This window comes from Pseudomonas sp. HUK17 (assembly GCF_001566765.1).
Window position 1 is genome coordinate 1 of sequence record NZ_LSMW01000015.1, and the last position, 56,194, is coordinate 56,194.

General features: G+C 65.9%; 50 protein-coding genes (1 of these 50 cut by a window edge). 24 read left to right on the forward strand and 26 right to left on the reverse strand.

Going from position 1 to position 56,194, the window contains the following annotated elements; all coding sequences use genetic code 11:
• The 3 genes from AX284_RS10295 to AX284_RS10305 form a co-directional block, all read right to left on the reverse strand.
• Positions 1-1,625 (reverse strand): HAMP domain-containing methyl-accepting chemotaxis protein (locus AX284_RS10295; RefSeq protein WP_068385138.1); only part of this gene is annotated, 1,625 nt, incomplete at its 3' end.
• Between the two features lie 636 nt (positions 1,626-2,261).
• Entirely contained in the window at positions 2,262-3,908 is a 1,647-nt protein-coding gene (locus AX284_RS10300; RefSeq protein ID WP_017638980.1) for an acetolactate synthase large subunit, read from the reverse strand.
• Positions 3,909-4,060: 152 nt separating this feature from the next.
• Positions 4,061-5,209: a YbfB/YjiJ family MFS transporter gene (locus AX284_RS10305; RefSeq protein WP_017638979.1), complete on the reverse strand. Its 1,149-nt coding sequence runs from the start codon at positions 5,207-5,209 to the stop codon at positions 4,061-4,063.
• 109 nt (positions 5,210-5,318) lie between these two features.
• On the opposite strand from AX284_RS10305, the gene ptrR reads away from it, so the two are divergent.
• Both ptrR and AX284_RS10315 read left to right on the forward strand, forming a co-directional pair.
• Positions 5,319-6,203 carry a putrescine utilization regulator PtrR gene (gene ptrR, locus AX284_RS10310; protein ID WP_068385143.1) on the forward strand — a complete coding sequence of 295 codons (885 nt, stop codon included), beginning with the start codon at positions 5,319-5,321 and terminating at the stop codon, positions 6,201-6,203.
• A 50-nt stretch (positions 6,204-6,253) separates the two neighbouring features.
• Positions 6,254-7,174, forward strand: coding sequence for a Gfo/Idh/MocA family protein (locus AX284_RS10315; protein ID WP_068385146.1), 921 nt, complete (start codon positions 6,254-6,256; stop codon positions 7,172-7,174).
• Positions 7,175-7,796: 622 nt separating this feature from the next.
• Here AX284_RS10315 and trmA read toward each other — a convergent pair.
• From trmA to AX284_RS10330, 3 genes are all read right to left on the reverse strand, one after another.
• Positions 7,797-8,885, reverse strand: a complete 1,089-nt coding sequence (gene trmA / locus AX284_RS10320; RefSeq protein ID WP_068385148.1) for a tRNA (uridine(54)-C5)-methyltransferase TrmA — start codon at positions 8,883-8,885, stop codon at positions 7,797-7,799.
• 60 nt (positions 8,886-8,945) lie between these two features.
• Positions 8,946-10,241 (reverse strand): NCS2 family permease, encoded by a 1,296-nt coding sequence (locus AX284_RS10325; protein ID WP_068385150.1) that lies wholly within the window; start codon positions 10,239-10,241, stop codon positions 8,946-8,948.
• Between the two features lie 122 nt (positions 10,242-10,363).
• On the reverse strand, positions 10,364-11,755 hold the full coding sequence (locus AX284_RS10330; RefSeq protein ID WP_068385153.1) for an MFS transporter: 1,392 nt from the start codon (positions 11,753-11,755) through the stop codon (positions 10,364-10,366).
• A 325-nt stretch (positions 11,756-12,080) separates the two neighbouring features.
• Between AX284_RS10330 and AX284_RS10335 the strand changes: the two genes are divergently transcribed.
• The 3 genes from AX284_RS10335 to AX284_RS10345 all read left to right on the forward strand — a co-directional run bounded on the left by AX284_RS10335 (position 12,081) and on the right by AX284_RS10345 (position 14,492).
• Entirely contained in the window at positions 12,081-12,485 is a 405-nt protein-coding gene (locus AX284_RS10335; RefSeq protein WP_017638971.1) for an RcnB family protein, read from the forward strand.
• Positions 12,486-12,573: 88 nt separating this feature from the next.
• Positions 12,574-12,876, forward strand: a complete 303-nt coding sequence (locus AX284_RS10340; RefSeq protein WP_017638970.1) for a putative quinol monooxygenase — start codon at positions 12,574-12,576, stop codon at positions 12,874-12,876.
• 62 nt (positions 12,877-12,938) lie between these two features.
• The gene (locus AX284_RS10345) at positions 12,939-14,492 is read left to right on the forward strand and encodes an alkaline phosphatase D family protein (RefSeq protein ID WP_068385156.1); all 1,554 of its coding nucleotides are present in this window, start codon (positions 12,939-12,941) and stop codon (positions 14,490-14,492) included.
• Positions 14,493-14,496: 4 nt separating this feature from the next.
• Here the strand turns inward: AX284_RS10345 and AX284_RS10350 are convergent, their stop codons facing one another.
• The gene (locus AX284_RS10350; protein WP_017638968.1) at positions 14,497-15,849 is read right to left on the reverse strand and encodes a GntP family permease; all 1,353 of its coding nucleotides are present in this window, start codon (positions 15,847-15,849) and stop codon (positions 14,497-14,499) included.
• Between the two features lie 203 nt (positions 15,850-16,052).
• Positions 16,053-16,586 (reverse strand): gluconokinase, encoded by a 534-nt coding sequence (locus AX284_RS10355; RefSeq protein ID WP_068385159.1) that lies wholly within the window; start codon positions 16,584-16,586, stop codon positions 16,053-16,055.
• Between the two features lie 186 nt (positions 16,587-16,772).
• On the opposite strand from AX284_RS10355, the gene AX284_RS10360 reads away from it, so the two are divergent.
• Positions 16,773-17,789: a LacI family DNA-binding transcriptional regulator gene (locus AX284_RS10360; RefSeq protein WP_068385162.1), complete on the forward strand. Its 1,017-nt coding sequence runs from the start codon at positions 16,773-16,775 to the stop codon at positions 17,787-17,789.
• A 362-nt stretch (positions 17,790-18,151) separates the two neighbouring features.
• On the opposite strand, the gene AX284_RS10365 is transcribed toward AX284_RS10360, so the two are convergent.
• From AX284_RS10365 to AX284_RS10385, 5 genes are all read right to left on the reverse strand, one after another.
• Positions 18,152-18,625: a GNAT family N-acetyltransferase gene (locus AX284_RS10365; protein WP_068385163.1), complete on the reverse strand. Its 474-nt coding sequence runs from the start codon at positions 18,623-18,625 to the stop codon at positions 18,152-18,154.
• Positions 18,626-18,678: 53 nt separating this feature from the next.
• Positions 18,679-19,005, reverse strand: coding sequence for a hypothetical protein (locus AX284_RS10370; protein WP_068385164.1), 327 nt, complete (start codon positions 19,003-19,005; stop codon positions 18,679-18,681).
• Positions 19,006-19,020: 15 nt separating this feature from the next.
• Positions 19,021-19,677, reverse strand: coding sequence for a DUF2726 domain-containing protein (locus AX284_RS10375; protein ID WP_068385176.1), 657 nt, complete (start codon positions 19,675-19,677; stop codon positions 19,021-19,023).
• A gap of 70 nt (positions 19,678-19,747) precedes the next feature.
• Positions 19,748-20,128: a lysozyme inhibitor LprI family protein gene (locus tag AX284_RS10380; protein WP_068385179.1), complete on the reverse strand. Its 381-nt coding sequence runs from the start codon at positions 20,126-20,128 to the stop codon at positions 19,748-19,750.
• Positions 20,129-20,181: 53 nt separating this feature from the next.
• Positions 20,182-21,138 (reverse strand): LysR substrate-binding domain-containing protein, encoded by a 957-nt coding sequence (locus AX284_RS10385; protein ID WP_068385182.1) that lies wholly within the window; start codon positions 21,136-21,138, stop codon positions 20,182-20,184.
• A 104-nt stretch (positions 21,139-21,242) separates the two neighbouring features.
• Between AX284_RS10385 and AX284_RS10390 the strand changes: the two genes are divergently transcribed.
• Both AX284_RS10390 and AX284_RS10395 read left to right on the forward strand, forming a co-directional pair.
• Positions 21,243-22,145 carry a DMT family transporter gene (locus AX284_RS10390; protein ID WP_068385185.1) on the forward strand — a complete coding sequence of 301 codons (903 nt, stop codon included), beginning with the start codon at positions 21,243-21,245 and terminating at the stop codon, positions 22,143-22,145.
• Between the two features lie 22 nt (positions 22,146-22,167).
• Positions 22,168-23,064 carry a DMT family transporter gene (locus tag AX284_RS10395; RefSeq protein ID WP_068385188.1) on the forward strand — a complete coding sequence of 299 codons (897 nt, stop codon included), beginning with the start codon at positions 22,168-22,170 and terminating at the stop codon, positions 23,062-23,064.
• A 16-nt stretch (positions 23,065-23,080) separates the two neighbouring features.
• On the opposite strand, the gene AX284_RS10400 is transcribed toward AX284_RS10395, so the two are convergent.
• The 3 genes from AX284_RS10400 to paoA are packed head-to-tail and all read right to left on the reverse strand — an operon-like array spanning position 23,081 to position 26,959.
• Complete coding sequence (locus AX284_RS10400) at positions 23,081-25,303, reverse strand: xanthine dehydrogenase family protein molybdopterin-binding subunit (RefSeq protein ID WP_068385199.1); 2,223 nt, start codon at positions 25,301-25,303, stop codon at positions 23,081-23,083.
• A gap of 10 nt (positions 25,304-25,313) precedes the next feature.
• Positions 25,314-26,294, reverse strand: coding sequence for an FAD binding domain-containing protein (locus AX284_RS10405; RefSeq protein ID WP_068385202.1), 981 nt, complete (start codon positions 26,292-26,294; stop codon positions 25,314-25,316).
• The gene (gene paoA / locus AX284_RS10410) at positions 26,291-26,959 is read right to left on the reverse strand and encodes an aldehyde dehydrogenase iron-sulfur subunit PaoA (RefSeq protein WP_068385205.1); all 669 of its coding nucleotides are present in this window, start codon (positions 26,957-26,959) and stop codon (positions 26,291-26,293) included. The genes AX284_RS10405 and paoA overlap by 4 nt, the downstream gene beginning before the upstream one ends.
• Before the next feature lie 316 nt (positions 26,960-27,275).
• Between paoA and AX284_RS10415 the strand changes: the two genes are divergently transcribed.
• The 3 genes from AX284_RS10415 to AX284_RS10425 are packed head-to-tail and all read left to right on the forward strand — an operon-like array spanning position 27,276 to position 31,011.
• Entirely contained in the window at positions 27,276-27,806 is a 531-nt protein-coding gene (locus tag AX284_RS10415; RefSeq protein ID WP_007159316.1) for a (2Fe-2S)-binding protein, read from the forward strand.
• Positions 27,803-28,789: an FAD binding domain-containing protein gene (locus tag AX284_RS10420; protein WP_068385207.1), complete on the forward strand. Its 987-nt coding sequence runs from the start codon at positions 27,803-27,805 to the stop codon at positions 28,787-28,789. The genes AX284_RS10415 and AX284_RS10420 overlap by 4 nt, the downstream gene beginning before the upstream one ends.
• On the forward strand, positions 28,786-31,011 hold the full coding sequence (locus tag AX284_RS10425) for a xanthine dehydrogenase family protein molybdopterin-binding subunit (RefSeq protein WP_068385210.1): 2,226 nt from the start codon (positions 28,786-28,788) through the stop codon (positions 31,009-31,011). The genes AX284_RS10420 and AX284_RS10425 overlap by 4 nt, the downstream gene beginning before the upstream one ends.
• A 176-nt stretch (positions 31,012-31,187) precedes the next feature.
• On the opposite strand, the gene AX284_RS10430 is transcribed toward AX284_RS10425, so the two are convergent.
• Positions 31,188-31,367, reverse strand: a complete 180-nt coding sequence (locus tag AX284_RS10430) for a hypothetical protein (protein WP_017638952.1) — start codon at positions 31,365-31,367, stop codon at positions 31,188-31,190.
• Positions 31,368-31,543: 176 nt separating this feature from the next.
• Between AX284_RS10430 and AX284_RS10435 the strand changes: the two genes are divergently transcribed.
• Both AX284_RS10435 and AX284_RS10440 read left to right on the forward strand, forming a co-directional pair.
• Positions 31,544-32,029 carry a GNAT family N-acetyltransferase gene (locus tag AX284_RS10435; RefSeq protein WP_068385213.1) on the forward strand — a complete coding sequence of 162 codons (486 nt, stop codon included), beginning with the start codon at positions 31,544-31,546 and terminating at the stop codon, positions 32,027-32,029.
• The gene (locus AX284_RS10440) at positions 32,029-32,397 is read left to right on the forward strand and encodes a GFA family protein (RefSeq protein ID WP_064306687.1); all 369 of its coding nucleotides are present in this window, start codon (positions 32,029-32,031) and stop codon (positions 32,395-32,397) included. The genes AX284_RS10435 and AX284_RS10440 overlap by 1 nt, the downstream gene beginning before the upstream one ends.
• Positions 32,398-32,460: 63 nt before the next feature.
• Here AX284_RS10440 and AX284_RS10445 read toward each other — a convergent pair whose 3' ends face one another.
• From AX284_RS10445 to purM, 3 genes are read right to left on the reverse strand one after another with little or no spacing between them, the layout of a single operon-like run.
• Complete coding sequence (locus AX284_RS10445; protein ID WP_068385216.1) at positions 32,461-33,174, reverse strand: DUF3108 domain-containing protein; 714 nt, start codon at positions 33,172-33,174, stop codon at positions 32,461-32,463.
• 15 nt (positions 33,175-33,189) lie between these two features.
• Positions 33,190-33,858, reverse strand: a complete 669-nt coding sequence (gene purN, locus AX284_RS10450) for a phosphoribosylglycinamide formyltransferase (protein WP_068385219.1) — start codon at positions 33,856-33,858, stop codon at positions 33,190-33,192.
• Positions 33,855-34,916 (reverse strand): phosphoribosylformylglycinamidine cyclo-ligase, encoded by a 1,062-nt coding sequence (gene purM, locus AX284_RS10455; RefSeq protein WP_017638947.1) that lies wholly within the window; start codon positions 34,914-34,916, stop codon positions 33,855-33,857. Before purM ends, purN begins: the two co-directional genes overlap by 4 nt.
• 285 nt (positions 34,917-35,201) lie before the next feature.
• Between purM and AX284_RS10460 the strand changes: the two genes are divergently transcribed.
• Together AX284_RS10460 and hda are read left to right on the forward strand one after the other, a co-directional pair.
• Entirely contained in the window at positions 35,202-36,290 is a 1,089-nt protein-coding gene (locus tag AX284_RS10460; protein WP_068385222.1) for a DUF2066 domain-containing protein, read from the forward strand.
• A gap of 97 nt (positions 36,291-36,387) precedes the next feature.
• The gene (gene hda / locus AX284_RS10465; protein ID WP_017638945.1) at positions 36,388-37,092 is read left to right on the forward strand and encodes a DnaA regulatory inactivator Hda; all 705 of its coding nucleotides are present in this window, start codon (positions 36,388-36,390) and stop codon (positions 37,090-37,092) included.
• Between the two features lie 15 nt (positions 37,093-37,107).
• On the opposite strand, the gene wrbA is transcribed toward hda, so the two are convergent.
• Positions 37,108-37,707 carry an NAD(P)H:quinone oxidoreductase gene (gene wrbA / locus AX284_RS10470; RefSeq protein WP_068385224.1) on the reverse strand — a complete coding sequence of 200 codons (600 nt, stop codon included), beginning with the start codon at positions 37,705-37,707 and terminating at the stop codon, positions 37,108-37,110.
• On the reverse strand, positions 37,704-38,057 hold the full coding sequence (gene arsC, locus AX284_RS10475) for an arsenate reductase (glutaredoxin) (protein WP_068385227.1): 354 nt from the start codon (positions 38,055-38,057) through the stop codon (positions 37,704-37,706). The genes wrbA and arsC overlap by 4 nt, the downstream gene beginning before the upstream one ends.
• Before the next feature lie 91 nt (positions 38,058-38,148).
• Here arsC and AX284_RS10480 point away from each other — a divergent pair, with 91 nt between their 5' ends.
• The gene (locus tag AX284_RS10480) at positions 38,149-39,399 is read left to right on the forward strand and encodes a YihY family inner membrane protein (RefSeq protein WP_068385230.1); all 1,251 of its coding nucleotides are present in this window, start codon (positions 38,149-38,151) and stop codon (positions 39,397-39,399) included.
• On the forward strand, positions 39,399-39,683 hold the full coding sequence (locus AX284_RS10485) for an acylphosphatase (RefSeq protein WP_026083595.1): 285 nt from the start codon (positions 39,399-39,401) through the stop codon (positions 39,681-39,683). Before AX284_RS10480 ends, AX284_RS10485 begins: the two co-directional genes overlap by 1 nt.
• A gap of 16 nt (positions 39,684-39,699) precedes the next feature.
• On the opposite strand, the gene AX284_RS10490 is transcribed toward AX284_RS10485, so the two are convergent.
• On the reverse strand, positions 39,700-41,406 hold the full coding sequence (locus tag AX284_RS10490) for a proline--tRNA ligase (RefSeq protein WP_017638940.1): 1,707 nt from the start codon (positions 41,404-41,406) through the stop codon (positions 39,700-39,702).
• A 151-nt stretch (positions 41,407-41,557) separates the two neighbouring features.
• Positions 41,558-42,862, reverse strand: coding sequence for an OprD family porin (locus AX284_RS10495; RefSeq protein WP_068385233.1), 1,305 nt, complete (start codon positions 42,860-42,862; stop codon positions 41,558-41,560).
• Positions 42,863-43,230: 368 nt separating this feature from the next.
• Here AX284_RS10495 and AX284_RS10500 point away from each other — a divergent pair, with 368 nt between their 5' ends.
• The 3 genes from AX284_RS10500 (at position 43,231) to AX284_RS10510 (ending at position 48,893) form a co-directional block, all read left to right on the forward strand.
• Positions 43,231-43,647, forward strand: a complete 417-nt coding sequence (locus AX284_RS10500) for an HIT domain-containing protein (RefSeq protein ID WP_017638937.1) — start codon at positions 43,231-43,233, stop codon at positions 43,645-43,647.
• On the forward strand, positions 43,644-43,853 hold the full coding sequence (locus AX284_RS10505) for a SlyX family protein (RefSeq protein ID WP_064306679.1): 210 nt from the start codon (positions 43,644-43,646) through the stop codon (positions 43,851-43,853). The genes AX284_RS10500 and AX284_RS10505 overlap by 4 nt, the downstream gene beginning before the upstream one ends.
• Before the next feature lie 192 nt (positions 43,854-44,045).
• Positions 44,046-48,893, forward strand: coding sequence for an NAD-glutamate dehydrogenase (locus tag AX284_RS10510; protein ID WP_068385236.1), 4,848 nt, complete (start codon positions 44,046-44,048; stop codon positions 48,891-48,893).
• A gap of 106 nt (positions 48,894-48,999) precedes the next feature.
• Here the strand turns inward: AX284_RS10510 and AX284_RS10515 are convergent, their stop codons facing one another.
• Positions 49,000-50,025 (reverse strand): alpha/beta fold hydrolase, encoded by a 1,026-nt coding sequence (locus tag AX284_RS10515; protein ID WP_064306677.1) that lies wholly within the window; start codon positions 50,023-50,025, stop codon positions 49,000-49,002.
• Positions 50,026-50,239: 214 nt separating this feature from the next.
• On the opposite strand from AX284_RS10515, the gene AX284_RS10520 reads away from it, so the two are divergent.
• From AX284_RS10520 to AX284_RS10535, 4 genes are all read left to right on the forward strand, one after another.
• Positions 50,240-52,489: an ATP-binding protein gene (locus tag AX284_RS10520; protein ID WP_068385239.1), complete on the forward strand. Its 2,250-nt coding sequence runs from the start codon at positions 50,240-50,242 to the stop codon at positions 52,487-52,489.
• An 8-nt stretch (positions 52,490-52,497) separates the two neighbouring features.
• Entirely contained in the window at positions 52,498-52,959 is a 462-nt protein-coding gene (locus AX284_RS10525; RefSeq protein ID WP_017638932.1) for a response regulator, read from the forward strand.
• 102 nt (positions 52,960-53,061) lie between these two features.
• Complete coding sequence (locus AX284_RS10530; protein ID WP_026083594.1) at positions 53,062-55,473, forward strand: response regulator; 2,412 nt, start codon at positions 53,062-53,064, stop codon at positions 55,471-55,473.
• Between the two features lie 27 nt (positions 55,474-55,500).
• On the forward strand, positions 55,501-56,070 hold the full coding sequence (locus AX284_RS10535) for a biliverdin-producing heme oxygenase (protein ID WP_026083593.1): 570 nt from the start codon (positions 55,501-55,503) through the stop codon (positions 56,068-56,070).
• Positions 56,071-56,077: 7 nt separating this feature from the next.
• On the opposite strand, the gene AX284_RS10540 is transcribed toward AX284_RS10535, so the two are convergent.
• A protein-coding gene (locus AX284_RS10540; protein WP_068385242.1) for a hypothetical protein crosses the window boundary here: on the reverse strand, positions 56,078-56,194 show its 3' end. 759 nt of this gene lie beyond the right edge of the window; the window shows 117 of its 876 coding nt (coding positions 760-876); its start codon lies off the right edge, out of view — the gene reads right to left on this strand; its stop codon occupies positions 56,078-56,080.

Consider the following 56,194-nt stretch of genomic DNA (forward strand, 5'->3'; position numbering starts at 1 on the left):
TCGAGCACCGTCGCCATGCGGTCGGTGCTCTGGTGCAGACCGGTGATGAGCTGGGCGATCTCGTCCGTCGAGGAGCGGGTACGCTGGGCCAGGCCGCGGACCTCGTCGGCGACCACGGCGAAGCCGCGTCCCGCCTCGCCGGCACGGGCGGCTTCGATGGCGGCATTGAGCGCCAGCAGGTTGGTCTGCTCGGCCACCGCCTTGATCACGTCGAGCACGCCGCCAATGCTGTCGGCGTGGCCACGGAGGGTGGCCATGGCCGCCTTGGTCGACGCCATTTCCCGGGCCAGCAGCTCGATCTGGTCGATTGCCTTGCTGACCGATAGATCGCCTTGCTGGGCCTGGCAACTGGCGTCCAGCGCGGACTTGGCCGCTTCGCCAGCGTTACGCGCCACCTCGTGGGTGGTGGCGGTCATTTCCTGCATGGCGGTGGCGATCTGGTCGGTCTCGACCTTTTGCGACTGCACGCCAGCGCTGGTCTGCTCGGTGACCGCAGACAACTGCTCGGCAGCGCTGGCTACCTGGACGACACCGTCACGCACCTCGCCAATGAGACGCCGCAGGTTGCCGGTCATGCGCTGCATGCTGGTCTGCAGGGCGCCCAGTTCATCCTTACGGGTGACCTGCTGCTGATGGGTGAAGTCGCCGCTGGCGACCATTTCGGCTAGCGCCACGGTGTCCTGCAAGGGTTTGACGATGGAACGGGTGATCAGCCAGGCACAGGCCAGGCCCAGGGCGATGGCGATTGCCAGCCAGATCAACAGCAACTGGCGGGCATTGGCCACGTCGGCCGCGCGGAATTCCTGCTGGATGGCGGTGAGCTTGTCGGCGATGGAGAGCAGGGTGGTGATGGTGGTGGTGATGCCGCCCTGAGCCTGGTCCACCTGCGCCTGCGCTGCCACCAGTTGTTCGAGGCGCTGCCCGTAGCCGGAGATTTCACCGAGCAACTTCTGCACGGTCTCGGCCGGCAGAGCCGTGGCGCCGAGCGCCTTGGCCTGGGAGAGCGCGGCGTTGACGGAGTCGCGCACCTTCTGTTCGCTATCCTTGTTCGGTGCGGTGGCATAGCCACGGAAATCCACTCGCATCCGCTGCACGCCAATGAAGAGCGCCGCCAGCTGCTGGCGATCGGCGGGGCGACCGGTCTCGCCGTTCGCCGCTTCAGCCAGGGTGAGCAGATGGGTGTTGGCGGCCTCGGCTGCGGCGCTGGCGACCTTGCGGATGGCTTCCCGCTCGCGGGTGGCGGCGATCGTCTGATCGTAGAAGTCGCGATAACGCTTGAGGGTGTTGTCCGCCTCGTCGAGCAGGGTCTGATTAATCGGAGATTTGAAATGCGGAGCGATGCCGTGCAACTGGGCTTCGGTCTTTTCCAGGGCGGCGAGCCACTTGGCCGCCTGGGCATCATCGGCCTTGGTGAAGTACACCAGTCGCTCGATGCGCATGTCACGGGCCACGGTGCTGTAACCGGCGATGTCGTTCATGCGTTCGCTGCGATCGCGCAAGGTATCGGTGGCCGACCAGCCGGTGTAGGCCACCAGCAGGATCATGCCGATGAGCAGAGCGAAGCCGAGGGCCAGCTTGGCCCTGACGGTGAGATTGCTTAATACATTCCAGCCATTTTGCTGCATTTGGACTACCTGGATAGCGGAGCTCTGGATGACGCCGGCCACGGGGCCAACGTCTTCTTGAGGGTTACGGCAGCCTCTGTTTCGTCAGCTACCGGCAGGGCCGGTGGGCGCGAAGGGCGCTTGGCATCTTGTGCGAGTAACCACGGGTATTCCCCTAGGCGCCTTGGGCAAGACCTGACCTCGCCCTGCCGCCTGCAGGCGCGGATGGGCAATCAGACGATTGCGGTCCCGCGCCGAGGAAAGCAGCGGATGAGGGGGTACAGCCACGACGGTGCTTAAGGTCTCCTTAATAGAGGCGCGATTGCTGGAAGGTTTAAAGCCAAGCGATAGGCTGCACAATTACCGGGATATGCGGCCTGTTCTGGTGGAGATCTCACATCGTATCTTTTTGATTTTATTGATAAAACTTGCTGAATAGTTTGACTAAATACAAGGAAAAGTCGTCCTTTTTCACAGGTAAGGCGTGCTGAAAGCCTGATAAGACGCCTCCCTTCATGGCAATTACCAAGACGCTTGCCCATGGCGACGACCTGGGTGGGCTGGCGCGGCGAGGCGTTCGGGACGCCGTCGTGGGCCCAAGCAAAAACGCCCCGACCTCATGGCCGGGGCGTTCCCTTACCTGACTGACCTACTCGATCAGACCGCCGCGCTGCGCTCCTTGATGTCCTGGTGCAGGATGCGGTCGTTCTCGGAGTAGTCCACCGGGCAGTCGATGACGTGGACGCCAGGGGTGTCCAGGCAGTGCTGCACCAGCGGGGCGAAGGCCGCCGCGCTTTCCACGCGATGGCCCTGGGCGCCGTAGCTTTCGGCGTAGCGGACGAAGTCCGGGTTGCCGTAGTCCAGGCCGAAGTCCTCGAAGCCCATCTGCGCCTGCTTCCAGCGGATCATGCCGTAGCCATCGTCGCGCAGGATGATGACCACCAGGTTCATCTTCAGGCGCACCGCGGTTTCCAGCTCCTGGCTGTTCATCATGAAGCCGCCGTCGCCGCACACCGCCACGATAGGCGTGTTGGGATGGACCAGGCGTGCGGCCATGGCCGACGGCAGGCCCGCGCCCATGGTGGCCAGGGCGTTGTCCAGCAGCACCGTGTTGGGCATGTAGGCCTTGTAGTTGCGGGCGAACCAGATCTTGTAGATGCCGTTGTCCAGGGCGACGATGCCGTCGGACGGCAGCACGTTACGCAGATCGGCCACCAGGCGCTGGGGGTAGACCGGGAAGCGGTCATCGGTGGCGCCTTCGGCGACATGGGCCTCGTTGGCTTCGCGGATGGTCAGCAGGCGGTCGAAGTCCCAGGTGGGCTGGACCTCGATGCGCTCCTTGATCTCCCAGATGGCGTTGGCGATGTCGCCGACCACCTCGACCTGGGGAAAGTACACCGGATCGACTTCGGCGGAGCGGAAGTTGATGTGGATGACCTCGGTGCCGCCGCGGGTCATGAAGAACGGCGGCTTCTCGATCACATCGTGGCCGATGTTGACGATGAGGTCGGCGGACTCCAGGGCGCGGTGCACGAAGTCACCGGCGGAGAGGGCGGCGTTGCCCAGGAAGCGCGGGTGGCGCTCGTCGACCACGCCCTTGCCCAGCTGGGTGGTGACGAAGGGGATGCCGGTCTTCTCGATCAGCTGACGCAGCACCCGCGCGGTCATCTTGCGGTTGGCGCCGGCGCCCAATACCAGCACCGGGCTGCGGGCGTTTTCCAGCTTGGAGACGGCGGCGGCGATGGCCTTGGCCTCGGCGACCGGACGACGGCTCAGGCTCGGCGGTACCGGTAGGCTTTCGGTGTGCTCGTCGGCGATGTCTTCCGGCAGTTCCAGGTGCACGGAGCCGGGCTTCTCTTCCTCGGCGAGACGGAAGGCCTCGCGGATGCGCGACGGGATGTTGTCGGCGGAGGCGAACTGGTGGGTGTACTTGGTGAGCGGCGCCATCATGCGGCACACGTCGAGAATCTGGAAACGACCCTGCTTGGATTTCTTGATCGGCTTCTGGCCGGTCAGCATCAGCATCGGCATGCCGCCCAGGTAGGCATAGGCGCCGGCGGTGACCAGGTTGGTGGCGCCTGGACCGAGGGTGGAGAGGCAGACACCGGTCTTGCCGGTGAAGCGGCCGTAGGTGGCGGCCATGAAGCCGGCGGACTGCTCGTGGCGAGTCAGGATCAGCTTGATCTGCGAGGAGCGACGCAGGGATTCCAGCAGGTCCAGGTTCTCTTCGCCGGGAATGCCGAAGATGTATTCCACACCCTCGTTTTCCAAGCAGCGAACGACCAGATCGGAGGCCTTCATCATGAGTGTTGTATTCCTTGTAGGGTGGATGGCGAGCGCCTGAAGCGCCTCCTCTATGAGGCGCGGCGGTCACTGTACTCAGGAACGGCGAAACATTTCAAAACAAGGAACCACCCAGTTTTACTTCTGTGACGAATGGCCGCAGCGGAAACGATTCAGGCGAGGCAGCGTTGTAGCGAGGCCCTGGCGCGGCGCAGGTGCAGCCCGGCGAACAGCAGGCCCAGGGCGGCGATCACCAGGGCCGGTTGCAGGTCGCCGGCAAAGTGACTGCTCACCGCGCCGAGCAAGGGACCGAGCAACTGGCCGCTGGCGAAGCTGGCGGTCAGTACCCCGGCGTTGCGTTGCGGCGTGGCCGGTGCCAGCTCGCGGCCGTACTGCATCACCAGCTGCATGCAGGCGAGGAAGGGGCCGCCACAGAGCAGCACCCCGAGGAACAGCGCCAGGCTGCCCGGCAAGAGGCAGAGCAGCACACCCGCCGCCTGCAGCCAGAGGGTGGCGATCAGCCAGCGGCGGGTATCGGTGCCCGGGCGACGCAGGCTCACCAGTACCACGCCCAGGGCTGCCGCCAGGCCATAGCCGGGCCAGAAGAGGTCGGCCTGCCACTGGCCGTGGAAGCGGCTGGCGGCCATCTGCGAGAGGAAGGTCGCCGGCAGGATGTAGCCGACGCCCACCAGGCCATAGGCCAGGATCAGGCGGTTGAAGGCCGGCGAGCGCTTGGTCGGCGCCGCGGCGGTGGTAGGCAGCGGGGTGGCGGGACCGCGCCGTGGCAGCAGCGGCAGCAGTGCCAGGGTGGCCACGCTGGCGAGCAGGCCGTAGCTCAGCCACAGCTGATTGGAATCGCCACCCAGGCGATTGCTGACCAGGGCCATCAGGCCGCTGATGAGGATGCCTACCCCGGGACCGGTAAAGACTAGAGCGCCCAGGCGTGGCCGTCCGGCCTCGGCGGCCAGGGGCTGGCTCAGACCGGTCACCATCACCAGCACCCAGGCACTGGCCAGGCCGGTGCCGAAGCGCAGCAGCGCCTGGGCGGCCAGGCCATCGGCCAGCAGGGAGGCCAGGGTCAGGCCGGCGCAGAGCCAGAGTCCCCCGACCAGGCGCGCATGGGTCCGACGGGCGAAGAGCGCGTCCAGGGCGCCGAGCAGATAGCCCAGGTAGTTGGCCGCGGCCAGCAGGCTGGCGCCGGTGAGGTCGATCTGACCCTCGGCGATCAGGTGGGGCAGGGCGGGGGTAAGGGCAAAGCGGCCGATGCCCATGGCGGTGGCCAGGGCCAGCAGGCAGGCCAGCAGGCGGGTAGTGGCGGTCATCGCAGGACTCCAATAGCGAGCGGATGAGTACAGCCTAGGCCTTGAAGTTGATCAATAAAAACGAATAATAGAGAAATAGATGTTCAGCTAAAGAGAAAGGTGGTGATCCATGGAGTTCGCAGAGTTACGCATCTTCCAGGCGGTGGCCGAGGAAGGTTCCCTGGTGAAGGCCGCCGAGCGACTCAACCGGGTGCCGTCCAATCTCTCCACGCGCCTGCGCCAGCTGGAAGACAAGCTGGGGGTGGAGCTGTTCCTGCGCGAACGCCAGCGGCTGCACCTGACGGCCGCCGGCCACCGAATGCTGGACTACGCCCATCGCCTGTTCGCCCTGGCCGACGAGGCGCGCAGCGCGGTGCAGGGCGGCGAGCCGGCCGGTACCTTCGTCCTGGGGTCCATGTTCAGCACCGCGGCCATCCATCTGCCAGGGCTGCTGGCGCGCTATCACCAGCGCTATCCCAAGGTGAACCTGCAGGTGCACAGTGGCCCCAGCGGCGAACTGGTGGAAGGCTTGCTGGCCGGTCGCCTGGACGCGGCCCTGGTGGACGGCCCGGCGCCCGACGCGGCGCTGGAAGGCCAGCCCTGGTTCGAGGAGCGGCTGGTGCTGATCACCGGGCTGGAACTCGGTCCGGTGCGTTCACCGGCCGACGTGGCGGGACGCCCGGTGTTCGGCTTTCGTGCCGGCTGCTCCTATAGACGCTACCTGGACACCTGGTACGCCGCGGCGGGGGTGCCCAGCGGACCGGTGATGGAGATCGAGTCCTACCACAGCATGCTGGCCTGTGTGATCACCGGCGGGGTGGCGCTAATGCCGGAATCCATGCTCGACAGCCTGCCCGGCCGCGAGCGGGTGCAGCGTCATCCGATCCAGGCGCGCTTCGCCCAGGCCACCACCTGGCTGATGTGGCGCAAGGGCCGCGAGGGGGCCAATCTGCGCAGCTGGCTGGAGTTGCGCGAGAGCCTGCAGACCGACCGCGAAGCTGTTGCTTTGGTGTGATGATTGCCCGATCCTAGGCGGCGGACTCCTACCGTCTACCGAGGACGATCATGATAAGAATAGCCATCGTCGGTTTGGGCAAGATCGCCCGTGACCAGCACCTGCCGGCGCTCGCCGCCAATCCCGACTACGAGCTGGTCGCCGTGGCCAGCCGCAACGCCCAGCTCGACGGCGTCGCCCACTATCCCAGCCTGAGCGCCCTGCTCGAAAACGGTCCGGCGATCGACGCCGTGTCGCTCTGCGCCCCTGCGGCGGTGCGCTACGAACAGGCCCGCGAGGCCCTGGCGGCGGGCAAGCACGTGATGCTGGAGAAACCGCCGGGGGCGACCCTCAGCGAGGTAGATGCCCTGGCCCGCCAGGCCGAGGCGGCTGGTCTTTCGCTGTTCGCCACCTGGCATTCCCGCCATGCCCAGGGCGTGCAGCCGGCGCGCGAGTGGCTGGAAGGCAAGCGCATCCAGGCGGTGCGGATCGAGTGGAAGGAAGACGTGCGCGTCTGGCATCCCGGCCAGGCCTGGATCTGGGAGCCGGGCGGCATGGGCGTCTTCGATCCGGGCATCAATGCCCTGTCCATCGTCACCGCCATCCTGCCGCGGCCGTTCTTTCTCAAGGAGGCGACCCTGCAGGTCCCAGGCAATTGCCAGACCCCGGTGGCGGCGCAACTGGCCTTCGTCGACAGCGCCGGGGTGCCTATCGCTGCCGACTTCGACTTCCTGCAGACCGGTCCCCAGACCTGGGACATCCACGTCGACACCGATGGCGGTCGCCTGACCCTGAGCAAGGGCGGCAGCGAGCTGTACCTGGACGGCCAGCTGAGCCACCAGGGCCCGGACCAGGAGTACGCCGGTCTCTATGCCCGCTTCGCCGAGTTGGTCGCCGCGAATCGCTCCGACGTCGACGTGGCCCCGCTGCGCCATGTGGCGGACGCCTTCCTCTATGGCCGTCGCGAGACGGTGGCGGAGTTTCACGAGTAGGGCGACCCTCACCCCAGCCCTCTCCCAGGAGGAAAGGGAGCGTCATGAAGGGCTCTGGTAGGTTGGGCTGAGCGTAGCGAAGCCCAAGGCTGCCTGGACCTGTTGGGCTTCGACGATAAGGCCGTCTCAACCCAACCTACGGGTTGGCGGTCCCCTCACCCCAACCCTCTCCCGGAGGGAGAGGGGGCGTTCGGACCAGGCGTAGGGTGGAAAAGGGCGCAGCCTTTTCCGCGTGCGGTATCTCGTAGGTTGGGCTGAGCGCAGCGAAGCCCAACGCAGCCCGGACCTGTTGGGCTTCGACGATGGAGCCGTCTCAGCCCAACCTACGGGTTAGCGGTCCCCTCACCCCAACCCTCTCCCGGAGGGAGAGGGGCGTTCGGACCAGGCGTAGGGTGGAAAACGGCGCAGCCTTTTCCGCGTGCGGTATCTCGTAGGTTGGGCTGAGCGCAGCGAAGCCCAACGCTGCCCGGGCCTGTTGGGCTTCGACGATGGAGCCGTCTCAGCCCAACCTACGGGTTGGCGGCCCCCTCACTCCAACCTGATCCTCGAGGGAGAGAGTGCGCTTGGACCAGGTGTAGGGTGGAAAACGGCGCAGCCTTTTCCACGCGGGCTAGCTCGATGCTCAACGCCGCTCCAGCAATACCCCACTTTCCATATGGTGCGTCCAGGGGAACTGGTCGAACAGGGCGCAGCAGGTGATGCGGTGGGTGTCCTGCAACTGGGCGATGTTCTCGGCCAGGGTCTCCGGATTGCAGGAGATATAGAGGATGCGCTCGAAGCGACGGGTCAGTTCGCAGGTGTCGGGGTCCATGCCGGCGCGTGGCGGGTCGACGAAGACGGTGCCGAACTGGTAGCTCTTGAGATCCACGACGGCCAGGCGGCGGAAGGGGCGGACCTCGTTGAGCGCCTGGGTCAGCTCCTCGGCGGAGAGACGCACCAGGCTGACGTTGTCCACGCCATTGCTGGCCAGGTTGTGCAGGGCGGCGTTGACCGAGGTCTTGCTCACCTCGGTGGCCAGTACCTTGCGCACGCGGCTGGCCAGCGGCAGGGTGAAGTTGCCGTTGCCGCAATAGAGCTCGAGCAGATCGTCGTCGCGCTCGCTCAGGGCGGTGTGGGCCCAGCTCAGCATCTTCTGGTTGACGGTGCCATTGGGCTGGGTGAAGCCGCCCTCGGGTTGCAGATAGCTATAGGTCTTGCCGGCCACCTCCAGTTCTTCAACCACATGGTCACGCCCGATCACCAGGCGCTGACCGCGGGAGCGACCGATCAGGCTGACACCGAGGTCGGCGGCCAGACGCTCGGCGGCGGCCTGCCAGGCGGTGTCCAGCGGGCGGTGGTAGGCCAGGGTGATCAGGGCGTCGCCACTCAGGGTGGTGAGGAATTCCACCTGGAACAGCTTGAACGACAGCGCCACGTCCGCCTGCCAGCCGGCCTTGAGCCGCGGCATCAGGTCGTTGATGCGCTGGCTGGCGATGGGGAAGTCCTCGATGAGGATCGGGGTGTGCTTGTCGCCCGGGGCGAACATGGCGTAGTGGCGTTCCTCGTTCTCCCGCCACAGGCGGAATTCGGCGCGCAGCCGGTAGTGCTGGAGCGGCGAGGCGAAGACCTCCGGCTCGGGGGCCTGGAAAGGCGCCAGCAATTCGCGCAGGCGGTCGGCCTTGGCGGCGAGTTGAGCCTGGTAGTCGGCGGGAACGAAGGAAGGTTGGGACATGGTAGATCCGAAGCAGGGTGAGGCGGGGAGACCTCGGGGCCGGAGCCCCGAGGAGAGGGGTCAGGCGTTGAACCAGCCCAGCTTGATGACGAACAGGATCGACAGCACGATCAGCGCCGAATTCAGCTCGCGGGTACGGCCGGACAGCAGCTTGATGACCGTCCAGGTGATGAAGCCGAAGGCGATGCCGTTGGCGATGGAATAGGTCAGCGGCATGGCCAGGGCGGTGACCAGCACCGGGGCGGCGGTGGTCAGGTCGTCCCACTCGATCTCGGCCAGGCCCGAGGTCATCAGCACGGCGATGAAGAATAGCGCCGGGGCGGTGGCGAAGGCTGGCACGCTACCGGCCAGGGGAGCGAAGAACAGCGCCAGCAGGAACAGCACCGCGACCACCACGGCGGTGAGGCCGGTACGACCCCCCGCGGAAACGCCGGCGGCGGATTCGATGTAGCTGGTGGTGGTGGAGGTGCCCAGTAGCGAGCCGAACATGGCGGCGGAGCTGTCGGCGATCAGGGCGCGGCCCATCTTCGGCAGATGGCCGTCCTTGCCCATCAGGCCGGCGCGCTTGGCCACGCCGATCAGGGTGCCGGAGTTGTCGAACAGGTCGACGAACAGGAAGGCGAAGATGACGCTGATCAGGCCGACGTCCAGGGCGCCCCGGATGTCCAGCTGCAGGAAGGTCGGTGCCAGCGACGGCGGCATGGAGACCAGGCCGCCGAAGGCGCTGACGCCCAGGGCGATGGCGATCACGGTGACCACCAGGATGCCGATCAGTACCGCGCCGGTGACCTTGCGCGCCTCGAGCACGACGATCAGGAAGAAGCCGAGGATGGCCAGCAGCGGACCCGGCTTGGACAGGTCGCCCAGGCCCACCAGGGTCGCCGGATTACCCACCACGATGCCGGCGGTCTGCAGGGCGATCAGCGCCAGGAACAGGCCGATGCCGGCGGCGATGCCCGAGCGCAGCGGGAGCGGGATGCTGTTGATGATCCATTCGCGGATGCGAAAGATCGACAGCATGAAGAACATCAGCGCCGAGAGGAATACCGCGCCTAGGGCCACCTGCCAGGTATGGCCCATGTGCAGGACCACGGTGTAGGTGAAGAAGGCGTTGAGGCCCATGCCCGGGGCGAGGGCGATGGGGTAGTTGGCGATGAGTCCCATGAGCGCCGAGCCGATGGCGGCGGCCAAGCAGGTGGCGACGAAGATCGCGCCCTTGTCCATGCCGGTGGCGCCGAGGATGCTCGGGTTGACGAACAGGATGTAGGCCATGGCCAGGAAGGTGGTGACCCCGGCCAGCAGTTCGGTGCGGACAGAGGTGTTGTGGGCCTTGAGTTGGAAGAGTCTTTCCAGCATGGGATGCCTCGTGCGCGCCGGTCTGATCGGAAAAAGGCGCGCATCATAACAGGTCGGTAAACACGGGTAAGACGGTAAGCCCTAACCCCCAATCGACATCGGCTGGAGCCCTGTCCGCCTGGTCAACTTCCAGAGCTATGGCCGCTGACCGAATCGCCTGCGTTGCGGGCCAGGCGGAAGGCATCCAGGGTGCTCAGGATGCCGAGCACGGCCACTATGCAAAAGGCTAGCCGAAAGTCCGCCAGTTGCGGGTCGAGGTGGCCGTGCCATTCCATCGAGGCACGCAGCAGCAGGGCGGCGATGGCCACGCCCAGGCCCATGGCCAGCTGGAAATTGGTGCTGAACAGGGTGGAGGCATGGCTCAGCCGCGACTTGGGGATGTCGGCGAAGGCCAGGGCATTGCTGGCGGTGAATTGCAGCGAGCGGAACACCCCGCTGAAGAACAGCAGGAGCAGGATCGCCGGCAAGGGCCAGTCCGGGGTGAGCAGGCCACAGGCCAGCAGGCTGAACGCGCTGAGCAGGCCGTTGACGGTCAGGATGGTGCGCAGGCCGAAGCGACGCATGGTGGCGGTGGTGAAGGGCTTGGCCGCCAGGTTGCCAGCGAACAGCGCCAGGAGCAGCAGGCCGGCCTGGAAGGCGTCCATGCCAAAGGCCAGCTGGAACAGCAGGGGCAGCAGGAAGGGCGCCGTGGCGATGGTGACGCGGAACAGGCCGCCACCGAGGAGGGCGGCGCGGTAGGTGGGGATGCGCAATGTGCCAAAATCGATCAGCGGGCGTTCGATCCGGGTCATGTGGCGCACCGCCTTGGTGCCGAGGATCAGCCCTATGCCCATCCAGGCCAGGTTGGCGCCCAGGCTGCCGTGGTTCTGGCCGAGGCGCTCCACGCCCCACATGAAGGCCACGCAGGCGCCGCCCAGCAGCAGGAAGCCGCGCCAGTCCAGCGGATGGCGCTGGGTCGGCAGGTCGGCGGGCACCAGGCGCCAGGCCAGCAGCAGGGCGATCAACCCCAGCGGCAGATTGAGATAGAAGATCCAGCGCCAGTCCGCATAGGTGGTGATCAGCCCCCCCAGGGGCGGACCGAGCACGGGGGCCACCAGGCCTGGCCAGGTGATGAGGGCGATGGCGCGCACCAGCTCGTGCTTCTCGGTGACCTGCAGCACCACCAGGCGCCCCACGGGCACCATCAGGGCGCCGCCGAGCCCCTGGAGGATGCGCGCGGCGATGAACTGCTCGAGGGACAGGGCCATCCCGCAGAGCAGCGAGGCCAGGGTGAAGACGCCGATCGCCAGGGTAAAGACCGGGCGGGGACCGAAGCGCTCGGCGATCCAGCCACTCACTGGGATGCCAACGGCGATGGCCAGCAGATAGGCGCTGATGCCCAGGTTGAGATCCACCGGATCGCGGCCGAAGGACAGGGCCATCTGCGGCAGGGCCGTGGCGATCACCGTGGCGTCCAGGTTTTCCATGAAAAAGGTGAAGCTCACCAGGCCGGCGAGAATCTTCCAGCGTTCCATGAGTGCGCGCGTCCGGAAAAGAGGTGGGCTACTCTGCCTGAGGTGCTGCAAGGCTCGCCAGCCCTGGCTTACCGATAAAGGTCGAGGAATCGCTGGCACCTGCCAGCCAGACTGCCAGCGTCGAGATGAGACGGTTTCGCCAGCTGTCGTCGCCACCAGGGATTCGTTGCATGAAGGATGTGAACGATAGCCAAGGGTGGGGGCTGATCCTGCAGGACCGATCGGGACGAACGCTGGTAAGGCCAACGGTGCGTCCGCAGGTAGTCGTGGAGCTTTTCCGCTGAGCGCGGGGTCAAAACCTCGAACGCAGAGGAGAAACACCCCCATGATCAAGCAATCGCTGCTCTCCCTGGCTCTGGGTACCGTCGTCCTGGCAGGTGCCCTGCAGGTCCAGGCCGCGCCCGAGTCCATGACGCCGACCAAGCCGGCCGCCGACAAGGCGGCTTCGGAGCCCACCAACGCGCAGTACCAGAACAAGGTCAACAAGAAGGATGCCAATCAGAGCGACGAGGCTGTTACCCACGACCCTGATCATCCTACCTTTGAACTCGAAGAGGGTGGCCGGGCGCCACGCAAGTACATCCGCGATGAGTACGTGATCAAGGACTGGAAGAAGCACGGACTGGAACAGCCGGGCGAAGACAGCCAATGGGTGAAGATCGGTTCCGACTACGTGCTGATCAAGCGCAGCAACGCGGTGATCGACAAGATCGTCAAAGCCAAGCAGTAAGCCATCGTGGCCGGGGCCGGGTGATCAGCCCCGTAGTGTTTGGGGTGTCCAGGCGGCATGCTGAAACACCCTTTTCGGAGTCTCCCGCATGACCAGTGAAATCCGCATCGTCGCCATTCTGCAGGCCAAGCCTGGCCAGGCTGCAGCCGTCGAAAACGCGATGCGCGCCATCGTCGCGCCTTCCCGCGCCGAACCCGCCTGCCACTTCTATACCCCGCATCGCGATCCGAGCCATGAGGGGCGCTATGTCTTCATCGAGCGTTGGGCCAGTCGCGAAGCCCTCGCCGAGCACGAAGAAACCGCGCACTTCAAACAACTGCTGAGCGATCTCGAGGGCCTGCTCAGCGAGGCGCCGCAGATCATGATCCTGGAAGAATTGCCGCTGGCCTGAGGTCGGCGACATCCTGTTGTCACCTGCCTGAGCCACCCTGGCCTCTTTTCGCGGAGGCCTGGATGAGCACCTCGAGACGTCAAGCGCTGGGCCTGCTCGGCCTGGGTCTGAGCGCGCCCTGGTTCGCCGGTTGCAGCGCTCGCGAACCGCAAGCCGATCCTTTCACCCTGGGCGTTGCCAGTGGCGATCCTGCCGTTGATGGCTTCGTCATCTGGACACGGCTGGCACCTGATCCCTTGGCCGCAGATGGCCTGGGCGGTCTGCGCAGCCCGGTCGAGGTGCAGTGGGAGGTCGCCTTGGATCCCGGGCTGCGCCAGGTGGTGCAGCGCGGCACGGCCCAGGCGCGGCCTCAGGCGGCTTTCAGCCTGGCGATCACCCTGGTCGATCTGCTCCCGGGGCACCCCTACTGGTATCGCTTCACCGCCCTGGGACATCGGAGTCGGATCGGCCAGGCCACCACCTTGCCGCCTTCGGCCAGTGCGCCGCAGCGTCTCAAGCTGGTGGCCGCCTCCTGTTCCCACTATGAGAAAGGCTTCTTCAGTGCCTACCGGCATATGGCCGATGAACAGCCGGATCTGGCGCTCTTCCTGGGCGACTACCTCTATGAGGGCAACGTACCCCTGCACCTGCCGACGGTACGCCGACACGGCCTGCCGGAGGCCCGGGACCTCGCCAGCTACCGGCGGCGCCATGCCCTGTATCGCACCGATCCCGATCTGCAGTACCTGCACGCCAAGGTCACCAGCGTCATCACCTGGGACGACCACGAGGTGCAGAACGACTATTCCGGTCCCTGGTCGGCGGATCCTCAGGTCAGCCTGGCCGCCTTCGCCGCGCGACGGCAGGCGGCCTACCAGGCCTTTCGCGAGCACGTACCCCTGCGTAGCTGGCGCACCCAGGGCACAGCGCTGCGCCTCTATGACCGGTGGCGCTTTGGCGACCTGGCCGAGATCCATCTGCTCGATGGTCGCCAGTACCGCAGCGAGCCGGCCTGCGCCACGGCCAGGACCCGCGGTGGCCAGCTGGTCGCCCCGAATTGCCCGGGTCTGCGCGAAGCCGCGCGCAGCATGCTCGGGCAGGCGCAGGAGCGCTGGCTGCTGGATGGCTTTCGCCACAATGCCACCCGCTGGAATCTGATCGCCCAGGATCTCCTGCTGGCACCCCTGCGGCAGCGCCTGCCGGATGGCGATCCGGCGCGCTGGACCGATGGCTGGGACGGCTATCCGGCGACTCGCGAGCGGCTGCTCGCGGCCATGGCCAACAGCCGCCTGGCCAATCCGGTGACCCTGGGCGGGGACATCCATTCCTTCTGGGTGACGGACCTGCACCGCGAGCCGGAAGACGAGCGGAGTCCTGTAGTGGCGAGCGAATTCGTCGGCACCTCCATCACCTCGGACGGCCCGGACTACCGACGTTTCCAGGCGTTGTTGCCGGAGAATCCCCAAGTGCGCTTCTTCGACAGTCGGCAGCGCGGCTATCTGGCCCTGGAACTGACGCGGGAACGACTGCAGGTGGACCTGCGCACCATCAGTGACCGAACCCGTCCGGATGCCGAGCGCAGCAACCGGGCGAGTTTCGTGGTGGAGGGAGGACGGCCAGGGGCCGTCCCTATCTAACGGCTCAGACGAACAGCGACAGCAGCATGATGAAGGCCAGGGCCACCACCGAGAGGATGGTTTCCATCATCGACCAGGTCTTGAAGGTCTCGGCCACGGTCATGTTGAAGTATTGCTTTACCAACCAGAAGCCAGCGTCGTTGACGTGGGAGAGGATCACCGAACCGGCGCCGGCGGCCAGCACCAGCAGTTCCTTGTTCACGCCGGGCACCAGCGCCACCACGGGGGCGACGATGCCGGCACCGGTGATGGTCGCCACGGTGGCGGAACCGGTGGCCACGCGGATCACCGCCGCCACCAGCCAGGTCAGCAGGATCGGCGAGATCTGCGTCTGCACCGCCAGGTTGCCGATCACCTCACCGACGCCGCTGGCCACCAGCATCTGCTTGAAGCCACCGCCGGCGCCGACGATCAGCACGATGGCCGCCACCGGGGCCAGACTCTGGTCGAGCAGCTTGACGATCTTCTCGCGGGAGAAGCCGCAGGCGGTGCCGAAGCTGTAGAAGCTCAGCAGCAGGGCGGCGAGGAGGGCGGTGATGGGGTGGCCGATGAAGTCCATCCAGATGCGGAAGTGGTTGTCGGCGGCGAAGAAGATGTCGGCGAAGGCCTTGAGCAGCATCAGGATCACCGGCAGCAGCACGGTGAACACGGTGATGCCGAAGCCCGGCAGGTTGCGGTTGTCGGTCTCCTGGGCGATCTGGGCGACCAGCTCGGCGTTGGCCGAACCGGGGATGCGCTTGGAGATCCAGGCACCGAAGATGGGACCGGCGATCATGGCGGTGGGCAGGCCGACCAGCAGGCCATAGAAGATGGTCTTGCCGATGTCGGCACCGAACACCCCGACCGCCAGCAGCGGACCCGGGTGCGGCGGCACCAGGCCGTGCACGGCGGACAGGCCGGCCAGCAGTGGGATGCCCAGCTTGACCAGCGACAACCCGGTACGGCGGGCGACGATGAACACCAGGGGCGCCAGCAGCACGAAGCCGATCTCGAAAAACAGCGGAATGCCCACCAGGAAGGCGGCGAACATCATCGCCCAGTGCACGCGCTTGATGCCGAAGGCGCGGATCAGCGTCTGGGCGATCTGGTCGGCGCCGCCGGAATCGGCCATCAGCTTGCCGAGCATGGTACCCAGGCCGAGCAGGATGCCGACGAAGCCGAGCACGCCACCGAAGCCGTCCTGGAAGGATTTCATGACCTTTTCCACCGGCATGCCGGAGGTCAGGCCGAGAAAGCCCGAGGCGATGGTCAAGGCGATGAAGGGATGGACCTTGAACTTGGTGATCAGCAGCACCAGGCCGATGATGGTGACCAGGGCGTCGAGCAGAAGGAAGCTGTTGTGGTCCATGCCGAACATGGTGCCTCTCCTATTGTTGTTGTGGGCGTTGTAAGAGCCTATTCAAAGTCTGCTGCGCGTCGGCCAAACTGCGTTGAAAAGGGCTTCGGAATGCTCATTTACCCTTCGTAAACTCCGCTTCCTCAGCCCTTTTCGCCTTGTTTGTCTCTAGCTCGCGAGACTTTGAACAGACTCTAAGGGTTGGAATGGATAGCGCTGTCTCGTCAGGCCGGTTGGGCCAGGCGCGCCGAGGTGGTCCACCAGGCCGACACCTGGGTGCCGATGGCGGCCAGCGGATCGCGGGCGTCCACTACCAGCGTAGCCGGTTCACCGTGGGGTGCTTCCAGGGCGGCGAACTGGCTGTCGATCAGGCTGGCGGGCATGAAGTGCCCTGGACGATTGGCGACGCGCTGAGCCGCGGTCTCGCGGGTCAGTTCGAGAAAGACGAAACCGAGACCGGGCACGGCCTGGCGCAGCTGGTCGCGATAGCGGCGCTTGAGCGCGGAACAGGTGAGTACGGGACGTTCGCCCGCGGCCACGGCAGCAGCCAGTTCCTCACCGAGGCGGGTCAGCCAGCCAGCACGATCTTCATCGTCGAGGGGAATGCCGGCGCTCATCTTGGTGATGTTGGCGGCGGGGTGGAAGGCGTCGCCTTCGATCAGGCGGCCACCGTCCTGCTCGGCGATGGCCGCGCCGACGCTGCTCTTGCCACAGCCTGCGACGCCCATGACCACGAGCGCGGGAATGGGAGTGTTCATCGTCACCTCCGGTCTGGAGACAGCGCTACCCCGAAAAATGAAAAAGGGAGCGGCTTCCAGTTCTTGTCGATCTTGTTAGGCCGAATGCCGACGTGTTCCTGAAGGACACGCCAGGCTTGTAGTGTCTGGTGAGACAGCGCTACCTTAGGCGCGTTCTCCGTCCTTGACAAGCCTGAAACCATAACAATGAATCGAACGGGTTCTCGTAGTTCCGGTCGGCCCACCCTCACCGAGGTGGCGCTGCAGGCCGGTGTTTCCCCCATCACGGCCTCGCGGGCCTTGCGTGGTGTCGCCAGCGTGGCGCCCGAGCTAGTCACCCGCGTGCAGGAAGCCGCCGCGCGTCTTGGCTATGTCACCAATCCGGCCGCCCGCGCCCTGGCCTCGGCTCAGGGGCACTCGGTGGTGGTGCTGGTCCCCTCGCTGTCCAACCATCTGTTCATCGAGCCGTTGGAGGCCATCCACGAGATCCTGCGCCCCCGTGGCCTGGAGGTGCTGATCGGCAACTACCACTACGATCCCGAGGAGGAGGAGAAGCTGATCCGCAACTACCTGGCCTATCAGCCCCGGGGCCTGTTGCTGACCGGCTTCGACCGTACCGACGCCGCACGCCAGCTGCTGGCTGCTAGCGGGGTACCGCGGGTGCACATGATGGAGCTGGATCCGGCTGGCGGGGTGCCCAGCGTGGGCTTTTCCCAGCATGCCGCCGGCGCTGCCGCGGCGCGCCATCTGCTGGCGGCGGGGCGCAAGCGGCTGGGTTATGTCGCCGCCCAGCTCGACCCGCGGGCGCTGGCCCGGGGCGAAGGGTTTCGCCAGGTGCTGCGCGAGGCGGGTTGCTACGATCCGAGTCTGGATGTGCTGGATTCGCAGCCGTCGTCCGTGGGCCTGGGCGCCCAGCAGTTTCGCGAGCTGCTGGCCCGCCGGCCGGATGTCGACGGCCTGTTCTTCTGCAACGACGACCTGGCCCAGGGCGCGCTGTTCGAGGCCCAGCGGCTGGGAATCGCCATCCCGGAGCGGGTCTCGGTGCTGGGCTTCAACGACCTGCCCGGCTCGGCGCACACGGTGCCCCGACTGACCTCCATCCAGACCCCGCGCGCCGCGGTGGGGCGCCAGGCGGCGACCCTCCTGCTAGGCCTGCTCGACGGTCGCAGCCAACCGACCTGCGTGGACCTGGGGTTCGAGTTGGTGAGCCGGGAGAGTGTGTAGGGTCAGCGTCGAAGGCTCCTAGCGGGGCTTCGATCCGGCAACGTTGGGCTTCGCTACGCTCAGCGCCAACCTACGGTGCCCGTGCCCGCCACGCGACGTAGGTTGGGTTGAGACAGCTCCATCGTCGAAGCCCAACAGGGGTCCGACGATGTTGGGCTTCGCTACGCTCAGCACCAACCTACGGTGCCCGCGTAGGTTGGGTTGAGACGGCTCCATCGTCGAAGCCCAACGGCAGAGTCTCGATCTGGCCATGTTGGGCTTCGCTACGCTCAGCGCCAACCTACGGGGCCGAGCCACTCACGCTCCTACCGCTTCGTGCCGACCGTAGGAGCGGCCCATGGCCGCGATTCGCTAGCGCCAATCTACCGCAATGCCTTGGCCAGGATCCGTGACTGGCCCTGGAAATCCTGGCGTGCATAGAACGCCTGGGCATCTTCGTTGAATTCCATGACCTCCAGGCGCAATTCGTCGACGTCGTTGTCCCGGGCCCAGGCTTCCACGGCTTCCAGCAACCGTGCGCCCACGCCCAGCCGTCGGTGGCTGGCGGCCACCACCAGGGTGCCGATCCGGCAGAGGACCAAGGGCTGCAGAAAGGAAATCGAGCGGGTATCGGACAGTCGTGCGGTGACGAAGCCCACCAGTTCGCCCCCGGCCTCGCCGACGAACATCACCCCATCGTCCGGCTCCAGCTGGGCGGCCCAGTAGTCCTGGTCGCGCCAGCCGCCGGAGGGCACGGCAAAGGTCGCCGGGGCCTGCCGGTGATGCTGCTCGGCGAGTTGTTCGGCCAGGCGGCAGATGGCGGCGAGGTCGGTGACGAAGGCGGGACGGATACGCAAGAGCAGTGCTCGCAAGAGGAGTCGACCCTCCACCTTACGCCGCACGGCGCAGGTCAGGAAGCCTCCGCCGCCAGCGGCTGGTACCAGTCGGCATAGGGCGTGTTCTTGGCCATCCGACGGTTGTAATCGGGTGCGCCATCGGTCCACCAGACCGGTCCGCGTTCACCCAGGGCATGCTTGGCGGCGTCCACCGCGGCGCGGGCGGTGCGCAGGGCCGCGTCGTCACCCTGGCGCTTGGCCACACCCACCTGGCGGCGGGCGTCCATCAGCTCATGGGTCAGGGCGTCGCGGCGGTCGGCGGGCAGGCTGGGGTCGGTACAGCGCCAGAGCCGGCCCCTGACCACGAAATAACGACCGTCCGGAGTGGTGGGATAGCGCATGGCAGGGCCCCTTGGTCAGTCTTCGATGTCGAGCAGGGCGCGGCAGTCCGGGTAGTTCGAGCAGGCCCAGAATTCCCGCCCCTGGTGGCGACCGCTGCGCGCACGGCGGCGGACCATGGGCGCCTGGCACTCGGGGCACTCCGGCGCCAGCGTCTGGTTGGGCGCTACCTTACGGTTGCGCGGCCGGCGCCCGCCGAACACGGCGTCGTGTACGGCACTGGCGGAATAGCGCGCCGCCGCCGGGATCTCTACCAGACGCAACTGGGCGGCCTCGCACACCGCGCGGACGAAGCGGTCGCGTTGCTGCCGATTACGCTGCAGGTGCGACCTGTCGTTGAGTTCGACCACCGCGTGTACGGCGAGGTCGTCGCGGCGGCAGATGGCGAAGTCGAAGTGCTTGCAGTTGATGCGATTCTGCGCGATCAGGTAGCGGCGGCGATCGCGCAGCGGCAAGGTCTGGACCACATCGGCGATGCGCACCTTGCCGAACACCCGGTAGTCGTCGCCCACGGCCTCGTCGAGCACGGCGAGAAAGGCCTGTTCGGCAGGGGTGAAGAGGGCTTCGACCTGGCGATAGGGAAAGGCGGCCTGGCGACGGCGTTGCCACCACCACAGTGCCCCCAGGAACAGCAGTCCGGCCAGGACCAGCAGGGGCAGGTAACGCTCGTACATCGCGAACTCCAACAGCGGGGCGCCATGATAGTGAGTCCTGGCGCCGGACAGCAGCGGCGGCGACGAAACGTCAGTCGCGCCGCGGTAGTTGCCGTTGCAGATCGTCCAGGCGCAGCAGGGTCACCGACTTCAGACAGCTCAGGTACTGCAGCTGCTGCATGGCGCCCTGGAAACCGCGGGTGGCGGTGGCGCAGCGGGGCGCCCGGTCGTCTTGCCAGAGCTGTTGCAGCCGCTCGAAGGCGGGGCGTTGCGTGGGGGCGGTGGCAGCCAGCCGTCGGCTGTAGACGTCCGCCAGACGGGCTTCGGCCGCGGACAGATCCCCGGCGGCGCAGGCCGCCAACTGGGCCTCGCTGCCCTGACGGTCGCAGTCGGCAGGCGGCTGTTCGGCGGCGAGCGCCAGGGGCGGAACGGTCAGGACGAGCAGCAGCGAGGACAGGCGGAAGGCGGACATGGAGGCAGCTATCTGGACGGCAATCCCTTCAGACTGCCGCAAGTGGAGGGCGCTCACCAAGCGCCGCCGGTCTCCTGGGTCTCGCCTTGGGTGTCGCGGAAGTGGCGGATCTGCACCAGCAGCCAGTCGATCCAGCGCTGCACCGGGGCGTCCACCGGACCTTTGGGCAACACCAGGAAGTAGGCCTGGGTCGAGAGCTGGTTGAACCGATCCGGCAGGGGCCGCACCAGGGCACCACTGGCGAGCATCCGTTGGGCCAGCACGCAGCCGCCGAGGGCCACGCCCTTGCCGGCCGCCGCCTGTTGCAGGGCCATGCCGCTCAGGGAATAGCGTGGGCCGCGCAGGCTGTCGCCCAGGGGCACCTGCTGGCTGGCGAACCAATCCTGCCAGGCGTTGAAGCGGCTGCTGGGACGCCCCGAGCGCCAGCCGCCGGGCCATTCGGCATGCAGCAGCGGATAGTCCAGCAAGGCGGCGGGTTCTGCCAGCGGCGCCGGGATCAGCGCCGGGCTGCACACCGGAAAGATCCATTCGCGCAGCAGCAGGCGGGTCTCGCCGTCCTGCCAATCGCCCCGGCCATAGCGGATCGCCGCCTGGGCACCGCCCTCGGTGCCCAGGGGCACGATGGCGGACGAGGCGTCGAGAAAGACCTCGATGTCCGGATGCTGTCGCTGGAAGTCTTCCAAGCGCGGCAATAGCCACTCCTGACCGAAGGTGGGCGGCGCGCTGACGGTCAGGACACTGCTCTTGACCCGTGCCCGGGCCACGGCGCGGGCCAGGCCGTCGAGGTGCGGCGCGATCTCGGCCGCGAGGGCGCGACCCTGGGCAGTAAGCCGCACCCCCTGGGGCAGACGCTCGAACAGCGGTTGCCCCAGCTCGGCTTCGAGCAGGCGGATTTGTCGACTGATGGCGCCGGCGGTGACGTGCAGCTCGTCCGCAGCCCTGACGAACTGTTGGTGCCGCGCGGCGGCGGCAAAGGCGCGCAGGGCGTTGAGGGGAAGGGAAGTGGTCACGCTGAACCTTAGTTTTCCTGAGCCTGACACCCATTAAACATCGTTTGTCTGACCTGTTCAGCCACCGTCACCATTCAGGCTCACTTATTCGTGGAGCGACGCTCATGCGCAAGGAGCTGGATGCCACGGCCGTGCTGGTCATGCTGGCGCTCTGCCTGGTCTGGGGCCTGCAGCAGACGGCCATCAAGGCCATCGCCGAACAGGTCGACCCGCTGCTGCAGATCGGCTGGCGTTCGCTGCTGGCAGCCGGGTTGCTCTACGGCCTGGCACGCTGGCGCGGCATCCGCTGCCTGGGGCGCGACCGGACGCTGATTCCCGGACTGCTCGCAGGTTCGCTGTTCGCCCTGGAGTTCCTCTGCATGGCGGTGGGCCTGAAATACACCAGCGCCGCGCACATGGTGGTGTTCATCTACACGGCGCCGCTGTTCGCCGCCTGTGGCCTGCACTGGCTGGTGCCCGGCGAGCGGCTGTCGGGGCGTCAGTGGCTGGGCATGGTGCTGGCAGCCAGTGGTGTGGTCTGTGCCTTCCTGATTGGCAAGCCGAGCGGCGGCACCAGCTGGCAAGGCGATCTGATCGGCCTGGTTGGCGGCGCCGCCTGGGGCGCCACCACGGTGCTGATCCGCCGCAGCGCCCTGGCCGAGGCGCCACCGCTGCGCACCCTGTTCTATCAACTCGGGGTGACTGGGGTGGTGCTCCTGGCGCTGGCCCTCCCGCTCGGCAAACACCTGGATCTGGCAGCACTCGACTCCCTGGCCTGGTCGAGTCTGGCCTTCCAGGTGTTCATCGTCGCCGGCATCAGTCTGCTGGGCTGGTTCGTGCTGCTCAGTCGCTATCGCGCCGCGCCTCTGGGGGTGCTGACCCTGCTGACGCCGCTGTTCGGGGTGCTGATGGGCGTCTGGCTGCTGGACGAGACCCCAGGCCCTGGTTTTCTTGCAGGTGCCGCCCTGGTGCTCAGCGGTCTGCTGATCGTCAGCTATCCTTCCCGCTCGCGAGCTGCGTCCCGCTGACTCGCCTGGCCTTGAGAATCCGATGTCGTCCACCTCGCTGCATCCCTGGTTGCTGCGCCTCATCCCCCTGGTGTTCCTGGCCCTGTGGTCTGCCGGATTCGCCGTGTCCAAGGTGGGCCTGGCCTATGCACCACCCTTCACCCTGCTGGCGATGCGCTATGCTCTGGCCTTCAGCGTGCTACTGGTCGCCTTCCTCATCCTGCGCCCGCCACTGCCGCGTACGCGGCGGGAGTGGGCGAATCTGGCCGTGGTGGGCTTTCTGATCCAGGGCGTCTATTTCGGCATGAGCTATGGCGCCCTGGTGATGGGCGCCTCGGCCAACGTGGTGGCCATGGTCGCCTCGTTGCAACCCATCCTGGTGGCCCTGGGCGCACCGCTGCTGGTGGGCGAGCGGGTGGCGCCACTGCAGTGGCTGGGGCTGGCCCTGGGACTGCTCGGCGCCATCGGGGTGATCCTGGCGCGGGCGAGCGTCGCCGTGGAGTCCGTGGCGGGCATCTTCCTGGCGGTGGGCGCGCTGCTGGGCATGACCAGCGCCGTACTCTACGAAAAGCGCCTGGGCGTGGCCCAGCATCCGGTCACCAACAACCTGGTGCAGTACAGCGTCGGTCTGCTGTGTTGCGCGCCCCTGGCGCTGCTGTTCGAGCACACGCCGGTGCACTGGGCGCCGGCCTTCATTGGCGCCCTGGCCTATCTGGTGCTGGCCAATTCACTGCTGGCCATCAGCTTGCTGGTGTGGATGATCCGCGCTGGCGAGGCGGCACGGGTCAGTGCACTGTTCTTCTGCGTGCCGCCAGGCGCCGCCCTGAGCGCCTGGTTGCTGCTCGGCGAGACGCTGCCACCGCTGGCCTGGGTGGCCATGGTCATCGCCATCGGCGGGGTGCTGCTGGCGACCCGGGCGGGAAGCAAGGCGGCGCGCTGAACCGCGCCGCCTACGGCTAAGCCGTCTTGAGCCCGGCCAGCACCTTGTCCACCGTGAGCGGATAGTCGCGGATGCGCACCCCGCAGGCGTTGTAGACGGCGTTGGTGAGGGCGGCTCCTGCGCCACAGATGCCCAGTTCGCCGACGCCCTTGATCTTCAGCGGGTTAGCCTTGTCGTCCACTTCCGGCAGGAAATGAGCTTCGATGGCGGGGATGTCCAGGTGACAGGGGTAGTGGTAGTCGGCCAGGTCATGGTTGACGAAGTGACCGTGACGGGTATCGATCACCCCGTCTTCGTGCAAGGCGCTGCCCACCCCCCAGATCATCCCGCCGAGCATCTGCGAATGGGCGGTCTTCTCGTTGAGGATGCGCCCCGCGGCGAACACCCCGAGCATGCGCCGCAGGCGGATCTCGCCGGTGAGGGCGTGCACCCCCACCTCGGCGAAGAAGGCGCCGTAGCCCTGCTGGGAATAGTCCTTGAGCGTCTGCCCCGGCTTGATCTCGCCAATGGCCTGGAGATCATGCTCGCGCGCCAGTTCGGCGAGGTCGCGACTGCCGTTGTCGGCGATCAGCCGGCCGCCGACGAAACGGGCGCTGGCCGGATCGAGGCCCGCCGCTTGCGCCGCCTTAACGCGCAGGTTCTCGCAGGCGACATAGACCGAGGAGCCGGAACTGGCGGCGCCAAAGGAACCGCCGGAGCCGGCACCGGCCGGATCGTCGCTGTCGCCCAGCAGCACCTTGACCCGTTCCACCGGCAAGCCGAGGGACTCACCGGCGATCTGCGCCAGGATGGTATAGGTCCCGGTGCCGATATCGGTCATCGAGGTCTTGACCGTGGCCGTGCCATCGGCCTCCAGGCGGACCCCGGCCTGGGATGGCCTGAGCATGTTGGCGCGACTGGCCGCGGCCATGCCCATGCCGATCAGCCAGTCGCCGTCGCGCACCTGGCCGGGCGTGGCATTGCGCTGGTTCCAGCCGAAGCGGCGGGCGCCGTCCTGCATGCACTCCACCAGCTTGCGGGAGGAGAAGGGGATGTGCTTTTCCGGGTCCTGGCTGGGCTCGTTGCGGATGCGCAGCTCGATGGGATCGAGCGCGAGCATGACCGCCAGCTCGTCCATGGCGTTTTCGCTGGCGAGCATGCCCACGGCTTCGCCGGGCGCGCGGCAGGAGCCGGATTCGGGCAGGTCCAGCTCGACCATGCGGTGCGCCACCAGGCGGTCATCGCCGGCATAGAGGGTACGCGAGGACAGACCGGTGGGTTCGTAGTAGGTCAGGCCACGCGCCGAATGGGACCAGCCCTCGTGGGCCATGGCGAGGAGACGGCCATCACGGTCGGCACCCAGGCGGATGCGCTGCACCGTGGCCGAGCGGTGGTCGGTGATCTGGAACATCTGCTGGCGGGTGAGGGTGACCTTGACCGGCCGACCGATCGCCCGGGCGGCCATGGCGCCGATCAGGGCATCGGCATAGATCGGCAGCTTGCCGCCGAAACCACCGCCGATGTAGCGCGCCACGATGCGGACGTTCTCCTTGGGCAGTTGCAAGGTATTGGCCACGCAACTCTGCGCCTGCTCGACGAACTGGGTGGAGCAATAGATCGTCACCCGGTCGCCGTCCCACTGGGCGAGGCTGGCGTGGGGCTCCATCTGCGCATGGATGTGGTAGGGCGTGGTATAGCGCTGGTCGAGCTTGACCGGTGCCCGGGCGAAGGCGGCGTCGACATCGCCCGAGGCGGTGTCGGTGGGCTGGTCGCCATCCGGTGGCTTCACCGCCTGGCCGAGGTTGGCGGCCAGATCGAAGGCGCCCGGTTCGGCGGCGTAGTCGATCTCCACCAGGGCCGCCGCCAGACGTGCCTCCTCGAAGGTCTCGGCCACCACGAAGGCCACGGGTTCGCCGAAATAGCGCACCTGGTCGCTGTCCAGGTAGGGCTTGGGCCGGGTGAAGCGGCCGCTGTTGTCCGGCTCCCGGGCGGCCTGGCGCGGGGCGTTGCGGTAGGTCAGGACGCTGAGCACGCCCGGCGCGCTTTCGGCGGCGGAGGTGTCCAGTCGAGCGATGCGGCCCTTGGCGATGGTGGCGCCGACGATGAAGCCATAGGCCACGCGATCGTTGCGGAATTCGAAGCTGTAGGGCGCCTGGCCGGTGACCTTGAGCAGGCCGTCGACGCGATCGATGGGCTTGCCGATCAGGCCGCCGCGATTCTCATCGATCAGGTTGCGGCCAGCGGGTTCATTCATTTCCATGCTGCTGTCCTCAGGCCTGGTGGCGAGCGTCGGCCACCCCGGCGCGCAGGACGCGGCGGGTCAGCTCAAGTTTGAAATCGTTGTGGCCATAGCCACGGGCGCCGGCGAGCAGGACATCGCCAACGGCGGCGAGATCACCGTCCGCCGCCTGGCCGGCAAAGGCTTGATCAGCCGCCGCTACCCGCCAGGGTTTGTGCGCCAGACCGCCGAAGGCGGCGCGACCGCTGCGGATGCGCGTGCCGTCGAACTCGACGATGGCCGCCATGGACACGAGGGCGAAGGCATAGGAAGCGCGATCGCGCACCTTGCGATAGACCTGGATGCCGGGCGGTGGCGGGGGCAGGGTCACTGCGGTGATGAGTTCGCCGGGTTGCAGCACCGTCTCGATCTGCGGGGTATCGCCGGGCAGGCGATGGAAGTCGGCGAGGGGGATGCGCCGGGTGCGGCCATTGGCTTCGCGGGTCTCCACCGTGGCGTCCAGCACCCGCATGGCCACCGCCATGTCGGAGGGATGCACGGCGATGCACTGGTCGCTGGCGCCAAGCACCGCGTTCATCCGATTAAAGCCGCCCAAGGCCGCACAGCCACTGCCGGGCTGGCGTTTGTTGCAGGGCATGGCGGTGTTGTAGAAGTAGGAGCAGCGGGTGCGCTGCAGGAGATTGCCGCCGGTGGTGGCCTTGTTGCGCAACTGCGCCGAGGCACCGGCCAGCAGGGCGCGCGACAGCACCGGATAGCGCTCGCGCACCCGAGGGTCCGCGGCCAGGGTGGAATTGCGCACCAGGGTACCGATGCGCAAGCCGCCGCCCTCGGTGGCGCTGATCTGATCCAGCTGCAGGCGATTGATGTCCAGCACCTGGCTGGGAGTCTCGATCTCCAGCTTCATCAGATCCAGCAGATTGGTACCCCCGGCGATGAAGCGACTGCCCGCCTGGACGCCCTGGCGGCTGGCGTCGGCCTCGTTCTGGACACGCCGATAGTCGAAGACTCTCATGCCTGTCCCCCCGCCATCTGGATGGCCGCAACGATATTGGGATAGGCACTGCAGCGACAGAGATTGCCGCTCATTCGCTCGCGGATCTCTTCCTCGCTCAGCCGCATGGGGCCATCGAGGCGTGCCGAGACGTGGCTGGGCATGCCGGCCTTGACCTCGTCGAGCAGGGCCACCGCCGAGCAGATCTGCCCCGGGGTGCAATAGCCGCACTGGAAGCCGTCCTTGGCCAGGAAGGCGGCCTGCATGGGATGCAGCCGCTCGGCGGTGCCCAGGCCCTCGATGGTGGTGATGGCGTCGCCTTCATGCATGGCCGCCAGGCTCAGGCAGCTGTTGATGCGCTGGCCATTCACCAGCACGGTACAGGCGCCACACTGCCCATGGTCGCAGCCCTTCTTGGTGCCGGTGAGGTGCAGGTTTTCGCGCAGGGCATCGAGCAGGGTGGTGCGGCTGTCGACCTTGAGCCGGCGCGCCTCGCCATTGATCTGCAGGGTCAGCGGCAGCAGCTGCGGCAGGCGGGCGGCGATGGCCTGGGGTGTCAGGGGCGCGCCACCGCTGGCCTGGGCAAAGGTGTAGCCGGGAATGGCGCTGGTCGCCACCAGCACCGCGGAAGTGCCGAGGAACTGGCGCCGGGACAAACGCCAGGGTGCATCGGAGTCGGAAGCCATGGTCGGATTCTCATCGTTGGGGGCGCATCACGGGAGTTCTGATGACTGCCCCTTTGCCGACGGGGTTCAGGCCACTGGGCCGCTGGTGGCAGGAGCTGCCATACCGGATGTGTCCTGCCCGTGCCCAAGGGCTCTGGATCAGTACTCCCAACGCTTCGCTGAGTAGGCTTCAACGTCACGTTGAATACCGCTGGGCAGGGGTGCTGAACCGCTTCCGGTCGGCAACAGTCCCTTACCTGAGGTGGCCTTTCGCTGCCACCACCTATTCCGACCACGGGGGCATCTGCACCCCGCGGCTTTAACCGTGAGGTCCGCCATGAATGCCACCCCCGCGCGCCAGCTTCAGCCTCTGGCCGAACCCGAGTCCCATACCATTGCCCTGACCCTCAACGGCAAGCAGTTGCAGCTGGCCGTCGAACCCTGGACCACCTTGCTCGATCTCCTGCGCGACCACCTCGACCTGACCGGCACCAAGAAGGGCTGCGACCACGGCCAATGTGGTGCCTGCACCGTGCTGGTCAACGGCACCCGCATCAACAGCTGTCTGGCCCTGGCGGTCATGCAGGACGGCGCCGAGGTCACCACCATCGAAGGCCTGGCCCAGGGCGACCAGCTGCACCCCATGCAGGCCGCCTTCGTTGCCGAAGATGCCTTTCAGTGCGGCTACTGCACCCCCGGCCAGATCTGTTCGGCGATCGGCATGCTCAAGGAGGGCCACGCCCACAGCGAGGCCGAGGTGGCCGAGCAGATGAGTGGCAACCTCTGCCGCTGCGGGGCCTACCGCAACATCCGCGCCGCCATCGAACGGGCGCGTCCGGATTGCCAGCAAGGGGAGGGCCGCGAATGAACCGCTTCGGTTACGCCAAGCCCAATGCCGTGCCCGATGCCATCCGCCAGCACGGCCCCCAGACCCATTTCATCGCCGGCGGTACCAACCTGTTGGACCTGATGAAGGAAAACGTCGAACGCCCCGAGCAGCTGATCGACGTCAACGGTCTGCCCTTGCGCGAGGTCGAGACCACCCCCGAAGGCGGTCTGCGCATCGGCGCCCTGGTCAAGAATGCCGAAGTGGCCTACCACCCCGAGGTGCAGCGTCGTTACCCGCTGCTGGCCAAGGCCATCCTCGCTGGCGCCTCGCCGCAGTTGCGTAACATGGCGTCTACCGGTGGCAACCTCTTGCAGCGCACCCGTTGCTACTACTTCTATGACGTGGGCACCCCCTGCAACAAGCGCGAGCCCGGCTCCGGCTGCGGCGCTCGTGAAGGGCAGAATCGCATCCACGCCATCCTCGGCCACAGCGAGCAGTGCATCGCCACCCACCCCTCGGACATGTGCGTGGCCTTGGCTGCGCTGGAAGCCCGGGTCGACGTGAGCGGTCCGAACGGCGAGCGGGTCATCGACTTCGCCGATTTCCACCGCCTGCCCGGCGACACCCCGGAGCGCGACACCAATCTCGCCGCCGACGAACTCATCACCGCCGTGACCCTGCCGGCGGAAAGCCTGGCGGCCCACAGCGCCTACCTGAAGATTCGCGACCGCGCCTCCTATGCCTTCGCCCTGGTCTCGGTGGCGGCAGCCCTGGAGCTGGACGGCGAGCGCATCAAGCAGGTCCGTGTCGCCCTGGGTGGCGTGGCCCACAAGCCCTGGCGCCTGCCGGAGGCCGAGCAGGCGCTGGTTGGCCAGGTCGCGGACAAGGCAGCCTTCGGTCAACTGGCCGATCGCCTGCTGCAAGGCGCCCAGGGCTTCGCCCACAACAGCTTCAAGATCGAACTGGCCCGGCGCGCCATCGTCCGTGCCCTTACCGAAGCCGCCGGAGGTACCCTGCAATGACCGTCGTCCATCTGCAAAAAGCCGTTCCCCGCGTCGACGGTCCGCTCAAGGTCACCGGCCAGGCCCTCTACGCCGGTGAATTCAGCGTGCCGGATCTGGCCTTTGGTTTCGTGGTCAACGCCACCATCACCAAGGGTCGCCTGCTCGGCCTGGACGTTAGCGAAGCCCTGGCCCAGCCGGGCGTGATCGAGGTGCTCAGCCACCTCAATCGACCCAAGATGGCCAGCTATGACGAGAGCTATACCGACATGGATGCGGCCGATGGCAAGCCCTTTCGGCCGCTGTACAACGACCGCATCCTCTACAGTGGCCAGCCCATCGCCTTGGTCGTGGCCGAGACCTTTGAGGCCGCACGTCACGCCGCCGCGCTGATCCGCGCCCAATACAGCGAAGAGGAGCACGCCACCGACCTGGCCCAGGCCCGCGACCAGGCCCACGAAGCGCCCATGGAGTTGCCGGAGAATCGGGGTAACGCCCCGGCAGCCTGGGCTGCGGCGCCTACCCGCATCGAAGCCGAATACCACTCCGCGGCGGAATTCCATAACCCCATGGAGATGCACGCCTCGACGGTCATCTACCACAAGGACGGCAAGCTGACGGTGCACGACAAGACACAGGGCGTGCAGAACAGCGCCCAGTTCGTCAGCAGCATCTTCGGTCTGGGCGAAGGCGACGTGAAGGTCATCTCGCCCTTCGTCGGCGGCGCCTTCGGTTCCGGCCTGCGTCCGCAGTACCAGCTGGTGCTGGCGACCATGGCCGCGTTGCAGCTCAAGCGCTCGGTACGGGTCACCCTGACCCGCCAGCAGATGTTCACCTTCGGCTATCGCCCCGAGACCTATCAGCAGGTCAAGCTGGCCTGCGACAGCGACGGCAAGCTGCAGGCCATCGATCACAGCGCCCTGGGCATCACCTCGCGCTTCGAAGACTTCACCGAGATGGTGCTGGTCTGGTCGGCGTCGCTCTATGCCTGCCCCAACGTCAAGCTGGCCTACCAGCTGGCCGCGTTGGACGTCTACACCCCGCTGGACATGCGCGCGCCGGGCGCCGTACTGGGTGTCTATGCGCTGGAAAGCGCCATGGACGAACTGGCCTATGCCGCCGACATCGATCCGCTGGAGCTGCGTATTCGCAACTTCACCGACACGGATCCGGCCAAGGGCAAGCCCTATTCCAGCAAGGAGCTGCTGGAATGCTATCGCCAGGCGGCCGAGCGTTTCGGCTGGGAGCAGCGCAGCATGGCGCCGCGTTCCATGCGCGATGGTAATCAACTGGTTGGCTGGGGCATGGCGACCGGGGTCTGGGAGGCCATGCAGCAACCGGCTACAGCCAAGGCCGTGATGAACATCGACGGCAGCCTGGTGGTGGCCAGTGCCACGGCAGACATCGGCACCGGCACCTATACGGTGATGACCCAGATCGCCGCCGAGAACCTTGGTCTGCCGCTGGACAAGGTGACCTTCAAACTCGGTGATTCCACCCTGCCCAAGGCGCCGCTGGAAGGTGGTTCCTTTACCGTGTCTTCGGTGGGCACCGCCGTGAAACTGGCCTGCGACCAGCTGCGTCAGCAATTGCTGGATGCGGCCAAGGAAATGGATGATTCGCCGCTGGCCAAGGCCGAACTGGAGCAGGTGGTATTCGCCGACGGCGGCATCAGCCTCAAGACCGATCCGGCCCAGCGCGTCGACTTCACCGCCATCCTCAAGGCTTCGGGTTCGCCGTCCATGGAAACCCTGGCCAGCGCCGAGCCGGCGGAAGAGCGCGACAACTACGCCACTGGTACCCACTCGGCGGTGTTCGTCGAGGTCAAGGTGGACGAGGACTTCGGCAGCGTCCAAGTCAGTCGCGTAGTCACCGCTGTGGCTGCGGGTCGTATCCTCAACCTCAAGACCGGCGAGAACCAGGTGGCCGGCGGCATCGTCTGGGGCATCGGCATGGGCCTGCAGGAAGAGGGGATGATGGACACCACCGAAGGCCGCTGGATGAACCACAGCCTCGCCGAGTACCACTTCCCGGTGCAGGCCGATGTTCATCAGCTGGAGGTGATCTTCGTCGAGGAACACGACGAGATCGTCAATCCGCTGGGCGCCAAGGGCATCGGCGAGATCGGTATCGTCGGAGTAGCGCCGGCCATCGCCAACGCCATCTTCCACGCCACCGGCAAGCGGGTGCGGGATCTGCCCATCACCCTGGACAAGGTCTTCGCCGACGAGCTGCTGCACTAGGGTCAGCAGCGTTCTGTTGGGCTTCGACGCTGGAGCTGTCTCAACCCAACCTACGATGAGGCTGCCGTAGGTTGGCGCTGAGCGCAGCGAAGCCCAACATTCGCGAACTCTGCAACGAAAAAGGCCCGCCTCCAAGAGACGGGCCTTTTTCAGGCAGTCAGTAAACCGCTATTCGATCACTCGGCGTGCGACGCGCCGTCATGTTCGATTTGCTCTTTGTACTCCAGGGCATCGGCTTCGCTTTGGTAGACACCGACCAGTTCCCCTTCCTGCTTCACGTCCCACAGATGCATGCCCAGGCCACGGGCTTCGCGGGACATATGGTCTTCGTCACGTTCGGTTACGGTAATGGTCATGCTGTATCTCCTTGGTCGAGCCCGCGCTACGGCAGGGCTTGAAAGCCCATACTAGAGCGTTTCGCTTCAGGACCAAGGCGTATCTCGGCAACAAGTCGTTACAACTTCTGCGACAATCTGTCGCGCTGCTCATGGTCATCTCGGCATCGCTCTAGGCCGACATCAAGAGAATCCCTGTGACCGCTTGCGCTGCCTCCGCTCAGTTAAGGCTTGCCACCCTGGCCGACATAGAAACGCTGTTCGCCATCCGTACCGCGGTCACGGACAACGCCCTTACCCGAGAGCAACTCGCTGAATTGGGCATCACCCCTGAATCGATCGCCGAGCTGCTCGCCGCCGAGCCCTGTGCCTGGGTGGTGGAGGTGGGAGGCGAGGTGGTGGGCTTCAGCCTGGTCGATCTGGCGAATGGCGAGGTCTTCGCTCTGTTCGTCAGACCCGACGGGCAAGGCCAGGGTTTCGGTGCCCGTCTGCTGGCCGCCGCCGAGACCGCGCTATTCCGCCGTCATGCCCTGATCTGGCTGGTCACCGATGGGCGCCCGGCGGTACGGGCGAATGCCTTTTATCGGTCCCACGGCTGGCACAGGGTCGTCTCCCTTGAGGGGACGGATGTCCGCTACGAGAAATCCCGCACGCCTGGACAGGACCAAGGAGGCATCTCCTGATGGACAGCACGCGCACCGGTGGCTGCCTCTGCGGCCAGATTCGTTATCTGGTGACAGGCTCGCCACGGGATCCCCACAGCTGTTCCTGCGAGCAGTGCCGCCGGCATTCCGGAGCGCCGACGCAGGTCTGGATCGAGTTGGACAAGGCCCAGCTGCGCTGGACCGGTCCGGGTGGCGAGCCGGCCCTCTGGCGCTCCTCGGCTACGACATGCCGAGCCTTCTGCCCGCACTGCGGTTCCACGCTGGGCGCCGTGGATGACGGTCCGACTCTCGCCCTGGCGGTGGGTAGCCTGGATCGACTCGACGATGACGTTGTGCCGCTCTTTCATTCTTTCGCCGACCAGCGACCGGGCTGGTGGAATCCCTGAGCGGACGGGTCCCAACTGAAAAGAAAACGCCCTCCGAAGAGGGCGTCTTTGCAACTACCGGGATCAGTTGGCGCCTTTCACCGTGCGCCCGTTGACCGAGCCTTCCTTGAGGCTGGTCTGGTATTCCTTGCCGTCGCTCTCCTGCTGGTAGAGCCGCACCAGCAGGTAGTCCCAATCCTTGGCGAACCACAGTTCGGTCTTGCGGCTGCTCTTGGTGGGATCGCGCACGCGCTCCACCTTGATGGCATCGAACAAACCCAGCGGGGTGCGGATGCGCTCCGGGCCGATGACGCGGAAGTCGTAGGTGTCGATGCTGTCGCCGTCGACGATCTGGTAGCTCATGCTCTTCTTGCCGTCCGCCACGTCCTGCTGCAGCTTGAGCTGGTAGGTCGACTTGTCCAGCAGACCGCGATCCAGGGTCAGATTGACCGGATCATCCTTGTCCTTGCCGGTGACCTTCTTGCCGGCCCAGTCGAAGGTCAGTTCGCTCTCGCGGCTCTTGCCCAGCCCGCTGCGCTTGTATTGGTAGGTGTCCGGCAGGAAGGCTTCGCCCTCACGGCGGAAGGTGCTGGACTCGTTGAGGCCGGCGACCAGCATGGAGGCTTCGAACTTCAGCTCCCAGCGGCCATCGGCTTCCTTCTGCAGCGAGCGCTCGGCCGAGCCGCTGACCGGCATCTGCTTCCAGTCGGCGGTGTAGCTGGCCGTGAAGGGCTGCAGGTCGAAGGCGAAGGCCGAGGCGCTGCAGAGGGTGGCCAATAGGAACAACAGACGTCGCATCAGTTTCTCCTTGGATCAGGAAGGGGAGGCCGCGGCCGTCAGCGACGACGACTCGGCCCCGGTAGGCGGCAGCGCCTGGCCATCGAGCTCGGCACCCAGGGTGCCCAGCCGCAGACGACCTTCGGCGAACAACCGCACGGCCACAGGATAAAGGAGGTGCTCGGCGGCGTGTACCCGTGTCGCGAGGCTCTCCGCCGTATCTTCGGCCTGTACCGGCACCCGCGACTGCAGGACGACCGGACCGCCATCCAGTTCTTCGGTGACGAAGTGCACGCTGCAGCCGTGCCAGGCATCGCCGGCATCCAGGGCACGCTGGTGAGTGTGCAAGCCCTTGTAGAGTGGCAGCAGCGAGGGATGGATATTGAGCAGACGACCCTGGTAGCGCCGCACGAAGGTCGGCGTGAGAATGCGCATGAAGCCGGCCAGCACCACCAGATCGGCGCCCTGGGCGTCGATGGCAGCCGCCAGGGCCGCATCGAAGCTTTCGCGATCGGCATGCTCGCGGTGGTCGATCACCTGGGTGGCGATCCCGGCCTGCCGGGCCCGCTCCAGGCCATAGGCCTCGGCGCGGTTGGCGATCACCGCCGCGATCCGCACGGGCGGGGTCGCGGCGTCGATCAGAGCTTGCAGGTTGCTGCCGTGGCCGGAGATGAGCACCACCACGGCGCAGTCGGCAGGGCTCATCCGTGCTGTTTCAGATTGTTCAGCACGACCTGGTCGGCGCCCTCGGCGGCCTGTTCGATACGGCCGATGACCCAGGGTTGCTCGCCCTCGGCGCGCAGCACCTGCAGGGCGCCTTCGACCTGATCCTGGGCCACGCAGATGACCATGCCCACGCCACAGTTCAGCACACGGTGCATCTCGGTCTCGTCGACGTTGCCCTGCTGTTGCAGCCAGTCGAATACCGCCGGACGCTGCCAGCTGGCGACGTCGAGCACCGCCTGGGCACCCTCGGGCAGTACCCGCGGGATATTGTCCAGCAGGCCGCCACCGGTGATGTGGGCCATGGCCTTGACCGCGCCGGTGTCCTTGATCAGCTTGAGCAGCGGCTTGACGTAGATGCGGGTGGGCGCCATCAGCAGTTCGGTCAGCGGCTGGCCGTCGAGCTGGATGTTCTCGATGTCGGCGCCGGCCACCTCGATGATCTTGCGGATCAGCGAATAGCCGTTGGAGTGCGGGCCGGAGGAGGGCAGGGCGATCAGGGCGTCGCCGGTGGTCACCTTGGAACCGTCGATGATCTCGGACTTTTCCACCACGCCGACGCAGAAGCCGGCCAGGTCGTAGTCTTCGCCTTCGTACATGCCGGGCATCTCGGCGGTCTCGCCACCCACCAGGGAGCAGCCAGCCTGTTCGCAACCGGTGCCGATGCCGGTCACCACCTGGGCGGCGACGTCGACGTTGAGCTTGCCGGTGGCGTAGTAGTCGAGGAAGAACAGCGGCTCGGCGCCGCAGACCACCAGGTCGTTGACGCACATGGCGACCAGGTCGATGCCGATGCTGTCGTGCTTGGCCAGGTTCATGGCCAGGCGCAGCTTGGTGCCGACGCCGTCGGTACCGGAGACCAGCACGGGCTGGCGATAGCCTGCCGGGATCTCGCACAGGGCACCAAAGCCCCCCAGGCCGCCCATGACTTCCGGGCGGGCGGTGCGCTTGGCGACGCCCTTGATGCGTTCTACCAGAGCCTCACCGGCGTCGATGTCTACACCGGCGTCCTTGTAGCTCAGCTGGGGTTGTTTGCTCATGAATCCTGGCCTTTGGCTAATGGCGAAACGAGCCGGCTGGCGCCAGCCGGCAATGAGGCGGGCGATTTTACCAGAAGCCGTGCCAAAGCACGCGGCCCGCCGCGGCCTCCGGTCCAAGTGGCGATGGCACCCGGCCAGCGCCCTGGGGTCTGAGCCTGATCGCCCATCCGTTCGCCGGGTGGGCAATGTTCGCTACTACCTTCTGCGCCACCCGCGACCCAGTGCCCTTGCTCGCGGGTCGGGCGGCTTTTAAGGTATGCCCCTTGCCCTTTCTATGGAATCGCCATGCGCCGTCTCGTCCTTCCGTTGCTCGCTTCGCTGCTGGTCCTGAGTCCGCTCGCCCATGCCGAGGTGGTGGACAACCTCTACCAGGTCCGCGAGCCGGTGACCTCGCAACAACCGGACGAGCGCAATGCCGCCCTCAAGCGCGCCCTGCAGGTGCTGGCCGGACGCCTGACCGGCAACCCCCAGGCCGGCCAGACCCCGGGTCTCGCCAGTGCCCTGGCGGCACCCGAATCCCTGATCAGCCAGTACAGCTATGACGCCGGCCCGCCGGAGGTGCTGGTGGCCAACTTCGACCCGGCCGCCACCGAGCGGGCCCTGGGTCAGGCGGGGCTCTCGGTATGGGGCGCCAATCGTCCGGTGGTGATGATCTGGTGGCTCAACGACGCCGACAGCGGGGCGACCCTAGTAGGTGATGGCCAGCCCGCCAGCACCGGCGTCCAGCGTGGCGCCCAGCGCGCCGGCCTGCCGATCCGCCTGCCGCTGGCCGATCTCAACGAGCAACTGGCCGGCACTGCCGCCAACATCGACGCCAACGACCCGACCGCCCTGCGCCAAGCCTCCGAGCGCTATGGCGCCAATGCCCTGCTGGCGGTGCACGCCAAGCCCCAGGGTAACGGCTGGCAAGCCCAGTGGCGCCTGTGGAACAACGGCGCTGCCGAGCAGGGCAGCAGTCAGGCAGCCGACCAGGACGCCCTGGCCGCAGCCGTTCTGCAGGACGTCGCCGGGCGCCTGTCGAAGAAGTTCGTCTCCCGCCCTGGCACCACCCAGCCGCTGACCCTGGTCGCCGACAACTCTAACTTCGAACGCTATGCCCAGCTGCAGAAGGTCCTGGAGCCCCTGTCGAGCCGCCTGGTGAAAGTCGAAGGTACTCAACTGACCTATGACCTGACGGGCAATCCCGACCAGCTCCAGGCACAGCTTGGCCTGGCCGGTCTGCAGCCGACTTCCGCGCCGGCCGCCCCCGCGTCCCCCGCACCGGCGACGCCGGGTGCTCCGGTGGACGCCACCGTCACGCCGACCGCTCCGGCAGCCCAGCCGGCGCCGTCCGCCCAGCCGGCGCGTACCACCCTGTATTTCCGCTGGCCATGAGGGCCGACACCCAAGACTGAAGCGGCTGCTGCGAGGGACCCGGGATTTGGTTAGACTTGGCGCCCTCGCGAAACTGCCAAGAGCCGTTCGAGCTGGCATGATGCCTTTACAGCTGCCCCTGGGCATTCGTCTGCGTGACGACGCCACCTTCGTCAATTACTACCCTGGCGCCAATGCCGCGGCGCTCGGCTATGTCGAGCGTCTCTGCGACGCCGATGCCGGCTGGACGGAAAGTCTGATCTATCTCTGGGGTGGCGCCGGCGCCGGTCGCAGTCATCTGATGCAGGCGGCCTGTCACCGCCTGGAGGAACTGGGCGAGCGGGCCATCTACCTGCCCATGGGTGAACTGGCCGACTATGGCGTCGAGCTGTTCGACAATCTCGAGCAGTGCGAACTGGTCTGCCTCGACGATCTCGACGCCCTGGCCGGCCAGCGGCGCTGGGAAGAGGCTCTCTTCCATCTGTTCAATCGACTGCGCGATGCCGGCAAGCGGCTGCTGATCTCCAGTACCGCCTCGCCGCGGCAGTTGCCGGTGCAGCTGGCCGATCTCAAGTCGCGCCTGACCCTGGCGCTGGTCTTCCAGCTGCGACCCCTGTCCGACGAAGACAAGCTGCGCGCCCTGCAGCTGCGCGCCTCCCGCCGCGGCTTGCACCTGACCGACGAGGTCGGCCGCTTCATCCTTTCGCGCAACACCCGCAGCATGGACGCCCTGTTCGACATGCTCGAACGCCTGGATCAGGCCTCGCTGCAGGCGCGACGCAAGCTCACCATTCCCTTCGTCAAGGAAATCATGGGCTGGTAGCCGTGCCGGCTACCGCTACTTTTGCAGGCGCCCCGCCAGGGTCGCCAGGCGCTTGCCCAGTGCCCGGCACAGCGCCGTTTCCTGCTCGTCTAGCGCGCGCTTGCCATCCGCCCCGGCGAAATGACTCGGCCCATAGGGCGTACCGCCCCCCTTGGTTTCCAGCAGGGCGCTCTCGCTGTAGGGCAGGCCGGTGATGAGCATGCCGTGGTGCAGCAGCGGCAGGGCCATGGACAGCAGGGTGCTCTCCTGGCCGCCGTGCAGGCTGGCGGTGGAGGTGAAGACGCCGGCAGGCTTGTCCACCAGGGCGCCGGTCAGCCAGAGGCTGTTGGTGCCATCCAGGAAATACTTCATGGCGGCGGCCATGTTGCCGTAGCGCGTCGGACTGCCCAGGGCCAGGGCCGCGCAGTCGCGCAGGTCGTCGAGGGTGGCGTAGACCGCACCCTGCTCGGGCACCGCCGGGGCGACGGCGGCGCACTCGGTGGACACCGCCGGCACGGTACGCAGGCGCGCGGCCATGCCGCCCATTTCCACCCCGCGGGCGACCTGGCGGGCCATCTCGGCGGTGGCGCCATGGCGGCTGTAGTAGAGCACCAGGACATAGGCTTCGGGGGTCATTGCAGGATCTCCAGGACACGCTCGGGGGGACGACCGACGACGGCGCGTGAGCCGCGCACGGCGATGGGTCTCTCGATCAGCTTGGGGTGGGCAGCCATGGCCGCGATCAGGGCGTCTTCGTCCAGCGTCGGATCGGCGAGGTTCAATTCGCGATAGATCTCCTCGCCGGTACGCAGCAACTGGCGCGCCTCCAGGCCCAGGTTGGCGAGCAGTGCGCGCAGGGTCGCGGCATCCGGCGGCGTGTCCAGGTAGGGCACCACCGACACGGCTAGCTCGCGGCTTTGCAGCAGCGCCAACGCCGCCCGCGATTTCGAGCAGCGCGGATTGTGATAGAGGACGATTTCACTCATGGGCTGATCCATAGAAGGTAAGATGGCCATTGTAGCGGGTTGGCGAGGACTGCCGCGCCAGCCCTTGACCGTGCCTTTCGAGGAACCGCCAATGCCGGCCCGCTTGCGTGAACTGCTGTCCTTCGTTCGCTACCTCGCCGACCGCTTCATCGAAGACCGCGCGCCCAACAATGCCGCGGCCCTGACCTATACCACCCTGTTCGCGGTGGTCCCGGTGATGACCGTGACCTTCGCCATGCTCTCGGCGATACCCGCCTTCCAGGGCACGGAAGTGCAGATCCAGGCCTTCATCTTCCGCAATTTCGTGCCCTCCACCGGGGCGACCCTGGAAGAATACCTGCGCAACTTCATCGAGCAGGCGCGGCACCTGACCTGGCTGGGCGTGGCCCTGCTGGCGGTGACGTCCTTCTTCATGCTGGTGACGGTGGAAAAGACCTTCAACGACATCTGGCGAGTACGCATCCCGCGGCGCGGGGTCTCCAGCTTCCTGCTCTACTGGGCGGTGCTCAGCCTGGGCCCCCTGCTGCTGGGCGCCGGTTTCGCCATGAGCACCTATCTGGCCTCGGTGGCCCTGGTCTTTGGCTCCTACGGTATGTCCGGTGCGCAGATGCTGCTCAAGGTCACGCCACTGCTGTTCAGCATCGCCGCCTTCACCCTGATGTACGCCGCCGTGCCCAACACACGGGTACCCCTACGCCACGCGCTGATCGGCGGTGCCCTGACCGGGGTGCTGTTCGAGGCGGCCAAGAGTCTGTTCGGTCTCTATGTCTTCTACTTTCCCGGCTACCAGCTGATCTATGGCGCCTTCGCCACAGTGCCGCTGTTCCTGGTCTGGATCTATGTCTGCTGGCTGATCGTGCTGCTGGGGGCGGAGGTGGTCTGCAGCCTGTCCACCACCCATCACTGGCGCCGCGCGCCGCTGCCGGCCTTTTTCATCCTGCTCGCCGTGCTGCGCGCCTTTCTGGAGCGCCAGCAGAGCGGTTCCAGTCTGCACCTGGGGCGGTTGCACCAGGCGGGCTGGAAGCTACCGGAGCACGAATGGCATGCGGTGCTGGCCTTCCTGCAGCAGGAGCGCCTGGTGTGCCAGAACGACAGCGGTCACTGGGTGCTTTGCCGCGATCTGCATGGCTATGCGCTCCTGGATCTGCTGGATCGCGCGCCCTGGGCGCCGCCCGCGCCGGATTGCTGGCCGCCCGCCGAACGCTTTCCCGGTGACTGGTATCCGCAGCTGCAGGAGGCCTTCACCCGACTGCAGGCGCAGCGTCATGAACTGCTGGCCGGGAGCGTGGCTCACTGGCTCAAGGTCGCGCCAGTGCTGGAAGAGCGGGGAGCCTCGCGATGATGGACAGAGCGGCGCGTCACGGCCTGATCAGTGGCCGCGTTCAGGGCGTCTACTATCGCGAGAGCACGCGTCAGGAGGCGCAGCGGCTGGGCGTCACGGGCTGGGTGCGGAATCTGGCCGATGGCCGGGTGGAGTGCCATCTGGAAGGCCCGGCCGAGGCGCTCGCCAGACTGGAAGCGTGGCTCTGGCAGGGACCGGCAGCGGCGCGGGTGACCGGGGTAGAGCTGGAGGAGGTGGCCTGCGCAGGCTTCACCGACTTCCAGGTCAGGCGCACGGACGCCTGACCTGGAGCGGTAGCCCTCAGCGGGCTTTGAGGAAGCCGACGATCTCGGCCAGGACGACATTCTGGCTTTCGCTGTCGGTACGGCCCTTGTATTCGACCAGACCTTCATTGAGACCGCGCTCACCTACCACCAGACGATGGGGGATGCCGATCAGCTCCATGTCGGCGAACTTCACGCCAGGGCTGGTCTTCTTGTCGCGGTCGTCCAGCAGCACGTCGAAGCCGGCCGCCTTGAGGTCGGCATAGAGGCGATCGGTGGCTTCCTTCACTGCCGCGTTCTCGTACTTCATCGGCACCAGGGCGATCTGGAAGGGCGCCAGGGCGGCCGGCCAGCGGATGCCGCGCTCGTCGTGGTTCTGCTCGATGGCGGCGGCGACCACGCGGGATACCCCAATGCCATAGCAGCCCATGGTCAGCAGGGTAGGCTTGCCTTCCTCGCCCAGGACCGACAGCTTCATGGCCTCACTGTACTTGGTGCCCAGCTGGAAGATATGACCCACTTCGATGCCGCGCTTGATCACCAGGGTACCTTGGCCATCCGGACTCGGATCGCCGGCCACCACGTTGCGCAGGTCGGCGACCTGGGGCAGCGGCAGATCGCGCTCCCAGTTGACGCCGAAGTAGTGCTTGTCTTCCTGATTGGCGCCGATGCCGAAGTCGCTCATCAGGGCGACCGAGCGATCGACGACGCAGGGAATCGACAGATTCATCGGGCCCAGGGAGCCGGGGCTGGCGCCAATGGCGGCACGGATCTCGGGCTCGGTGGCGAACACCAGGGGGCTGGCGACCTCCGGCAGGTTGGCTGCCTTGATCTCATTGAGTTCGTGATCGCCACGCACCACCAGGGCGACCAGCTTGCCTTCCTCGGCGCCGCGAACCACCAGGGTCTTCACGGTCTTCTCGATGGCCAGACCGAATTTCTCCACCAGATCGGCGATGGTCTTGGTGTCGGGGGTATCGACCAGGCGCAATTCTTCGGTGGCGGCGCCACGCGCGGTTTCCCGCGGCAGGGCCTCGGCCTTCTCGATGTTGGCGGCGTAGTCGGAGCTGTCGCTGAAGGCGATGTCGTCTTCACCGGAGCCGGCCAGCACGTGGAATTCATGGGAGCCGCTGCCGCCGATGGAGCCGTTGTCGGCCTGCACCGGACGGAAATTCAGACCCAGACGAGTGAAGACATTGCAGTACGCCTGGTACATGGCGTCGTAGGTTTGCTGCAGCGACGCCTGGTTCAGGTGGAAGGAGTAGGCGTCCTTCATTACGAACTCGCGGCCGCGCATCAGGCCGAAACGCGGGCGGATCTCGTCGCGGAACTTGGTCTGGATCTGGTACAGGTTGATCGGCAGCTGCTTGTAGCTGTTCAGCTCGTTGCGCATCAGATCGGTGATGACTTCCTCATGGGTCGGGCCCACGCAGAAATCGCGCTGATGACGGTCCTTCAAACGCAGCAGCTCGGGGCCGTACTGCTCCCAGCGACCGGATTCCTGCCACAGCTCGGCGGGCTGGATCGCCGGCATCAGCACCTCCAGGGCGCCGGTGGCGTTCATTTCCTCGCGCACCACGGCCTCCACCTTGCGCAGCACGCGCAGGCCCAGCGGCAGCCAGGTATAGAGACCGGAGGCCAGCTTGCGGATCATGCCGGCACGCAGCAGCAGCTGGTGGCTGATCACCACGGCATCGGAAGGGGTTTCTTTGAGGGTGGACAGCAGGAACTGACTGGTACGCATGGCTAGGCGGTCTGTCGGCATCGAGACGGGACCGGCATTGTACGGCGGGGTGGGGCAGGGCGTACAGGGACGCAGGCGGCGCCGACCGGAGGCCGGAAAAGAACAGCCCGGCGAATGCCGGGCTGCTGGATCGTGCGAGTGACGCTGTCCCTTACAGGATGCTCAGCGGGTACTCGGTGATCAGGCGGAACTCGTTGATGTTGCCGCTGCCGCCGCTGCCGGTGCTGGCATCGCCACGGTGCCAGGATTGACGGATGCGGAAGGACAGGTCCTTGGCCGGGCCGCTCTGCAGCACGTACTTGGCTTCGACGTTGGTTTCGAATTCTTTGTCGCCATCGCCATAAGCACTGTAGACGCCGTTGGTGCTGTCTTTGATGTCGGTGCCCCGAACATATCTTGTCATGAAGCTCAGACCCGGCACGCCTAGGGTAGCCATGTTCAGGTCGTAGCGCAGTTGCCATGACTTTTCACCGGGGGCGTTGAAGTCAGAGAACTGTATGGAGTTGGCCAGGAAGATACCGTCGCCGCCGCCATTGGTAGAGCCAGCTGCCGCATAGTCGAAGGGCGTATTGCCATTCACTTTCTGGAAGCCAAGAGTAATGGTGTGGGCATCGAAGGAGTAAGCAGCGGCCAAGGAGTAGGTGTTGTTGCTGATATCGCCGGCTTTGGCGTTACCGGTATCCTTGGTGTAGTAGTAGTTCGCATCGAAGGTGAGCGCTTGGCTGGCGCCAAACGGAACCACATAGTTCACGTTCGCGTAGTACTGATTCCAGATATCTTCCAGATTGCCGTAATAGAGCGAGGCGCTCAGCTGATCGTTGATCTTGTACTTGCCGCCTGCATAGGTGGCCGAGTCGGCCAGCGCGCCCGAGTAGCTCGTACCGATGTCACCGTTGTGGAACGTGTTTACGCCATCGCGTGCATCGGTGAAATAGCCAGCCTCCAGGAACAGATCGCTGATCTCTTCGCTGGTCAGCATGAAGCCGGTACCAGTTGCGGGGAACAGGCGGCTACCACCCAAAGCGAAGACCGGCGAAGTCGGCTGCAGATAGCCATACTTCAGGACTGTATTGGAAATGCGCATTTTGACGGCGGCGTTGGCAAAGGAATACTCGTCTCTGGAGCTACCATCACTGCCGACCGGCAAGTTGCCGGTTCCTGCGTAACCCGCACCACCGTCCAGCTTCAGACCCAAATAACCGCTCGCGTCGACACCAAACCCAACGACACCTTGAGTGAAGCCCGATGCATAATTGAGCAGGAAGCCATGGCTCCAGTCGCGCCGGTCATTCGCTCCACCATCACGATCCCGGTTGAAGTAATAGTTACGGTTCAACAGGGTCAGCTTGCTGTCTTCGACAAAGCCCTTGGATTCGGACTGCTGGTCGGCGAAAGCCAGTTGAGTGGTCCCTGCGGCTACGGCCAGGGCGAGAATGCTCCACTTCATCGCTTGCATCAGAAATGCTCCTTTGGGTTGAAAGTCAGCCATCGTGTCAGCCGTGGCTGTTTGTTCTAATGGCGGCACATATAGCACCTCTCTTGGAGGGGCGATAGGCTTCATCAAAATTTTGCGTGTGATGAGCGGATTAACCAAGACTCTTAAGAAAATTCTTTAAGAGTTCCCTTCCGATCGTCGTACCCGGATCGTGATAGCAAAAAGCGTGCACAAAACGGCAATTCCTGTGCCCGCCTGTCTATCGCTCGGTTGTTCTCCAGGCAATGGGCAGTTTCGGAAGGACTGATTGCACCTTTGTGACACCAAAGGTTTCATTCACCCAAAGTCATGCACACTTTTAGTGCTGACCTGTGTTGGCAGGAGATGAGATGTTCCAAATCGATCCACGACTGGCGAGCGATTCCCTGGAAGTGGCGTCCTTGACGCTGTGCCAGGTGTTGCTGCTGAACGATCGCCGCTATGACTGGCTGGTGCTGGTACCCCGGCGCGAAGGTGTTACCGAGGTCCTCGATCTGTCACCCCAGGATCAGGTGCAACTGTGGCGAGAGGTGACACTTGTTGCCCAGGTGTTGCGTGGCGCTCAGCCAGATCTAAAATTGAACATCGGTGCCCTGGGCAACATCGTCAGGCAATTGCACCTGCATGTTTTGCTGCGGCAGGAAGGTGACCCGGCCTGGCCCGGCCCGGTATGGGGGCACTCGCCACGTGAGCCCTATGGCGAAGCCGCCGGCCGCGCGGCCGCGCAGCGCTGGCAGGGGCTGCTCGAACAGGAGGCACAGGCATGACCCTCGAAGAACGTATCGCCGACCTGGAGATGCGCCAGGCGTTCCAGGACGACACCATCCAGACCCTCAACGACATCATCGTCGAGCAGCAGCGGACCCTGGATCGTTGCGCGGCGCAGATCCGCATGCTGGCCGAACGCCAGGCGGAGTTGCAGAGCGCAGGGGGTGGCGGCATGCCGGACGAAGCCCCGCCGCCACACTATTGAGATCCGTTCCGCAGCTGAATCTTGTTGTCGCCCTGACATACGTGCGCAGGCGGCTTTGCCGGCTACTCTAGCGGCACTGCATCCTTGCACTTTTTTGGTGCAGTCCGGCCTCGTCCCTTGTGGAACTCGCTCCGGGAGAGGCCTGTCCTCTGCGGAGCGAAGCCCACAGCACCTTCAGGACGGAGTACGGTTATGGCGTTTTTCACCGCTGCCAGCCAAGCGGATTTCCAACAACAACTCAAGAATGCCCTCGCGGCCCATGTCGAAGGGGATGCCCTCGAACAACTGGATCGCTTCACCGCCCAGTTCTTCGGCATCGTCCCGCTGGAAGAACTCACCCAACGTCGGCTGTCCGATCTGGTCGGCTGCGTGCTGTCGGCCTGGCGCCTGCTGGACGTCTTCGATCCGGCCGAGCCGCGGGTGCAGGTCTTCAATCCGGATTACGAGCGACACGGCTGGCAATCGAGCCACACTGTGGTCGAGGTGCTGCACGCCGATTCGCCGTTCCTGGTGGATTCGGTGCGCATGGAACTCAATCGCCAGGGCTACAGCGTCCATACCCTGCAGAACAGCGTTCTCAGCGTCCGTCGAGATGCCCAGGGTCGTCTGCTCGAGCTGCTGCCCAAGGGCCAGCAGGGCGAAGGAGTGACCCGCGAAGCCCTGATGTTCCTTGAGATCGACCGCTGCGCGGCAACCAGCGAGTTGCGCGCCTTGGAGGCAGCGCTGCAGGAGATCCTCGGCGAGGTCCGCCTGACCGTGGGTGACTTCGCCGCCATGAAGGCCAAGGTCGGCGACCTGCTGACCTGGCTGGATCGTCGTCCGGCGGGCGTGGAGGAGGGGGAGCTGGCCGAGGTCAAGGCCTTCCTCGACTGGCTGCGCAACGACAGATTCACCTTCCTCGGCTACGAGGAATTCACCGTCGAAGGCGATGGCGAGACCGCGGTGCAACGCTATTTGCCCGACTCCCTGCTGGGGCTGTCGCGGCGGCTGCGCGGCCGTCCCGAGACGGCCGAGATCAGCCTGTCCGGTGATCCGCTGCGTTACCTGCGCGAGCCGGTGCTACTGTCCTTTGCCAAGGCGGCCGACCCGAGCCGGGTGCATCGTCCGGCCTATCCCGATTTCGTTTCCCTGCGCGAGGTGGACGCCAATGGCCGGGTGGTGCGCGAGCATCGCTTCATGGGCCTCTATACCTCCAGCGTCTACAACGACAGCGTGCGCGAGATCCCCTATATCCGCCGCAAGGTGGACGAGGTGCGCCGCCGCGCCGATTTCGACAGCAGCGCCCATTTGGGCAAGGAACTGGCGCAGGTGCTCGAAGGCCTGCCGCGGGACGATCTGTTCCAGACCCCGGTGGACGATCTCTTTAGCACCGCCATGGCCATCGTGCAGATCCAGGAACGCAGCAAGGTGCGCGTCTTCCTGCGCCGCGATCCCTATGGCCAGTTCTTCTATTGCCTGGCCTATGTGCCGCGCGACATCTACTCCACCGAAGTCCGCCAGCGCATGCAGCAGATCCTCATGGATCGCCTGCACGGCACCGACTGCGAATTCTGGACCTTCTTCTCCGAATCCGTGCTGGCGCGGGTGCAGTTCATCCTGCGCGTCGATCCCCTGCAGCCCCAGGATGTCGATCCGGCGCGCCTGGAGCAGGAGATGGTGCAGGCCTGCCGCAGCTGGAAGGACGATTTCGCCAGCCTGATGGTGGACAGCTTCGGCGAAGCCCAGGGCACCTCCATCCTGGCCGATTACCCGCTGGGTTTCCCGGCCGGCTACCGCGAGCGCTTCGCGCCGCACCTGGCCGTGGTGGACATGCGGCACCTGCTGGCCCTGAAGGACGATCGCCGTCTGGCCATGGGCTTCTACCAGCCGCTGACCCAGACCGGCGACAACATTCTGCACTGCAAGCTCTACCACGCCGACACGCCCCTGGCGCTGTCGGACGTCTTGCCGATCCTGGAAAATCTCGGCCTGCGCGTGCTCGGCGAATTCCCCTACGAGCTGCGTCATCGCAATGGCCGCCGCTACTGGATCCATGACTTCGCCTTCACCACCGTGGCCGGCCTCGAGCTGGATCTGCAGCAACTCAACGACACCTTCCAGGACGCCTTCGTCCAGGTGGTGGACGGCCAGGCGGAAAACGACAGCTTCAACCGGCTGGTACTGACCGCCGGGCTGCCCTGGCGTGACGTCGCGGTACTACGGGCCTATGCGCGCTATCTCAAGCAGATCCGCATCGGCTTCGACATCGGTTATATCGCCGCCACCCTCAACGCTCATGTCGACATCGCCCGGGAACTGGTGCGGCTGTTCCGCATGAAGTTCTACCTGGCGCGGCGCATGACCAGCGAAGACCTGGACGACAAGCAGCAGCGGCTGGAGCAGGCCATCCTCAGCGCCCTCGACGACGTCGCGGTGCTCAACGAAGACCGCATCCTGCGGCGCTATCTGGACCTGATCAAGGCGACCCTGAGAACCAACGTGTTCCAGACCGATGCCGCCGGCAAGCCCAAGGCCTACTTCAGCTTCAAGCTCGATCCCAAGGCCATTCCCGAGTTGCCGCGCCCGGTGCCGCGCTACGAGATCTTCGTCTACAGCCCACGCGTGGAAGGGGTGCACCTCCGCTTCGGCAACGTCGCCCGTGGCGGCCTGCGCTGGTCGGATCGCGAGGAAGACTACCGCACCGAGGTGCTGGGCCTGGTCAAGGCGCAGCAGGTCAAGAATTCGGTGATCGTGCCCGTGGGCGCCAAGGGTGGCTTCGTGCCGCGCCGGCTACCCACCGGTGGCTCCCGTGACGAGATCCAGGCCGAGGCCATCGCCTGCTACCGCATCTTCATCAGCGGTCTGCTGGACATCACCGACAATCTCAAGGATGGCGAGGTGGTGCCGCCGGCCGCGGTGGTGCGCTACGACGGCGACGATCCCTATCTGGTGGTGGCGGCCGACAAGGGCACCGCGACCTTCTCCGACATCGCCAACGGCATCGCCCAGGACTACGGTTTCTGGCTCGACGACGCCTTCGCCTCCGGTGGTTCGGCGGGCTATGACCACAAGAAGATGGGCATTACCTCGCGGGGTGCCTGGGTCAGCGTGCAGCGTCACTTCCGTGAGCGCGGCATCGATGTCCAGACCGATCCGGTTACCGTGGTGGGCATCGGCGACATGGCCGGCGACGTCTTCGGCAACGGCCTGCTGCGTTCGCGTAGCCTGGAGCTGGTGGCGGCCTTCAACCACCTGCACATCTTCATCGATCCCAACCCGGACGCCGAGCGCAGCTATGTCGAGCGCGAGCGATTGTTCAACCTGCCGCGGTCGAGCTGGACCGACTATGACGCCAGCCTGATCTCCCAGGGCGGCGGCATCTTCCCGCGCAGTGCCAAGCGCATCGCCATCAGCCCCGAGATGAAGGCGCGCTTCGAACTGACCGCCGATCACCTGACGCCCAACGAGCTGATCAACGCCCTGCTCAAGGCGCCGGTGGACCTGATCTGGAATGGCGGCATCGGCACCTACGTCAAGGCCAGCTTCGAAACCCACGCCGATATCGGCGACAAGGCCAACGACGGTCTGCGCGTCGATGGCTGCGACCTGCGCGCCAAGGTGATCGGCGAGGGCGGCAACCTGGGCATGAGTCAGCTGGCGCGGGTGGAGTTCGGCCTGCACGGCGGCGCCTGCAACACCGACTTCATCGACAACGCCGGGGGCGTGGACTGTTCCGACCATGAGGTCAACATCAAGATCCTGCTGGGCGATGTGGTCTCCGCCGGCGACATGACCGTCAAGCAGCGCAATACGCTGATGGGCGAGATGACCGACGAGGTCGGCGAGCTGGTGGTCGCCAACAACTACATGCAGACCGGGGCCCTGTCCCTGGCGGAGTATCGCGCGCGGACCCACCTGGCCGAGTACCAGCGACTGATCGTGGATCTCGAAGGGCGCGGCAAGCTGGATCGTACCCTCGAATTCCTGCCCAGCGATGAGGTGCTCGCCGAACGCGCGGCCAAGGAACAGGGGCTGACCCGGGCCGAGCTGTCGGTGCTGATTTCCTACAGCAAGATCGACCTCAAGGAACAGTTGCTGGCCTCTTCGGTGCCGGATGATGACTACCTCGCCCGCGACATGCAGGGCGCCTTCCCGCAACGCCTGACCGAGCAATTTCCCGAGGCCATGGCGCGCCACCGCCTCAAGCGCGAGATCGTCGCCAACCAGATCGCCAACGACCTGATCAACCACATGGGCATCACCTTCGTGCAGCGCCTGTGCGAATCCACCGGCATGAGCGCGGCCGATGTCGCCCGGGCCTATGTGGTGATGCGCGACGTGCTGCACCTGCCGCACTGGTGGCGTCAGGTGGAAGCCCTGGATCATCAGGTGCCGGCTGACCTGCAGCTGCGTCTGATGAGCGAACTGATGCGCCTGGGGCGCCGGGCCACCCGCTGGTTCCTGCGCAGCCATCGCAGCGGCCTGGATGCCGGGGCCGTGGCGGCCTTCTTCGGGCCACGCATCGCCGCCCTGGGGGTACGCCTGGATGAACTGCTGCAAGGCGAACCGCGCCAGGACTGGGAAGAGCGCTTCCGCGCCTATACCGAGGCGGGCGTACCCGAGCTGCTGGCGCGCGTGGTCGCCGGGACCAACCACATCTATACGCTGCTGCCGGTGATCCAGGCGGCGGAGGTCACCGCCCAGGATCCGCTGGCGGTGGCGGCCACCTGGTTCGCGGCGGGCGATGTGCTGGATCTGGCCTGGTATCAGCAACAGCTCAACCAGCTGCCGGTGGCCAATGCCTGGCAGGCCCTGGCCCGCGAGGCGTTCCGCGACGAGGTGGATGTGCAGCAGCGCACCATCACCGTCGCCATGCTCAATCTGAGCGAGGCGCCGAGCGATCCGGAAGCCCGGTTGTCACTGTGGCTGGAACGTCATCGGGCGGCGGTGGAGCGCTGGCGGGGCCTGCTGGTGGATCTGCGCAATGCCAGCGGCCAGGACTATGCGATGTACAGCGTCGCCAGTCGTGAACTGGCGGATCTGGCCAGCAGCAGCGTCTGAGGCGACGGGTACCCGCGACTGGATCTCGCGGGCGCCCTGATCCGACAGTGCCATGAAAAGGCGGCGTACCCTCGGGTGCGCCGCCTTTTTTACCGGTGGAAGCGGGTCAGGGTTTGGACGGCGTTGAGAGAGCCTTGAGGGTACTCAGCCCTTGCAGCAGTGCCTGGTGAAAGCGTTCCGGCGCCTGCATCTGGGGCGCATGGCCCAGATCCTCGAATTCCACCAGGGTCGCCTGGGGGATACGCCGCGCCGCCGCCTTGCCCAATTCGGGATAGCGGCCCAGCTGCGCCTTGAGCTCGGCTGGCGCGGCATCCTTGCCGATGGCCGTGGTGTCGCGCTGGCCGATCAGCAGCAGGGTGGGCATGCGCAATCGCGCGAATTCATAGACCACCGGCTGGCTGTAGATCATGTCGTAGATCAGTGCCGAGTTCCACGCCACCCGCTCCTTGCCCGGCCCGTTGTTGAGACCCGCGAGCATGTCGACCCAGCGGTCGTAGTCCGGCGACCACTGGCCGGCGTAATAGGTGCTGCGCTCGTAGTCGCGGATGCCATCGGCGGAGGTCTTGAGTTCCCGGGCGTACCACTGGTCGATGCTGCGATAGGGCACGCCCAGGGCCTTCCAGTCCTCCAGGCCGATGGGGTTGACCAGTACCAGCTGTTCGGTGGCCTCGGGATAGAGTAGCGCATAGCGGGTCGCCAGCATGCCGCCGGTCGAGTGACCGATCAGCGTCGCCCGGGCGATGCCCAGGTGGTCGAGCAGGGCGCGGGTATTGGCGGCGAGTTGCTGGAAGCTGTACTGATAGTGCGCCGGCTTGCTGGATTTGCAGAAACCGATCTGATCCGGGGCCACGATCCGATAGCCGGCAGCGCTCAGCACCTGGATGCTCTGTGCCCAGGTACCGGCACAGAAGTTCTTGCCGTGCAGCAGGACCAGGGTTCGGCCGTTCGGTTTTCCGCTCGGCGCGACATCGAGATAGGCCATTTCCAACGCTTGGCGCTGAGAGTCGAAGCTGAAGGTCTTGACCGGAAAAGCGTAGTCGAAGCCTTCGAGACGTTCGCCATAGACGGACTGCGCCTGAGTGAGTGGGCTCAGCAACAGAGTGGCCAGGGGGAGGGCGAGGCGCAGGGACATGGATGGATTCCAGGGGCTAAACCAGGTCCGACCAGACGCCAGGGGTGAAGATTCCGGCTTGCCCCGGACGGGCTATCGCCTTTTGGGCAGGTGGTCAGGGTGGGTGCCGTTTCGCTTCGCCTCCCGCCCAGGGTCTGGTAGTCTGGACGATTCTTGATTCCCTTTTTGCGCACCTCTTCCCTGCGTTTCTCCCCGATCACACGAGGTTCCCGGTTTGGCGCTCGAGTCACCCTCCAAGACGCAGCCCGATGCTCTGGCCGATTGTGCCAATGAGCCGATCCACATTCCCGGCAGTATCCAGGAACATGGCTTCCTGTTCGCCGTGGAAGAGCCGGATCTGCGCATCGTGCAGGCCAGCGCCAATGTGCTCGAGTACCTCGGGATTGCCGTGGAGGAGGTGCTGGGACGCACCCTGGGCGAATTGCTGCCGGATCGAGATCTGCCCGCGATGCTTGGCGCCCTGACCCAGGAAGAGCAGAATCCCATCTATCAGGGTGACGTGACCCTGGGATCGCGACAGCAGACCTTCGCCCTGTTCATGCATCGCTTCGGCGGGGTGCTGATCGTCGAGTTCGAGGCGCCGGTGGACAGTCGACTCGGCCTCAATACCCTCTATCCCATGGTGCGGGTGTTCATCGAGCAACTGCATCAGGCGGAAACCGTCGACGCCATCGCCACGCTCGCCGTGCGCGAAGCTAAGCGTATCTCCGGTTTCGATCACACCATGATCTATCGCTTCGACGACGACGGTCATGGTCAGGTCCTGGCCGAGGAGTGCGCGCCGGGGGTACCCACCTACCTGGGGCTGAGATTCCCCGCCTCGGACATTCCGGCCCAAGCCCGGCATCTGTACCTGGCCAACCGTATCCGGGTGATCGGCAATGCCTGCTATCAGCCCTCGCCGCTGCAGCCGCCGATCAATCCATCGACCGGGCAACCGCTGGATCTCAGCTTCGCGCAGCTGCGCAGCGTGTCACCGGTGCATCTGCAGTACATGAGAAACATGGGCACCCTGGCATCCATGTCCATCTCCATCGTGGTCGGTGACCGCCTCTGGGGGCTGGTGCTCTGCCATGATCGTCAGCCCCAGCGGGTGTCGTTCCAGACGCGTACCGCCTGCGAGCTGTTTGGCCGGGTGCTGTCGCTGCAGATCGATGCGGCCGAGACCCACGCGGAATCCGACCGCCGTCTGGCCCTGCGCCAATCCATGGTGCAGATGCTGTCGGCCATGGCCGACCGCGACAGTGTCTGCCAGGGGCTGCTGGAACTGCCGCAGGTCTATCTGGATTTCGCCCGGGCCCAGGGTGCCGCCATCATCTCCTCCGACGGTACCGAGCTGATCGGTCAGGTGCCGCCGCGCGAGGTGGTGGACAGCCTGGTCGAATGGCTGTCGGTCAACGTCAAGGATCATTACGTCACCGATAACGTGGCCAAGGACATCGCCGAGCTGCCCGAGCTCGCCGGGTATGCCGCCGGAGTCCTCGCCGTACCCATTTCCGAACTGCATTCCCACTACCTGATCTGGTTCCGCAGCGAGCTGGTCCAGGTGGTCAACTGGGCGGGGCGCCCGACCAAGCAGGAAGGCAGCGATGGGCGCCTGTCGCCGCGACAGAGCTTTGCGCTGTGGCAGGAGACGGTACGTGGTCTGTCGCTGCCCTGGTCCCCCCTGGAGTTGGAAAGCGCCATCGAACTGCGCAACGCGGTGCGCGGGATCGTCTTGCGCAAGGCCGAAGAAATGGCCGAGCTGGCCGAAGAGCTGCAACGCAGCAACAAGGAGCTGGCGGCCTTCTCCTACAGCGTCTCCCACGATCTGCGTGCGCCGTTGCGCCATATCGCCGGCTATGCCGAGCTGCTGGGCGACATCGAAGGCGGCAAGTTGTCGGATCGCGGTCGGCGCTTCCTGGAGAACATTGGCTCCTCGGCGCGCTTCGCCGGCAGCCTGGTCGACAATCTGCTGAGTTTTTCGCAGATGGGCCGGGCCGCTATTCGCTATTCCGACGTCAACCTCACGGCCTTGGTGGAAGCCATCCGTGAAGAAATGGCGCCGGACTATGAAGAGCGTCAGGTGGAGTGGCACATCGGCCCCCTGCCGGTGGTCATCGCCGACGCCGCCTTTGTCCATCTCGCCTTGCGCAATCTGCTGGCCAATGCCATCAAATACAGTCGCTACGAAGACCCCGCGGTGATCGAGATCGGCACCTTGCCGAGCGATTCCGAGGACATCGTCTTTGTCCGGGACAACGGCGTCGGCTTCAACATGGATTACGTGGGCAAGCTGTTCGGCGTCTTCCAGCGCCTGCACCACGCCGACGAATTCGAAGGGGTCGGCATCGGCCTGGCCAGCGTCAGACGCATCATCGAACGCCATGACGGTCGTGTCTGGGCAGAGGGCGCCATCGGCGAGGGCGCAACCTTCTACTTCGCCCTTCCCAAACAACGACCGTCGCCGGTACACAAAAGGTAGTTCTGTTCATGCTCAAACCCATTGTGCTGGTCGAAGACAATCCGCACGATCTGGAGCTCACCCTGGTAGCTCTGGAGCGCAGCCAGCTGGCCAACGATGTCGTGGTGCTCCGCGACGGCGCCGAGGCGGTGAACTATCTGCTGCGGCGAGAGCCTCATGCTGACCGGGAGCCTGGTAATCCGGCGGTGATGCTACTGGATCTCAAGCTGCCCAAGGTCGATGGCCTCGAGGTGCTCGAACTGGTGCGCGGTACCCCCGAATTGTGCAGCATCCCCGTGGTCATGCTGACGTCGTCACGCGAAGAACCTGATCTCGAGAAGGCGTACGAACTGGGCGTGAACGCTTACGTGGTCAAACCGGTCGAGTTTCGTGATTTCGTCGCCGCGATCAGTGATCTCGGCGTATTCTGGGCTGTGCTCAATGAGCCGCCCCCAGGATCGCGACGTGTCACCAGGCGGACTGGCCGCTAGCGAGTGAGCAAGCTCAGTTCATCCGTATCCAGTTATCCGCGACAGGCAGACATGCGCGAACCGGTTCCCCTGAGCGAACAGATTCAAGGCCGACGCCCGTTTATGCCTCTCTCGAAACAGATCAAGATCCTGCTGGTAGAAGACAGCAAGCTCGATGCCGAGCTGATTCTGATCGAGCTGGAAAGACATGGATTCGAGCTGCAATCCAAGATCGTCTATGAGCGTACCGGTCTCACCCTGGCCTTGAGCCAGCAGACCTACGACATCATCCTCTCCGACATCATCCTGCCAGGCTTCTCGGGTGCCGAGGCCTTGCGGGTGGCGCGAGCGCTGGCTCCGGAAACGCCCTTCATCTTCGTCTCGGGCATCTTCGGTGAAGTGCACGCCGTGGAAATGATGCGCCTAGGGGCCAACGACTATGTGCTCAAGCAGAGCATGGAGCTCTTGGCCAAGGCCGTCGAGCGAGCGCTGCTGGTGGTGCACGAGCGCCGCGAGCGGCGTCGGGCCGAAGAAGCCCTGCACAGTCTCGAGGTCAGATCGCGCCTGGCCATGGACGCCTCGCGACTGGGCATGTGGGAATACCTGCCCGCCAGCCGTACCCTGGTCTGGGACGAACGCTGCAAGGCCATGTTCGGCCTGCCAGCCGATGCGGTGGTCGATCTCGAGGTGTTCGCACGGCTGTGCGGCAGCGACGGCCTCGAACGCTTTCTCGACACGGTCCGCCAGGCGGGTGCCGACGAGCGCGACGACGACTACCGCAGCGAGTACCGCATCCGTCTGGACAACGGCGCCCAGCGCTGGGTCGAGACCCGTGGCCAGCCCTTTTTCGAAAGCGGCGTCTGCACCCGCTTCCTGGGGGTGATGCTCGACATCACCCAGCAGCGCGATGCCGCGGAAAAGCTCGAGCGGCTCAACGTCAGTCTCGGCGAACGCGTCGAAGAACGTACCCGCGAGCGTGATCGGACCTGGGATCTCACCCGCGATCTGCTGCTGGTGTGCAAGCCGGATGGCACCCTGGTGGCGCTCAACCCGGCCTGGGAAGAGAATCTCGGCTGGTCCCGCGTGGAGCTGCTCGATTCCTCGCTGCTGACGCTGGTGCATCCCGACGAACGCTTCATCACCGACAACGAACTCAAGCAGCTGGCCAATGGCGCGACCAGCCAGCGCTTCGTCAATCGTATCCGTCACCGCGACGGCAGCTATCGCTGGATTTCCTGGACGGCGGTACCGGATGCGGGCATGACCTATTGCTCGGGTCGCGACATCTCCTCGGAAGTCCTGGCGATGGAAGAGCTGGCCGCGGCGAATCGCCAATTGCGCGAGCAGATCGACGAGCGCGAGCGGGTGGAAGCGACCCTGCAGCAGATGCAGCGGCTGGAGGCCGTGGGCCAGCTCACCGCGGGCGTGGCCCACGACTTCAACAACCTGCTCACCGTGGTGCTCAGCAGCGCCAGCTTCCTCGAGCGCGACCTGACGCGCCTAGCGGCCAGCGACAAGACCCAGGGGCGGGTGCAGAACATCCGCGAAGCGGGCGAGCGGGGCGCCAAGCTCACCGCTCAGCTGCTGGCCTTTTCCCGCCGGCAGCGCCTGGCGCCCAAGCCGGTCAAGCTCAACGAAACCGTCGAGGGCATGCTCGAACTGCTGCGCAGCACCATGGGTGGCAGCGTCTGGATCGAGACCCATCTGCGCGCCGATTGCTGGCATGCGCTGGTCGATCCGACCCAGATCGAGCTCATCATCCTCAACCTGGCGATCAATGCCCGGGATGCCATGGCGGTCGGCGGTACCCTGCGCCTGAGCACCTCCAACCAGACCATCAGCGAGCCGCCCCAGCGTCCCGAAGAACCCGAACCCGGTGAGTACGTGCTGCTGGCGGTGCAGGATTCCGGCACCGGCATGAGCGAAGAGGTGCTGGCCAAGGCCTTCGAACCCTTCTTCACCACCAAGGAGGTGGGCAAGGGCTCCGGTCTGGGCCTGGCCCAGGTGTTCGGCTTCGCCAAGCAGTCCGGTGGCGGTGTGCGCATCGAGACGCAGATGGGCAGCGGTACCACGGTGCTGGTCTATCTGCCCCGTACCGAGGCGGAGGATGCCCTGGATCCGATCGGGCTGCCCGCCATGGATCGTGACGAACAGGCCGCCGAACGCCGCATTCTGCTGGTCGACGACGATCACGCGGTACGCAACGTGACCGCCGCCCTGTTGGCCGATCTCGGCTATCAGGTGGTGGAAGCCAGCAACGGCTTCGCGGCGTTGAGCGCGCTGGAGCGTGATCCGCAGATCGATCTGTTGCTGGCGGACTTCGCCATGCCCGGCATGAACGGTGCCGAACTGGCCCGTCAGGTGCGCAAGCGGCTGCCACAGTTGCCGGTGGTCTTCATCACCGGCTACGCCGAACTGGGCGAGCTCGATCCGGAACAATCATTCATCGTACCCAAGCCCTTTCGCGAAGCGGACCTGGCAGCACGGCTGCAGGCAGCCCTGCGCGGCGAGAAGCCCCAGCCTTCGCCCCTCTGAAGGCCGCCGTCACCATGAGGTATTTGCGTGTCCACCATCCGTGAAATGTTGCGCGCCGAGGGCGGTGCCCTGCACGAGCAGGTCGATGCGACCTTCGGCCGCTATGCACTGCAGACCCGGCCCCATTACACCGCCTTTCTGCAAGCCCATGCCCAGGCGCTGATCGGCCTCGAAGCGCTCCTGGAGCGCTCCGGCATCCAGCGTCTGCTGCCCGATTGGGCCGAGCGTCGCCGTACCGAAGTGCTGGGGGAAGATCTGCAGCAACTGGCCGCCGCCCCGCCCGAACCCGTCGCCCTCGAGCGTCTGCTCGATGAGGGTGAGTGCTGGGGGGTGGCCTATGTGCTGGAGGGATCTCGGCTGGGATCGCGGTTGCTGGATCGCCATGCCGGCGAGAGTCCCGATGAGGCGGTACGCGATGCCCGGGCCTATCTGGGCCACGTACCCCCCCAGGGCGCCTGGCCGGGATTTCTGCAGCGCCTGGACGAGGCCGGCCGCGATGCGCGTCTGCACCCGGCGATGCTGGCCGGCCAGCGGCTGGCCTTCGAGGTCTTCCTGGCGGCGGGGCAGCGTCACGCGCCTGCGGTCATCGCCTGCTGAGTGATCGCTAGAGCGCCCTCAGATAGCCGGTCACCTCGGCCGCGCCCAGGCGTTCGAGAATCTCGGCGAGGACCCGGGTGCTCGCCACCTCGTTGGGCAGCAGCAGCCATTCCAGATCCTGGCC

Excerpts from the sequence above, each read along its gene's own strand:
- AX284_RS10510 (WP_068385236.1), top strand. The coding sequence starts at position 44,046 with ATGGCGTTTTTCACCGCTGCCAGCCAAGCGGATTTCCAACAACAACTC.
- AX284_RS10480 (WP_068385230.1), top strand. The coding sequence starts at position 38,149 with ATGCCGGCCCGCTTGCGTGAACTGCTGTCCTTCGTTCGCTACCTCGCC.
- AX284_RS10300 (WP_017638980.1), bottom strand. The coding sequence starts at position 3,908 with ATGATGAAGGCCTCCGATCTGGTCGTTCGCTGCTTGGAAAACGAGGGT.
- AX284_RS10425 (WP_068385210.1), top strand. The coding sequence starts at position 28,786 with ATGACCGTCGTCCATCTGCAAAAAGCCGTTCCCCGCGTCGACGGTCCG.
- AX284_RS10430 (WP_017638952.1), bottom strand. The coding sequence starts at position 31,367 with ATGACCATTACCGTAACCGAACGTGACGAAGACCATATGTCCCGCGAA.
- AX284_RS10405 (WP_068385202.1), bottom strand. The coding sequence starts at position 26,294 with ATGAGAGTCTTCGACTATCGGCGTGTCCAGAACGAGGCCGACGCCAGC.
- AX284_RS10335 (WP_017638971.1), top strand. The coding sequence starts at position 12,081 with ATGATCAAGCAATCGCTGCTCTCCCTGGCTCTGGGTACCGTCGTCCTG.
- AX284_RS10330 (WP_068385153.1), bottom strand. The coding sequence starts at position 11,755 with ATGGAACGCTGGAAGATTCTCGCCGGCCTGGTGAGCTTCACCTTTTTC.
- AX284_RS10375 (WP_068385176.1), bottom strand. The coding sequence starts at position 19,677 with ATGTACGAGCGTTACCTGCCCCTGCTGGTCCTGGCCGGACTGCTGTTC.
- AX284_RS10370 (WP_068385164.1), bottom strand. The coding sequence starts at position 19,005 with ATGCGCTATCCCACCACTCCGGACGGTCGTTATTTCGTGGTCAGGGGC.
- AX284_RS10415 (WP_007159316.1), top strand. The coding sequence starts at position 27,276 with ATGAATGCCACCCCCGCGCGCCAGCTTCAGCCTCTGGCCGAACCCGAG.
- AX284_RS10305 (WP_017638979.1), bottom strand. The coding sequence starts at position 5,209 with ATGACCGCCACTACCCGCCTGCTGGCCTGCCTGCTGGCCCTGGCCACC.
- AX284_RS10445 (WP_068385216.1), bottom strand. The coding sequence starts at position 33,174 with ATGCGACGTCTGTTGTTCCTATTGGCCACCCTCTGCAGCGCCTCGGCC.
- AX284_RS10325 (WP_068385150.1), bottom strand. The coding sequence starts at position 10,241 with ATGCTGGAAAGACTCTTCCAACTCAAGGCCCACAACACCTCTGTCCGC.
- purM (WP_017638947.1), bottom strand. The coding sequence starts at position 34,916 with ATGAGCAAACAACCCCAGCTGAGCTACAAGGACGCCGGTGTAGACATC.
- arsC (WP_068385227.1), bottom strand. The coding sequence starts at position 38,057 with ATGAGTGAAATCGTCCTCTATCACAATCCGCGCTGCTCGAAATCGCGG.
- AX284_RS10485 (WP_026083595.1), top strand. The coding sequence starts at position 39,399 with ATGGACAGAGCGGCGCGTCACGGCCTGATCAGTGGCCGCGTTCAGGGC.
- AX284_RS10505 (WP_064306679.1), top strand. The coding sequence starts at position 43,644 with ATGACCCTCGAAGAACGTATCGCCGACCTGGAGATGCGCCAGGCGTTC.
- AX284_RS10350 (WP_017638968.1), bottom strand. The coding sequence starts at position 15,849 with ATGTTCGGCATGGACCACAACAGCTTCCTTCTGCTCGACGCCCTGGTC.
- AX284_RS10490 (WP_017638940.1), bottom strand. The coding sequence starts at position 41,406 with ATGCGTACCAGTCAGTTCCTGCTGTCCACCCTCAAAGAAACCCCTTCC.
- AX284_RS10315 (WP_068385146.1), top strand. The coding sequence starts at position 6,254 with ATGATAAGAATAGCCATCGTCGGTTTGGGCAAGATCGCCCGTGACCAG.
- AX284_RS10495 (WP_068385233.1), bottom strand. The coding sequence starts at position 42,862 with ATGCAAGCGATGAAGTGGAGCATTCTCGCCCTGGCCGTAGCCGCAGGG.
- AX284_RS10345 (WP_068385156.1), top strand. The coding sequence starts at position 12,939 with ATGAGCACCTCGAGACGTCAAGCGCTGGGCCTGCTCGGCCTGGGTCTG.
- AX284_RS10355 (WP_068385159.1), bottom strand. The coding sequence starts at position 16,586 with ATGAACACTCCCATTCCCGCGCTCGTGGTCATGGGCGTCGCAGGCTGT.
- AX284_RS10500 (WP_017638937.1), top strand. The coding sequence starts at position 43,231 with ATGTTCCAAATCGATCCACGACTGGCGAGCGATTCCCTGGAAGTGGCG.
- AX284_RS10460 (WP_068385222.1), top strand. The coding sequence starts at position 35,202 with ATGCGCCGTCTCGTCCTTCCGTTGCTCGCTTCGCTGCTGGTCCTGAGT.
- AX284_RS10380 (WP_068385179.1), bottom strand. The coding sequence starts at position 20,128 with ATGTCCGCCTTCCGCCTGTCCTCGCTGCTGCTCGTCCTGACCGTTCCG.
- AX284_RS10420 (WP_068385207.1), top strand. The coding sequence starts at position 27,803 with ATGAACCGCTTCGGTTACGCCAAGCCCAATGCCGTGCCCGATGCCATC.
- AX284_RS10395 (WP_068385188.1), top strand. The coding sequence starts at position 22,168 with ATGTCGTCCACCTCGCTGCATCCCTGGTTGCTGCGCCTCATCCCCCTG.
- AX284_RS10530 (WP_026083594.1), top strand. The coding sequence starts at position 53,062 with ATGCCTCTCTCGAAACAGATCAAGATCCTGCTGGTAGAAGACAGCAAG.
- AX284_RS10360 (WP_068385162.1), top strand. The coding sequence starts at position 16,773 with ATGAATCGAACGGGTTCTCGTAGTTCCGGTCGGCCCACCCTCACCGAG.
- AX284_RS10515 (WP_064306677.1), bottom strand. The coding sequence starts at position 50,025 with ATGTCCCTGCGCCTCGCCCTCCCCCTGGCCACTCTGTTGCTGAGCCCA.
- AX284_RS10525 (WP_017638932.1), top strand. The coding sequence starts at position 52,498 with ATGCTCAAACCCATTGTGCTGGTCGAAGACAATCCGCACGATCTGGAG.
- AX284_RS10340 (WP_017638970.1), top strand. The coding sequence starts at position 12,574 with ATGACCAGTGAAATCCGCATCGTCGCCATTCTGCAGGCCAAGCCTGGC.
- paoA (WP_068385205.1), bottom strand. The coding sequence starts at position 26,959 with ATGGCTTCCGACTCCGATGCACCCTGGCGTTTGTCCCGGCGCCAGTTC.
- AX284_RS10390 (WP_068385185.1), top strand. The coding sequence starts at position 21,243 with ATGCGCAAGGAGCTGGATGCCACGGCCGTGCTGGTCATGCTGGCGCTC.
- purN (WP_068385219.1), bottom strand. The coding sequence starts at position 33,858 with ATGAGCCCTGCCGACTGCGCCGTGGTGGTGCTCATCTCCGGCCACGGC.
- AX284_RS10440 (WP_064306687.1), top strand. The coding sequence starts at position 32,029 with ATGGACAGCACGCGCACCGGTGGCTGCCTCTGCGGCCAGATTCGTTAT.
- AX284_RS10400 (WP_068385199.1), bottom strand. The coding sequence starts at position 25,303 with ATGGAAATGAATGAACCCGCTGGCCGCAACCTGATCGATGAGAATCGC.
- ptrR (WP_068385143.1), top strand. The coding sequence starts at position 5,319 with ATGGAGTTCGCAGAGTTACGCATCTTCCAGGCGGTGGCCGAGGAAGGT.
- hda (WP_017638945.1), top strand. The coding sequence starts at position 36,388 with ATGATGCCTTTACAGCTGCCCCTGGGCATTCGTCTGCGTGACGACGCC.
- wrbA (WP_068385224.1), bottom strand. The coding sequence starts at position 37,707 with ATGACCCCCGAAGCCTATGTCCTGGTGCTCTACTACAGCCGCCATGGC.
- trmA (WP_068385148.1), bottom strand. The coding sequence starts at position 8,885 with ATGTCCCAACCTTCCTTCGTTCCCGCCGACTACCAGGCTCAACTCGCC.